The 55,991-nt window shown below is 58.9% G+C and carries 56 protein-coding genes (1 of these 56 running past the window's edge); 21 read left to right on the top strand and 35 right to left on the bottom strand.

The features are described 5' to 3' along the window. A protein-coding gene (locus DW58_RS19255) for an oxidoreductase (RefSeq protein ID WP_024548343.1) crosses the window boundary here: on the bottom strand, positions 1–538 show its 5' portion. 500 nt of this gene lie to the left of the window's left edge; the window shows 538 of its 1,038 coding nt (coding positions 1–538); it begins with the start codon at positions 536–538; its stop codon lies off the left edge, out of view. A 274-nt stretch (positions 539–812) separates the two neighbouring features. Here DW58_RS19255 and DW58_RS21485 point away from each other — a divergent pair, with 274 nt between their 5' ends. The 3 genes from DW58_RS21485 to yhhY all read left to right on the top strand — a co-directional run bounded on the left by DW58_RS21485 (position 813) and on the right by yhhY (position 2,201). After that, positions 813–950 (top strand): hypothetical protein, encoded by a 138-nt coding sequence (locus DW58_RS21485; RefSeq protein WP_235047714.1) that lies wholly within the window; start codon positions 813–815, stop codon positions 948–950. Between the two features lie 31 nt (positions 951–981). Continuing rightward, positions 982–1,434, top strand: a complete 453-nt coding sequence (locus DW58_RS19250) for a bactofilin family protein (protein ID WP_235047715.1) — start codon at positions 982–984, stop codon at positions 1,432–1,434. A gap of 269 nt (positions 1,435–1,703) precedes the next feature. Next, positions 1,704–2,201 (top strand): N-acetyltransferase, encoded by a 498-nt coding sequence (yhhY, locus tag DW58_RS19245; RefSeq protein WP_024548341.1) that lies wholly within the window; start codon positions 1,704–1,706, stop codon positions 2,199–2,201. Positions 2,202–2,425: 224 nt separating this feature from the next. On the opposite strand, the gene ggt is transcribed toward yhhY, so the two are convergent. Then, entirely contained in the window at positions 2,426–4,177 is a 1,752-nt protein-coding gene (gene ggt / locus DW58_RS19240) for a gamma-glutamyltransferase (RefSeq protein WP_409371859.1), read from the bottom strand. A 124-nt stretch (positions 4,178–4,301) separates the two neighbouring features. Here ggt and DW58_RS19235 point away from each other — a divergent pair, with 124 nt between their 5' ends. Then, a complete protein-coding gene (locus DW58_RS19235) occupies positions 4,302–4,700 on the top strand; it encodes a DUF2756 family protein (RefSeq protein ID WP_024548339.1) in 399 nt (132 codons plus the stop codon). A gap of 22 nt (positions 4,701–4,722) precedes the next feature. Here DW58_RS19235 and ugpQ read toward each other — a convergent pair whose 3' ends face one another. The 12 genes from ugpQ to livK all read right to left on the bottom strand — a co-directional run bounded on the left by ugpQ (position 4,723) and on the right by livK (position 15,397). Further along, on the bottom strand, positions 4,723–5,460 hold the full coding sequence (gene ugpQ / locus DW58_RS19230) for a glycerophosphodiester phosphodiesterase (RefSeq protein ID WP_024548338.1): 738 nt from the start codon (positions 5,458–5,460) through the stop codon (positions 4,723–4,725). Beyond that, entirely contained in the window at positions 5,457–6,527 is a 1,071-nt protein-coding gene (locus DW58_RS19225) for a sn-glycerol-3-phosphate import ATP-binding protein UgpC (RefSeq protein WP_024548337.1), read from the bottom strand. The genes ugpQ and DW58_RS19225 overlap by 4 nt, the downstream gene beginning before the upstream one ends. A 1-nt stretch (position 6,528) precedes the next feature. Beyond that, a complete protein-coding gene (ugpE, locus tag DW58_RS19220; protein WP_024548336.1) occupies positions 6,529–7,374 on the bottom strand; it encodes a sn-glycerol-3-phosphate ABC transporter permease UgpE in 846 nt (281 codons plus the stop codon). Further along, positions 7,371–8,258, bottom strand: a complete 888-nt coding sequence (ugpA, locus tag DW58_RS19215; RefSeq protein WP_024548335.1) for a sn-glycerol-3-phosphate ABC transporter permease UgpA — start codon at positions 8,256–8,258, stop codon at positions 7,371–7,373. Before ugpA ends, ugpE begins: the two co-directional genes overlap by 4 nt. A gap of 103 nt (positions 8,259–8,361) precedes the next feature. Beyond that, the gene (gene ugpB / locus DW58_RS19210; protein ID WP_024548334.1) at positions 8,362–9,678 is read right to left on the bottom strand and encodes a sn-glycerol-3-phosphate ABC transporter substrate-binding protein UgpB; all 1,317 of its coding nucleotides are present in this window, start codon (positions 9,676–9,678) and stop codon (positions 8,362–8,364) included. A gap of 182 nt (positions 9,679–9,860) precedes the next feature. Beyond that, positions 9,861–10,235, bottom strand: coding sequence for a type II toxin-antitoxin system death-on-curing family toxin (locus DW58_RS19205; RefSeq protein WP_024548333.1), 375 nt, complete (start codon positions 10,233–10,235; stop codon positions 9,861–9,863). Then, positions 10,232–10,453, bottom strand: a complete 222-nt coding sequence (locus tag DW58_RS19200) for a type II toxin-antitoxin system Phd/YefM family antitoxin (RefSeq protein ID WP_024548332.1) — start codon at positions 10,451–10,453, stop codon at positions 10,232–10,234. The genes DW58_RS19205 and DW58_RS19200 overlap by 4 nt, the downstream gene beginning before the upstream one ends. Before the next feature lie 88 nt (positions 10,454–10,541). Beyond that, entirely contained in the window at positions 10,542–11,255 is a 714-nt protein-coding gene (livF, locus tag DW58_RS19195; protein WP_024562389.1) for a high-affinity branched-chain amino acid ABC transporter ATP-binding protein LivF, read from the bottom strand. A 1-nt stretch (position 11,256) separates the two neighbouring features. Next, positions 11,257–12,024 carry a high-affinity branched-chain amino acid ABC transporter ATP-binding protein LivG gene (gene livG / locus DW58_RS19190; RefSeq protein ID WP_024548330.1) on the bottom strand — a complete coding sequence of 256 codons (768 nt, stop codon included), beginning with the start codon at positions 12,022–12,024 and terminating at the stop codon, positions 11,257–11,259. Then, on the bottom strand, positions 12,021–13,298 hold the full coding sequence (locus DW58_RS19185) for a high-affinity branched-chain amino acid ABC transporter permease LivM (protein ID WP_024562390.1): 1,278 nt from the start codon (positions 13,296–13,298) through the stop codon (positions 12,021–12,023). The genes livG and DW58_RS19185 overlap by 4 nt, the downstream gene beginning before the upstream one ends. Continuing rightward, a complete protein-coding gene (livH, locus tag DW58_RS19180; protein ID WP_029593351.1) occupies positions 13,295–14,221 on the bottom strand; it encodes a high-affinity branched-chain amino acid ABC transporter permease LivH in 927 nt (308 codons plus the stop codon). Before livH ends, DW58_RS19185 begins: the two co-directional genes overlap by 4 nt. A gap of 66 nt (positions 14,222–14,287) precedes the next feature. Further along, the gene (gene livK / locus DW58_RS19175; protein ID WP_024550606.1) at positions 14,288–15,397 is read right to left on the bottom strand and encodes a high-affinity branched-chain amino acid ABC transporter substrate-binding protein LivK; all 1,110 of its coding nucleotides are present in this window, start codon (positions 15,395–15,397) and stop codon (positions 14,288–14,290) included. 434 nt (positions 15,398–15,831) lie between these two features. Here livK and panM point away from each other — a divergent pair, with 434 nt between their 5' ends. Beyond that, positions 15,832–16,221, top strand: a complete 390-nt coding sequence (gene panM / locus DW58_RS19170) for an aspartate 1-decarboxylase autocleavage activator PanM (RefSeq protein WP_024550605.1) — start codon at positions 15,832–15,834, stop codon at positions 16,219–16,221. 72 nt (positions 16,222–16,293) lie between these two features. Here the strand turns inward: panM and DW58_RS19165 are convergent, their stop codons facing one another. From DW58_RS19165 to ftsY, 5 genes are all read right to left on the bottom strand, one after another. Next, positions 16,294–17,397 carry a branched-chain amino acid ABC transporter substrate-binding protein gene (locus DW58_RS19165; RefSeq protein ID WP_152525680.1) on the bottom strand — a complete coding sequence of 368 codons (1,104 nt, stop codon included), beginning with the start codon at positions 17,395–17,397 and terminating at the stop codon, positions 16,294–16,296. A gap of 244 nt (positions 17,398–17,641) precedes the next feature. After that, positions 17,642–18,499, bottom strand: coding sequence for an RNA polymerase sigma factor RpoH (rpoH, locus tag DW58_RS19160; protein WP_024550603.1), 858 nt, complete (start codon positions 18,497–18,499; stop codon positions 17,642–17,644). A 248-nt stretch (positions 18,500–18,747) separates the two neighbouring features. Next, on the bottom strand, positions 18,748–19,803 hold the full coding sequence (gene ftsX, locus DW58_RS19155; RefSeq protein ID WP_024550602.1) for a permease-like cell division protein FtsX: 1,056 nt from the start codon (positions 19,801–19,803) through the stop codon (positions 18,748–18,750). Continuing rightward, positions 19,796–20,464: a cell division ATP-binding protein FtsE gene (gene ftsE / locus DW58_RS19150; RefSeq protein ID WP_024550601.1), complete on the bottom strand. Its 669-nt coding sequence runs from the start codon at positions 20,462–20,464 to the stop codon at positions 19,796–19,798. The genes ftsX and ftsE overlap by 8 nt, the downstream gene beginning before the upstream one ends. Before the next feature lie 2 nt (positions 20,465–20,466). After that, positions 20,467–21,954, bottom strand: a complete 1,488-nt coding sequence (ftsY, locus tag DW58_RS19145; RefSeq protein ID WP_024550600.1) for a signal recognition particle-docking protein FtsY — start codon at positions 21,952–21,954, stop codon at positions 20,467–20,469. Between the two features lie 185 nt (positions 21,955–22,139). Between ftsY and rsmD the strand changes: the two genes are divergently transcribed. The 4 genes from rsmD to zntA all read left to right on the top strand — a co-directional run bounded on the left by rsmD (position 22,140) and on the right by zntA (position 26,052). Further along, a complete protein-coding gene (rsmD, locus tag DW58_RS19140; protein WP_029593349.1) occupies positions 22,140–22,736 on the top strand; it encodes a 16S rRNA (guanine(966)-N(2))-methyltransferase in 597 nt (198 codons plus the stop codon). Continuing rightward, positions 22,726–22,995: a DUF1145 family protein gene (locus tag DW58_RS19135; RefSeq protein ID WP_024550610.1), complete on the top strand. Its 270-nt coding sequence runs from the start codon at positions 22,726–22,728 to the stop codon at positions 22,993–22,995. The genes rsmD and DW58_RS19135 overlap by 11 nt, the downstream gene beginning before the upstream one ends. A gap of 141 nt (positions 22,996–23,136) precedes the next feature. Continuing rightward, on the top strand, positions 23,137–23,763 hold the full coding sequence (locus tag DW58_RS19130) for a lysoplasmalogenase (protein ID WP_024550609.1): 627 nt from the start codon (positions 23,137–23,139) through the stop codon (positions 23,761–23,763). Positions 23,764–23,865: 102 nt separating this feature from the next. Continuing rightward, complete coding sequence (gene zntA / locus DW58_RS19125) at positions 23,866–26,052, top strand: Zn(II)/Cd(II)/Pb(II) translocating P-type ATPase ZntA (RefSeq protein WP_024562688.1); 2,187 nt, start codon at positions 23,866–23,868, stop codon at positions 26,050–26,052. 66 nt (positions 26,053–26,118) lie between these two features. Here the strand turns inward: zntA and DW58_RS19120 are convergent, their stop codons facing one another. The 4 genes from DW58_RS19120 to tusA form a co-directional block, all read right to left on the bottom strand. Continuing rightward, positions 26,119–27,405: a TRAP transporter large permease gene (locus DW58_RS19120; RefSeq protein WP_024550169.1), complete on the bottom strand. Its 1,287-nt coding sequence runs from the start codon at positions 27,403–27,405 to the stop codon at positions 26,119–26,121. Positions 27,406–27,415: 10 nt separating this feature from the next. Then, a complete protein-coding gene (locus tag DW58_RS19115; protein WP_024550168.1) occupies positions 27,416–27,925 on the bottom strand; it encodes a TRAP transporter small permease in 510 nt (169 codons plus the stop codon). Between the two features lie 43 nt (positions 27,926–27,968). Further along, on the bottom strand, positions 27,969–28,952 hold the full coding sequence (locus DW58_RS19110) for a TRAP transporter substrate-binding protein (RefSeq protein WP_024550167.1): 984 nt from the start codon (positions 28,950–28,952) through the stop codon (positions 27,969–27,971). A gap of 199 nt (positions 28,953–29,151) precedes the next feature. Further along, the gene (gene tusA, locus DW58_RS19105) at positions 29,152–29,397 is read right to left on the bottom strand and encodes a sulfurtransferase TusA (protein WP_024550166.1); all 246 of its coding nucleotides are present in this window, start codon (positions 29,395–29,397) and stop codon (positions 29,152–29,154) included. Positions 29,398–29,608: 211 nt separating this feature from the next. Between tusA and DW58_RS19100 the strand changes: the two genes are divergently transcribed. Both DW58_RS19100 and DW58_RS19095 read left to right on the top strand, forming a co-directional pair. Further along, positions 29,609–30,274 (top strand): 7-cyano-7-deazaguanine/7-aminomethyl-7-deazaguanine transporter, encoded by a 666-nt coding sequence (locus DW58_RS19100; protein ID WP_024550165.1) that lies wholly within the window; start codon positions 29,609–29,611, stop codon positions 30,272–30,274. Between the two features lie 72 nt (positions 30,275–30,346). Further along, positions 30,347–30,907 carry a DcrB family lipoprotein gene (locus DW58_RS19095; protein ID WP_024550164.1) on the top strand — a complete coding sequence of 187 codons (561 nt, stop codon included), beginning with the start codon at positions 30,347–30,349 and terminating at the stop codon, positions 30,905–30,907. Here DW58_RS19095 and DW58_RS19090 read toward each other — a convergent pair whose 3' ends face one another. Then, positions 30,908–32,128, bottom strand: coding sequence for an MFS transporter (locus DW58_RS19090; RefSeq protein WP_024550163.1), 1,221 nt, complete (start codon positions 32,126–32,128; stop codon positions 30,908–30,910). Positions 32,129–32,271: 143 nt separating this feature from the next. Between DW58_RS19090 and DW58_RS19085 the strand changes: the two genes are divergently transcribed. Further along, positions 32,272–33,321: an AI-2E family transporter gene (locus tag DW58_RS19085; RefSeq protein ID WP_024550162.1), complete on the top strand. Its 1,050-nt coding sequence runs from the start codon at positions 32,272–32,274 to the stop codon at positions 33,319–33,321. A 51-nt stretch (positions 33,322–33,372) separates the two neighbouring features. Here DW58_RS19085 and DW58_RS19080 read toward each other — a convergent pair whose 3' ends face one another. Then, the gene (locus DW58_RS19080; RefSeq protein ID WP_024550161.1) at positions 33,373–33,879 is read right to left on the bottom strand and encodes a phenolic acid decarboxylase; all 507 of its coding nucleotides are present in this window, start codon (positions 33,877–33,879) and stop codon (positions 33,373–33,375) included. A 99-nt stretch (positions 33,880–33,978) separates the two neighbouring features. On the opposite strand from DW58_RS19080, the gene DW58_RS19075 reads away from it, so the two are divergent. Then, positions 33,979–34,836, top strand: a complete 858-nt coding sequence (locus DW58_RS19075) for a LysR family transcriptional regulator (protein WP_024550160.1) — start codon at positions 33,979–33,981, stop codon at positions 34,834–34,836. Positions 34,837–34,885: 49 nt separating this feature from the next. Continuing rightward, positions 34,886–35,680, top strand: a complete 795-nt coding sequence (locus DW58_RS19070) for an SDR family NAD(P)-dependent oxidoreductase (RefSeq protein WP_029593346.1) — start codon at positions 34,886–34,888, stop codon at positions 35,678–35,680. Between the two features lie 37 nt (positions 35,681–35,717). Here DW58_RS19070 and DW58_RS19065 read toward each other — a convergent pair whose 3' ends face one another. Both DW58_RS19065 and DW58_RS19060 read right to left on the bottom strand, forming a co-directional pair. Beyond that, a complete protein-coding gene (locus DW58_RS19065) occupies positions 35,718–37,193 on the bottom strand; it encodes a SulP family inorganic anion transporter (protein ID WP_029593344.1) in 1,476 nt (491 codons plus the stop codon). Then, a complete protein-coding gene (locus tag DW58_RS19060) occupies positions 37,190–37,813 on the bottom strand; it encodes a carbonic anhydrase (RefSeq protein ID WP_024549527.1) in 624 nt (207 codons plus the stop codon). Before DW58_RS19060 ends, DW58_RS19065 begins: the two co-directional genes overlap by 4 nt. 431 nt (positions 37,814–38,244) lie before the next feature. Here DW58_RS19060 and DW58_RS19055 point away from each other — a divergent pair, with 431 nt between their 5' ends. Beyond that, entirely contained in the window at positions 38,245–39,240 is a 996-nt protein-coding gene (locus DW58_RS19055) for an alpha/beta fold hydrolase (protein ID WP_024549526.1), read from the top strand. Between the two features lie 43 nt (positions 39,241–39,283). Here DW58_RS19055 and DW58_RS19050 read toward each other — a convergent pair whose 3' ends face one another. The 4 genes from DW58_RS19050 to DW58_RS19035 form a co-directional block, all read right to left on the bottom strand. Further along, positions 39,284–39,817: an NlpC/P60 family protein gene (locus DW58_RS19050; protein ID WP_024549525.1), complete on the bottom strand. Its 534-nt coding sequence runs from the start codon at positions 39,815–39,817 to the stop codon at positions 39,284–39,286. Between the two features lie 202 nt (positions 39,818–40,019). Then, positions 40,020–41,006, bottom strand: coding sequence for an acrylyl-CoA reductase (NADPH) (acuI, locus tag DW58_RS19045; RefSeq protein WP_024549524.1), 987 nt, complete (start codon positions 41,004–41,006; stop codon positions 40,020–40,022). A gap of 198 nt (positions 41,007–41,204) precedes the next feature. Continuing rightward, positions 41,205–43,109, bottom strand: a complete 1,905-nt coding sequence (locus tag DW58_RS19040; RefSeq protein ID WP_024549523.1) for a methyl-accepting chemotaxis protein — start codon at positions 43,107–43,109, stop codon at positions 41,205–41,207. Between the two features lie 279 nt (positions 43,110–43,388). Then, positions 43,389–44,588: a BaiN/RdsA family NAD(P)/FAD-dependent oxidoreductase gene (locus tag DW58_RS19035; protein ID WP_024549522.1), complete on the bottom strand. Its 1,200-nt coding sequence runs from the start codon at positions 44,586–44,588 to the stop codon at positions 43,389–43,391. 230 nt (positions 44,589–44,818) lie between these two features. On the opposite strand from DW58_RS19035, the gene pitA reads away from it, so the two are divergent. After that, complete coding sequence (gene pitA / locus DW58_RS19030) at positions 44,819–46,321, top strand: inorganic phosphate transporter PitA (protein ID WP_024549521.1); 1,503 nt, start codon at positions 44,819–44,821, stop codon at positions 46,319–46,321. Positions 46,322–46,371: 50 nt separating this feature from the next. On the opposite strand, the gene uspB is transcribed toward pitA, so the two are convergent. Then, a complete protein-coding gene (gene uspB / locus DW58_RS19025) occupies positions 46,372–46,707 on the bottom strand; it encodes a universal stress protein UspB (protein ID WP_024549520.1) in 336 nt (111 codons plus the stop codon). A gap of 381 nt (positions 46,708–47,088) precedes the next feature. Here uspB and uspA point away from each other — a divergent pair, with 381 nt between their 5' ends. After that, positions 47,089–47,529 (top strand): universal stress protein UspA, encoded by a 441-nt coding sequence (gene uspA / locus DW58_RS19020; protein WP_024549519.1) that lies wholly within the window; start codon positions 47,089–47,091, stop codon positions 47,527–47,529. Between the two features lie 74 nt (positions 47,530–47,603). On the opposite strand, the gene rsmJ is transcribed toward uspA, so the two are convergent. Together rsmJ and prlC are read right to left on the bottom strand one after the other, a co-directional pair. Beyond that, positions 47,604–48,356, bottom strand: a complete 753-nt coding sequence (rsmJ, locus tag DW58_RS19015) for a 16S rRNA (guanine(1516)-N(2))-methyltransferase RsmJ (RefSeq protein WP_024549518.1) — start codon at positions 48,354–48,356, stop codon at positions 47,604–47,606. Positions 48,357–48,363: 7 nt separating this feature from the next. Next, the gene (prlC, locus tag DW58_RS19010) at positions 48,364–50,406 is read right to left on the bottom strand and encodes an oligopeptidase A (RefSeq protein ID WP_024562454.1); all 2,043 of its coding nucleotides are present in this window, start codon (positions 50,404–50,406) and stop codon (positions 48,364–48,366) included. 255 nt (positions 50,407–50,661) lie between these two features. On the opposite strand from prlC, the gene DW58_RS19005 reads away from it, so the two are divergent. Next, the gene (locus tag DW58_RS19005; protein WP_024547861.1) at positions 50,662–51,504 is read left to right on the top strand and encodes a 23S rRNA (adenine(2030)-N(6))-methyltransferase RlmJ; all 843 of its coding nucleotides are present in this window, start codon (positions 50,662–50,664) and stop codon (positions 51,502–51,504) included. Between the two features lie 97 nt (positions 51,505–51,601). After that, positions 51,602–52,954: a glutathione-disulfide reductase gene (gorA, locus tag DW58_RS19000; protein WP_024547862.1), complete on the top strand. Its 1,353-nt coding sequence runs from the start codon at positions 51,602–51,604 to the stop codon at positions 52,952–52,954. A 67-nt stretch (positions 52,955–53,021) separates the two neighbouring features. Here the strand turns inward: gorA and DW58_RS18995 are convergent, their stop codons facing one another. Continuing rightward, entirely contained in the window at positions 53,022–54,620 is a 1,599-nt protein-coding gene (locus DW58_RS18995) for an STY4199 family HEPN domain-containing protein (protein ID WP_024547863.1), read from the bottom strand. A gap of 333 nt (positions 54,621–54,953) precedes the next feature. Here DW58_RS18995 and DW58_RS18990 point away from each other — a divergent pair, with 333 nt between their 5' ends. Further along, the gene (locus DW58_RS18990) at positions 54,954–55,481 is read left to right on the top strand and encodes a GNAT family N-acetyltransferase (RefSeq protein WP_024547864.1); all 528 of its coding nucleotides are present in this window, start codon (positions 54,954–54,956) and stop codon (positions 55,479–55,481) included. Positions 55,482–55,572: 91 nt separating this feature from the next. Continuing rightward, a complete protein-coding gene (locus DW58_RS18985) occupies positions 55,573–55,971 on the top strand; it encodes a YdeI family stress tolerance OB fold protein (RefSeq protein ID WP_024547865.1) in 399 nt (132 codons plus the stop codon). The last annotated feature ends 20 nt before the right edge of the window (positions 55,972–55,991 follow it).

Genomic DNA, 55,991 nt, shown 5'->3' with positions numbered 1-55,991 from the left:
GGGTGTGTACGCCAAGGCCAAAGAACATGCCGTCCTGGGGTTTGCCGGGGTTAGTCGGTGCCTCCGGGCGGTAATAGTCGAAGTGGCTTTCAATCTCGACAATCTCGCCCAGCTTGCCGCTCTCGATGACTTTTTTGGTCGTCAGGAAGCAGGCGTCAAAGCGGCGGTTCTGGTACGGCGTGACGATAAGCCCTTTACGCGCGGCCAGTTCATACAGCGTGCGCGCTTCGGCAAGGGTCATGGTGAACGGTTTTTCCACCAGCACGTTTTTACCGGCTTCCAGCGCCTGACGCGCATAGTCGAAATGGCTGTCGGCGTGGGTGCAGACCACCACCAGCTTAACCTGCGGGTCGTTGAGGATGTCGTTCAGATCGCTGGTAAAGTGAATGCCCTGATACTGCGGCTCCTGCTCGGCCGGTTTCTGATGGCGGCGGTAAATGTGGGCAACGTGCAGCGTATCTTTGCGGTTGAGCACGTAAGGCAGATGATAACGGGTGGTGCTTTTTCCAAATCCAATCCAGGCGCAGTGCAGTGTCATAGGGGCTCCTTATTTCATGCCGTCCAGCAACCTTAGTCACAATCTTAATTTGTTGCCAGCGTCGGCTCAATTCGCGGAATATCAGCAATTAACGTGTTGTATTCGACAGAATAATAATCCAGTCCAAATATGGCGTTATTAGCGGTAGGAAACCACACGCCTGCGTGATAGTCTGCCGGCCCTGACTGATTGTTACACTTTCATTTATTACCGCAGGCCGCACGTGTGATCGGATTAACATGGAACGAGTTCATTATTTTTTAAACGCGGGGCTATGTTGCTGGTCGCTGGCGCTATTTACCTGGTGTGTTTCCGGTTCGCCCTGGGCAATATTGCCCGTGGCGCTGGCGCTCATCGCTTTTTTGTTACACGGCTTTCAACAGCGAGTTTTGATTATGTTTGGAAAAAATAAGAGCCCTACGGCAGAACCTCAGAATACCATTGTGGTAGCGCCTGCGGCGGTAGAAAAAGAGACCCCGCGCGAAGAGAAACAGAATAATACCGTGATCTCGAGCGAAGTCCGCTTCGAGGGCAATATCATCGCCAGCGGCCAGGTTTACATCTATGGCGAAGTGCGCGGCAATATTGAATCCAGCGGCGGTATCATCAAAATCATGCGTAACGGTCTGGTGCAGGGCAACATCACCTGTCGCGAACTGATCATCGACGGTACGGTGAACGGCGAGTGCAGCTCCGACAGCATCGACATCTACGAGAACGGCATTCTGAATGGCGCCATGAGCTATACCGCGCTGGCGATTAAAAAAGGCGGCGTGTTTATCGGGAAAGCGCTCATGCAGCCTGCGGCCGAGAAAAAAACCAATGTTATCGATCTGGCACCGGAACCGGTAGTCGACGAGCCTGCCCCGGCGCAAAAGAGCCGTCAGAAAAGCTGATCCCCTTCCCTGGCCGGGCGACATCGCCCGCGCCCCTGCGCAGATTTCACGCAAAAAAAAGCCAGCACCCGGCTGGCTAAGAAATACTGGAAGCAATGTGAGCAATGTCGTGCTTTCAGGTTCTCCGTTGGGGTATCCCCTGAACGCATGGCAATAATAATCATTATCATTCGCATGTGTCCAGCACTTTTTTAAAAAAAATGCGTTGACTGGCCTGCTAAAGTCAATGATGTTTAAAGGGATTTCCGTAACTCATTGAGGAGAAAAGGATGTGTGAAATCGTGATTCGCCATGCAGAGAAAACCGACGTCGCGGCAGTGCATCGTCTGTTTACGCTACCGGAGGTGATCCGCAACACCCTGCAGGTGCCACACCCTTCTCTTCAGATGTGGGAGGAGCGAATGCATCCGCTCCCGAGCGATCAGCGCCAGCTGGTCGCCTGCATTGATGGTCAGCTCGTCGGGCATCTGGCGATGCAGGTGCCCCCACGTCCGCGTCGCAGCCACACCGCCAGCTTCGGCATCTGTGTCGATCCCGCCTTCGGCAACCGCGGCGTGGCCAGCGCGCTGCTGGGAGAGATGATCGACCTGTGCGACAACTGGCTGCGCGTGGAACGTATTGAATTGACGGTGTTTGTCGATAACGCGCCGGCGATTGCGGTATATCGCAAATTCGGTTTCGAGATAGAAGGCACCGGCAAACGCTACGGCCTGCGGGACGGGGAATATATTGATGCGTATTATATGGCGCGCATGAAACCCCATTAATGATAAAGGCCGGATAGCTGGCTATCCGGCCTTTTTGCTGCTGTTAATTGGTTGCACGTCGTTTATATTTCAGGGAATAACGCGGAATGACAGCGTAATTTACCTTAAAACATCCTGCGCCATACTTTTCCGAAATTATCATTTCCCCGACACGCTGGTTAACCACGTCATAATATGCCGCACGTATCATTATCCTGATGAATAATAACCGTGCGGCAGGGTGATTAATATCCGGCAGTAAGATCGTCAACGGTGCGCGGGTCGGAGGCGCCGTAACGCGTACCGTCCTCAACGATCATAATGCTCTGGGTGCTGCCCATCACATCTTTCACCGCCACGTTTTGTCCCTTCTCTTTCAGGATCCGCAGGGTATCCGGGCTGAAGCCTTTCTCGACGCGCAGCTCGTCCGGCAACCACTGATGATGGAAACGCGGCGCGTTGGTCGCTTCGGCAACGTTCATCCCGAAATCAACGGTATTAAGCACCATCTGAAGCACGGTGGTGATAATACGGCTGCCGCCGGGGCTGCCGGTTACCAGCCAGGTTTTACCGTTTTTAACCACGATGGTCGGCGACATCGACGAGAGCGGCCGCTTGTTCGGCCCAACCGCGTTAGCATCCCCGCCGACCAGCCCATACACGTTCGGCACGCCGGGCTTCGCGGAGAAGTCGTCCATCTCGTTATTCAGCAGAATACCGGTATCCCCCGCCACAATCCCCGAGCCGAAGGTGGTGTTCAGCGTATAGGTCACCGCGACGGCGTTACCCTGCTTGTCCACCACCGAGAAGTGCGTGGTCTGGTTACTCTCATACGGGGCGAGATCGCCCGGTTTGATGGTGCTGGAAGCCACCGCTTTCTGCAGGTCGATTTTCTGCGCCAGCGACTTCGCATAGGCTTTGCTGGTCAGCGCATGCCACGGCACCTTCACGAAATCCGGGTCGCCGAGGTATTCGGAACGGTCAGCGTAGGCGTACTTTTCCGCTTCGGCGACCAGATGCATCGCATCCGCGCTGCCAAAGCCGTATTTCGCCAGGTCGAAGTTCTCCAGGATATTCAGGATCTGCACGATATGGATCCCGCCGGAGGACGGCGGCGGCATAGAGAACACCTCATAGCCACGGTAGGTGCCGCCAATCGGCGTGCGCTCCACCGCTTTGTAAGCGGCGAGGTCGGCTTTGGTAATCAACCCGCCGTTTTTCGCCATCTCGTCGGCTATCCGATCGGCAATCGCCCCTTTGTAGAACGCGTCTGGGCCGTTTTCGGCAATCATCTCCAGGCTTTTGGCGAGATTCTCCTGCACCAGCTTGTCGCCTTTTTGCAGCGGGTTGTCGCCCACGCTCCAGAAGATCGCTTTGCTGTTAGGGTGATTTACCAGGGTTTCCACGCCGTAGGTTTTGAGATCGAATGCCAGGGCGTCATTCACCCAGATGCCATCCCGTGCCAGCGTAATGGCGGGCTGCATGACCTTATTGAGCGGCAGCGATCCGTACTTCTCCAGCGCCAGCGCAAACCCGGCAACGGTGCCCGGCGTACCGGTGGCCAGATGCGAGGTCAGCGACTTTTTACTGTCGGGATTGCCCTTATCATCAAGGAACATATCGCGGCTGGCCTGCTGCGGCGCCATTTCGCGAAAATCAATCGCCGTGGTTTTACCGTCGGCGGTGCGCAGCATCATAAAGCCGCCGCCGCCCAGATTCCCGGCCTGAGGATGGGTCACGGCCAGCGCGAAGCCGACTGCTACCGCGGCATCCACCGCGTTACCGCCCTGTTTCAGAATATCCACCCCGACGCGGGTGGCGGTGGCATCCACCGACGCCACCATGCCCTGCTGCGCGGTGACCGGATGGAAAATATCTTTTTCTACACCGTACGAGACGGGTGACGCGGGTGCCGGTGCCGCCGTGACGCCAAAGCATCCCCCCGCCGTTAACATCACAATAGCGACCAGTCGCGCCGCGCTGCGGTTCATCATCATTCATCTGCTCCTCAGGCCAGGGGAGGCTTTCCCCGCTTCAAGTCTGGTTCACAACTCTGAAAAGATCACCGTTACGGCGCAGAAGGGATACACTGAAAGGATCCCCCACGAGGAGGAAATGACGATGAGAAAGCTACTTCTACTGACGGCACTGCTGCCGTTTACGGCGCTCGCACAGCCGCTTGATAACCCCACCAACAACCCGAACCTGCCTGGGTATCAGAACCCGAGCCAGCAACGGATGCAGACCCAGATGCAGTCCCAACAAATTCAGCAGAAAGGGATGCTTAACCAGCAGCTAAAAAACCAGACGCAGGTGCAGCAGCAGCATCTGGAATCACAGATCAACAATAACACCCGGCGCATACAGCAGGGGGAGCTGAACCCCCGGTCTCAGCAGCTCCTGCCCAACAACCAGGGCGGCATGTTGAGCGGGGGGAACGTCGGTAGCGTTGGCGCCATCGGCGGCGGGGAGCAGCATATGATCTCGCCTAAAACCAACGGCGATATGCTGCGTAAATAGCCATCGCTGACAGGGGGGCGGCTCAGGCGCTGAAGTCAGGGCCGATCTCATCGATGCGGTCGGTGCAGATGCAGTCCACGCCCCACTCCAGCAGCGTTGCGGCACGACGCGGATCGTTAACCGTATAGACCAGGATATGCAGCCCGGCCGCTTTCAGTTCAGCGGTACGGGCTTTATCCAGCAGCCGGTGGTTAAGGTGGATCGACATGCATTCCAACCGGGCGGTTAGCGCCTGCCAGTCGTCACGCCACTCGTCCAGCAGCAGACCGCGCGGCAGTTCAGGCACGGCGGTCTGGGCCGCCTCCAGCGCGTCAATGTCGAACGAGGAGAGCAACGGCGGGGTCATGCCCTGCCACAGCTCACGCGCCGCCAGCGCCACCGCACGCCCGGTTTCCGGGCCTGTGCCGGTAGTCGGTTTGATCTCAATGTTCGCCATCATCCGGTGCGTCCGACAGCGCTCAGCCACCTCTGAGAGCAGCGGCAGCTTCTCACCTTTAAACGCCCCGCTGTACCAGCTCCCGGCATCCACGTTCAATAGCGCATCCCACGTCAGATCCCCCGCTACGCCCCAGCCGTTGCTGGTGCGCTCCAGCGTGTCATCGTGCAGGAGGAAGATCTGCCCGTCTCGGGAGAGCTTAACGTCAAACTCGATCATGGTGTGGCCGTAGTGCGCCCCCATGTCAATTGCCGCGAGGGTGTTTTCCGGTGCCAGTTTACCGCCGCCACGGTGGGCGACAATGCGGGGATAGGGCCAGTTCATAGACGTTGTCCTGTTTCACCATCAAAGAAGTGCAGGTTCGCCTCCGGAATGTGCAGCCACAGCGTGCTGCCTGCCTGAGGACGCTGCTGATGCGCCAGACGCGCGACCACTTTCTGGTTGCCCCAGCGCCCGTGCGCCAGGTTATCGGCCCCGAGCATCTCCAGGGTGTCCACCACCAGCGGTACGCCGCCTGCGGCCTGTGAGCTTAGCGCAATATGCTCCGGGCGGATACCCAGCGTCACCTTGCGTCCCGCCAGCTTGCGGTGCAGTTGCCCAAGCGGCAGCGACAGGCCGTCGGCGATGTCAAAATGGCTGCCCGCCTGGTTGATGCGCCCTTCCAGTAAATTCATGGCCGGCGAGCCGATAAAGCTGGCGACAAAGCGGCTGGCGGGACGCTCGTACACCTCGACCGGCGTGCCGATCTGCTCCGCCACGCCTTTGTTCATCACCATCACGCGCTGGGCAAGGGTCATGGCCTCCACCTGATCGTGGGTCACGTACAGGCTGGTGGTTTTCAGGCGGCGATGCAGCAGCTGAAGCTCAAGACGCATCTGCACGCGCAGCTTGGCATCGAGGTTAGAGAGCGGTTCATCGAACAGGAACACCGCCGGATCGCGCACGATGGCGCGGCCCATCGCCACGCGCTGACGCTGGCCGCCGGACAGCTCGCGCGGGCGGCGCTTCAGCAGGGTATCCAGTTCAAGAATACGCGCCGCCTCTTTCACCCGCTCGGCAATGTGCGCTTTGCCCATGCCGCGGATCTTCAGCCCCCAGGCCATGTTCTCTTCCACGCTCATGTGTGGATAGAGCGCGTAGTTCTGAAACACCATGGCGATGCCACGCTCTTTTGGCTCAAGCGTCGTGACGCGCTGGTTGTCGATCCAGATATCGCCGTCCGACACCTGCTCCAGCCCGGCGACCATGCGCAGCAGCGTCGATTTTCCGCAGCCGGATGGCCCCACCATCACGATAAACTCGCCGTCCGCGACGTCCAGCGTCAGCGGCTGAATAACCTGGGTTTTGCCATCCCAGCTTTTGGTTACTGCCTGTAATTTCAGTCCGGCCATTTTATTTCTCACTGTCTACCAGCCCGCGGACGAACGCGCGCTGCATGGCTAAAACGATAACGATGGGGGGGATCATGGTGAGCAGCATCGCCGCCATCACCTGATTCCACTGCGTGCTGCCGTCACCGGTGGCGATCATGCCTTTGATGCCCGCCACGGCGGTGCCGAGATCCGCATCGCTGACGATCAGCAGCGGCCACAGGTACTGGTTCCAGCCGTAGATAAAGGTGATCACGAACAGCGCCGCGAGGTTGGTTTTCGACAGCGGCAGCACAATGTCGCGGAAGAAGCGCATCGGCGATGCGCCGTCGATGCGTGCGGCCTCCATCAGTTCGTCCGGCAGCGTCATGAAGAACTGGCGGAACAGGAAGGTGGCGGTGGCGGACGCCATCAGCGGCAGCGTCAGGCCGGTGTAGCTGTCGAGCAGATCCAGCCGGGCAATCACCTCCACCGTCGGGAAGATACGCACTTCGACCGGCAGCATCAGGGTGATAAAAATCATCCAGAAGAACAGGTTACGTAGCGGAAAGCGGAACCAGACGATGGCAAACGCCGAGAGCATCGACACCGTGATTTTGCCGACGGTGATGCCCAGCGCCATCACAAAGCTGTTGAACAGCATCAGGCTGAACGGCGTACCGCCGCCGGTGACGCCCTGCGTCCAGATGTGCGACAGGTTTTCCCACAGATGGCCGCCGGGGATCAGCGTCATCGGCGTGTCGAACACGGCCTGGCTGTCGAGCGTGGCGGCAACCACCGCGACATACAGCGGAAACAGAATGGCCGCGATCCCGAGAATAAGCATGGTATGGCTGAAAATCGTCAGCCCGCGACGGTTCTCGATCATTGGTAGCGCACCTTACTTTCCACGTAGCGAAACTGCACCACGGTCAGAACGATCACCAGCGCCATCAGCACCACCGACTGCGCGGCGGATGAGGAGAGATCCAGCCCGGCAAAGCCTTCGCGGTAAATTTTATAGATAAGCGTGGTAGTGGCCTGCACCGGCCCGCCCGCCGTGGCCGCATCGATTACCGGGAAGGTATCGAAGAAGGCGTAGACGAGGTTGACCACCAGCAGGAAGAAACTCACCGGGGCGATAAGCGGTAACGAGAGCTGGAAGAAACGGCGCACCGGCCCGGCGCCGTCGATCGCCGCGGCTTCCACCAGCGAACGCGGGATGGACTGCAGCGCCGCGAAGAAGAACAGGAAGTTGTAGCTGATCTGCTTCCACACCGAGGCGAAGACCACCAGAAACATCGCCTGGCCGCTGTTCTGGGCGTGGTTCCAGTCGTAGCCAAACTCGCCGAGAAAATGGGTAATCAGGCCACGTCCTGGGTTAAACAGGAAAATCCACAGCACCGCGGCGACCGCCGGCGCGACCGCATAGGGCAGCAGCATCAGGGTCTGGTAAAAACGGCTACCGCGCACCACGTAATCGACCAGCGCGGCAAAAAACAGCGATACCAGCAGGCCGGAGAAGGTTACCATGGCGCTGAATTTAATGGTGGTCCAGAAGGCGTCGAGATAGTAGCTGTCGTGAAACAGCCCGATAAAGTTATCAAGGCCGACAAACTGGCTGGAGAGCCCGAACGGGTCGACACTCTGCACCGAGTACCAGAGCGCTTCGCCCGCAGGCCAGATGAAAAAGATAAGCGTGATGACGAGCTGCGGGGCGACCAGAAGATAAGGCAGCCAGCGCGAACGAAACACCGGACGGGATGATGACATAGAGGAATTCGTTCCTGAAAAGCGCCGGGCGGCTACGCCTTACCCGGCCTGGAAACAGAGCGAACCGGAAGACGGGTGGGCAATCGCACACCCGTCTTCGGGATTACGACTTGGTAGACTGTTCGAAGCGACGCAGCAGTGCATTACCGCGTTCAACGGCGGAATCCAGCGCCTGCTGTGGCGTTTTCTTACCGGTCCAGACGCTTTCCAGCTCTTCATCTACCACGGTGCGGATCTGCGGCATGTTGCCCAGACGCAGACCTTTGGTGAACGGCAACGGCGGCTTGTTCAGCATCTGACGGGTGGCGATGTCCGCACCCGGGTTCTTGTCATAGAAGCCCTGCTCGCGCGTCAGGTCGTACGCGGCTTTAGTGATCGGCAGGTAGCCGGTCTTCTGGTGCCACTCGGCGGCGTTTTCCGGCTTCGCCAGGAAGTCGAGGAACTTCGCCACGCCCTGATAGGTCGCTTTGTCTTTGCCCTGCATCACCCACAGGCTGGCCCCGCCGATAATGGCGTTCTGCGGCGCGCCTTTCACGTCGGCATCGTACGGCATCATGCCAACGCCATAGTTGAATTTCGCATAGTGGCGGATGTCCGCCAGCGAGCCAGAAGAGGCGGTGGTAATGGCGCAGTCGCCGTTATAGAACTTCTCGGTCGATTCGTCTTTACGCCCGAAATAGGTGAAATCACCCTTCTTGTTCATCTCCTGAAGCATGGCGATGTGCTTCACCTGCTCAGGCTTATTGAACTCAAGCACCGCATCAGTACCGTCGAAGCCGTTATTTTTAGTGGCAACCGGCAGGCCGTGCCAGGCGCTGAAGTTTTCAATCTGGATCCAGCCCTGCCAGCCGCTGGCGTAGCCGCACTTCATGCCGGCCGCTTTCAGCTTCGCGGTATAGGCCGCCAGATCCTGCCAGGTTTTCGGCGGCTGCTCCGGATCTAACCCGGCTTTCTTGAAGGCGTCTTTGTTGTAGTACAGCACCGGGGTGGAGCTGTTAAACGGCTGAGAGAGTAAGTGCCCGCTTTTGGCATCGGTGTAGTAACCGGATACCGTCGGCACAAACTGTGATTCGTCGAAGTTGATGCCCGCCTCGCTGAACACCTGGTACACCGGCTTAATCGCCTTTGACGCCATCATGGTGGCGGTGCCCACTTCATACACCTGCAGCAGCGCCGGGGCATTACCGGTACGGAAGGCCGCGATGCCCGCCGCGAGGTTCTGCTCGTAGTTACCTTTATAGACCGGCACAATCTTGTAATCGGGGTTCGCCTGGTTAAAACGGCTCGCCAGGGATTCCACTTCCTTGCCCAGTTCCCCTTCCATTGAGTGCCAGAACGGAATAGATGTAGCAGCCATCGCCTGCCCGGCAAATGCCATGCTCAGCGCCAGCCCCAAAGCAGTGTGTCGTAATGATGTCATTCGGGTTATCTCTCTTGTTGTGCCGGATGCGCGAAACCACGCGTTTTGTGCTCGCGAGGTAACATGACATGCGCGAATGACAGAAAAATAACTTTTCAGTTACATAAACATGACAGCCAGGGGTCAGCCAGATGGCGAAGGGATGAAGGATTAATGGCAGAAAAATCAGGGGGAAGGCTGCGTTAGCCTGCCTCGCGTAATTGAGCAACGATCTCCTCAAGCGTTAAAAGACCGGCGGCGGCATTCACCGTCATCTCCACAAACGCAGGATTACTCGGCAGGGAAATACCGTTACGCTTGAGAAACAGCAGCGTAATGAATAGTGCGGTACGTTTGTTGCCGTCGTTGAAAATATGTCCACGTGCGATTGCCAACAGATGCATAGCGGCGAGCAGCCAGATATCGGAAACGCCTTCGTACTGATACTTATTTAATACCCGATAGAGTAATGCCTCTGCACGACCCGCATCAGGCATCCCCGGTACGCCGGGGGTGACCATGAGCAACCGATCGTGAAAACGAATTATCTCGTCCGCTGAGATAAAATGTAGTGTCATTTATCCGCCAGTTCCCTTATCGCATCACCGTGTACCGCCATGATGGCGTTGAATTCCGCATCCATTTTTGCTGCCTGGTATTGCTCAAACTCGTCGGCGCTAATGATCACCGCCGATTTATGCCCACGCCGGGTGATGGTGACTGGCGTACCGGTTACTGCCGTTTCAAGCGCGGCGGCCAGGTTCTGTCTGGCCTCGCTGTAATTCATGGTTTGCATAGTCGCCTCGCAGATTATGTACAGGTTAATTGTACAATTATATTGTACAAAAAAGGAGCCTGTCGGCTCCTTTTTTATAATATCCTGCTTAGCCGCCCAGATAGGCGCTGCGCACCGCTTCGTTGGCGAGCAACGCTTCGCCGGTGTCGGACAGCACCACGTGACCGTTCTCCAGCACGTAGCCGCGATCGGCAAGCTTCAGCGCCTGGTTGGCGTTCTGCTCCACCAGGAAGATGGTCATCCCTTCGCTGCGCAGCTGTTCGATGGTATCGAAAATCTGCTGGATAATAATTGGCGCCAGCCCCAACGAGGGTTCATCCAGCAGCAACAGACGCGGCTGGCTCATTAATGCGCGACCAATCGCCAGCATCTGCTGCTCGCCCCCGGACATGGTGCCGGCCCGCTGCACACGGCGCTCGTGCAGGCGCGGGAACAGGTGGAATACCCGCTCAAGGCGCTCGTGATACTGGGCGCGCTCGGCGAAGAAACCGCCCATCGCCAGGTTCTCTTCCACGGTCATGCGTGAGAAGACGCGGCGGCCCTCCGGCACGATGGCCACGGCTTCACGCATGATGCGCGCGGTCTGCCAGTCGGTAATATCCTTGCCGTCGAACACGATTCGCCCGCTGGTCGCGCGCGGATCGCCGCACAGCGTGCCAAGCAGCGTGGTTTTACCCGCGCCGTTCGCACCGATAAGCGTCACGATCTCGCCCTGCTTAATGGTCAGGCTCACATCGTGCAGCGCCTGGATTTTGCCGTAGTGCGCACTCACCCGGTCAAAAGACAACATCACATTTTCCATCTTATGCCTCGCCCAGGTATGCCCGGATAACATCCGGGTTATTGCGGATCTGCTCCGGTGTGCCGTTGGCCAGCGGGGTGCCCTGGTTAACCACGTAAATACGATCCGAAATCCCCATCACCAGCTTCATATCGTGCTCGATCAGCAGAATGGTGGTGTTGTGATGGTTACGCAGCTCGACGATCAGCTCGTCCAGCTCTTTGGTTTCTTTCGGGTTGAGCCCCGCCGCCGGTTCGTCGAGCATCAGAATCTCCGGCTGGGTCACCATGCAGCGGGCAATCTCCAGACGGCGCTGATCGCCATAGGCCAGATTGCTGGCCTGACGGTTAGCGTGCGCCAGCAAACCAATACGCTCCAGCCAGGTCGCGGCGCGATCCAGCGCCTCGCTGTGGCTTTTGCGAAACGCCGGCGTTTTCAGCAGGCCGGAGAACAGACCGGTTTTCAACTGCTGGTGCTGGGCCACCAGCAGGTTTTCAATCACCGTCATCTCGCGGAACAGACGCACGTGCTGAAAGGTACGCACCACGCCCATGCGCGCAATCTGCTGGCCCGGCAGCCCTTCCAGATGGCGATCGCCGAGCATGATGGTGCCGCCGGTCGGCTTATAGAAGCCGGTCAGGCAGTTAAAGACCGTGGTTTTTCCTGCCCCGTTCGGGCCAATCAGCGAGACAATTTCCTGAGGATGCAGATCGAGGGCGACGTTGTTCACCGCCAGCAGGCCGCCGAAGCGCATCATCAGGCCGTTTACGGACAATAAGGGCTGACTCATGCCTGCTCTCCTTTCACTTGCTCTTCTTTCAGCTTGAGCTGCGGGCGGGTCATCGGCAGTAAGCCCTGCGGCCGCCAGATCATCATCAGTACCATCAGGCCGCCCAGCATCAGCATGCTGTATTCATTCAGATCGCGCATCAGTTCGCGGGACACCACCAGCAGAATAGCGGCGAGGATCACCGCAAACTGCGAGCCCATTCCCCCGAGCACCACGATAGCCAGCACAAAGGCCGACTCGGCGAAGGTGAAGGATTCCGGGCTGACGAAGCCCTGGCGCGCGGCGAACAGCGTCCCGGCGAAACCGGCAAACGCTGCGCTGATGGTGAAGGCCGTCAGCTTGATGCGCGTCGGGTTCAGGCCCAGCGAGCGGCAGGCGATTTCGTCTTCGCGCAGCGCTTCCCAGGCGCGACCCAGCGGCATACGCAGCAGGCGGTTAATCACAAACAGCGTCAGCACGACCAGCAGCAGCGCCACCAGGTAGAGGAAAATAATACGGTCGCTGGGGTCATATTTGATGTTGAAGAAGTTGCTGAAGGTGTCCCAGCCGCCTTCGCGCGCGGTACGGCTGAACTCCAGGCCAAACAGCGTCGGTTTAGGGATCTGGCTGATGCCGTTCGGCCCGCCGGTGATATCGGTGTTGTTCAGCAGCAGAATACGCACGATCTCGCCGAAGCCGAGGGTAACGATCGCCAGATAGTCGCCGCGCAGGCGCAGCACCGGGAAGCCGAGCAGGAAACCAGCGGCCGCCGCGACCAGGCCGGCCAGCGGCAGGCAGGTCCAGAAACCGAGTCCGTAATAGTGGTTCAACAGCGCGAAGGTGTAGGCGCCAATGGCGTAGAAGCCACCGTAGCCGAGCACCAGCAGGCCGGAGAGCCCGACCACCACGTTCAGGCCGAGGCCGAGGATGATATAAATCATCGTCAGGGTGGCGATGTCCACCGTGCCGCGCGACACCATAAACGGCCAGGCAACGGCCACCACCAGCAGCGCGATCAGGAACAGCTTCTGTTTGACCGTTGACCCGTCAATGGCTGGCAGCACAAACTTCGGCCCGGAGACGTTTTTCAGGCTGTGCTGAAACGCCGGGCGCAGCAGCTGAAAGAAAAACACCACCGCCGTGCCAATGAACACCCACTGCCAGCGGATTTCAGAGGCGCTGCCCACCACCAGCTTTGTGCCGTCGAGGCTAAGCTGCACGCCCATAAACACGCTGGCGAGCAGGAAGAACATGGCGGCTGAGAGCAGCGCCATCGCAAAATGCATCGGTTTCATACTTTCTCTACCTCCGGACGGCCCAGGATGCCGGTCGGCATCACCAGCAGCACCACGATCAGCAGCGCGAAGGAGACGACGTCTTTATATTCGGTGCTCAGGTAGGCAGAACAGAGCGCCTCGGTGATGCCGAGGATCAGGCCGCCTATCATCGCGCCCGGAATGCTGCCGATGCCGCCAAGCACCGCAGCGGTAAAGGCTTTCATCCCGGCCATAAAGCCGATGTACGGGCTGATGACGCCGTAGAACTGACCGAGCAGCACCCCGGCAACCGCCGCCATCGCCGCGCCAATCACAAAGGTCAGGGCGATAACGCGATCGGTGTTGATGCCCAGCAGGCTGGCCATTTTCAGGTCTTCCGCACAGGCGCGGCAGGCGCGGCCCATGCGGGAGTAACGGATAAACAGCGTCAGGGCCAGCATCGCCAGGAAGGTCACCACCCAGATAACCAGCTGCATGGTGTTGATCGAGGCCGAGAAGTTACCGCTGGTGCCGATGGTCCACTGGCCGGTAAAGAGGTTTGGCAGTGCAATATCGCGCGAGCCTTCGGTCAGGCTGACGTAGTTTTGCAGGAATATCGACATCCCGATGGCGGAGATCAGGGCAATCAGTCGTTTGGAGCTGCGCACCGGGCGATAGGCGACCCGTTCGATGCTCCAGCCGTACGCACTCGCCACCACTACCGCGCCGATAAACGCGGCGCCAACCAGCAGCCAGCTGGTGTCGATGCCCATCATCATCAGCGCGGCGATAATCATAAATGAGACGTAGCTGCCGATCATGTAGACCTCGCCGTGGGCGAAGTTAATCATGCCAATAATGCCGTATACCATGGTGTAACCGATGGCAATCAGCGCGTAGGTGCTGCCCAGCGTGACGCCGTTAAACATCTGCTGGAGAAAATAGAGGAACTGCTCGGACATAACGTAACCTTATTAGTAACCGGTCAGGTCGGGCATTGACTGCGCGACCTGCGCCGCGCAATCGCGTTATTTCGCTGCCGACGACGAACCGTCGGCGTGCCACTGGAAGACGCCAAATTCAAATCCTTTCAGATCGCCTTTTTCATCCCAGTTCAGCGGCCCAATCACGGTATCAGCCCCGTGTGCTTTTAAATCTTTTGCCAGCGCGGCTGGCTCGGTGCTCTCAGCACGCGCCAGGGAGGTCGCCAGCGACTGCACCGCGGCATAGGTGATCCAGACGTACGGACCGCTCGGATCTTTCTTCTGCGCCTTCAGGGCATCCACAATACCTTTGTTGGCCGGATCCTGGTCATAGCGCTTCGGCATGGTGACCAGCATCCCTTCCGCCGCCGCGCCGGCGATGTTCGACAGCGAAGCGTTGCCCACCCCTTCCGGACCCATAAACTGGATGTTCAGCCCGCTGCTGCGCGCCTGACGCAGGATCTGCCCCATCTCCGGGTAGTAGCCGCCGTAGTAGACGAAATCGATGTTCTCTTTTTGCAGTCGCGCGACCAGCGCGGAAAAATCTTTCTCACCGGCGGTGATGCCGTCGAAGAACACCACGTTGGCGCCGCCTTTCTTCAGACCGTCCTGCACCGAACGCGCCAGCCCTTCGCCATACTGCTGTTTGTCATGAAGGATGGCGATGCGCTGCGGTTTTACCTTTTCCAGAATGTATTTCGCCGCGGTCGGCCCCTGCGAGGAGTCGAGGCCCGCGGTGCGCATAATGGTCTGGTAGCCGCGCAGAGTGAGCTCCGGGTTGGTGGCACCTGGGGTAATCATCAGCACGCCTTCGTCTTCGTAGATGTCCGACGCCGGCTGGGTTGAGGAGGAGCAGAGGTGACCAATGACATACTGAATGCCGTCGTTGATGATTTTGTTGGCAACCGCCACGGCCTGTTTAGGATCGCAGGCGTCGTCATACTCCACGCCCACCAGCTTGTCGCCTTTGATGCCGCCGTTGGCATTGATGTCGTGAATGGCCTGGCGCGCGCCGTTGAACTCCATGTCGCCCCACTGTGCGACCGGGCCCGACATCGCGCCGACCACAGCGACCTTAATATCGTCTGCCATCGCGCTGTGAGAGATTGCTAACGCTACCATCCCCGCGACTAACGTCTTCGCGTGTTTACTCATCCGTAGAAATCCCCGTTCGTGATGTGTCGTTGTTTGTATATATTTTGTTTTATTGTGGTTAAAAAGCATTCTGTACTTATATTGAACAACGCTATTTTTACTAATGCTGTTAATGCTTTAGCGATATTTTTTGGCGAAAACCCTATTAAAATCTCTATTTTTCAGGAGATTAAGCAAAGATAATATTCTGAAATACTCTACAGATAAACAAAAAAAAGCAGCCTTTACAGCATAAAATATCGATATAATGAGTGGAATAGATCGCTATGTTTTAGCGAATTCCACTGTCTATTTTTCATTCTCCAATGTTAAAACCTGGATAACCTCAGCGGGTAAAACTAATCCCCTGTTGCCAACGGTGAAAAAGAGAAAGCGCGACGCCTGCAGAATTGGGTACACTTTGCTTCTCTTCGTTTTGTTGAAGGCGGTTTTTTATGAAACTTACCATCCTTCGTCTGGAGACCTTTTCGTCTCAGGATTTACTCGATCTCGGTAAGATCTGGCCTGAATACTCCAGCAGCACCCTGAAAGTGGATGAGACCCACCGCATCTACGCCGCACGTTTTAACGACAGGCTGCTCGGCGCGGTGCGCGTCACCCTTTCCGGCGCGCAGGGCGCGATGGACTCGCTGCGCGTGCGCGACGTCACGCGTCGTCGCGGCGTTGGGCAGTATCTGATTGAGGAGGTGATGCGGGAAAATACCGCGGTGCGCCACTGGTGGATATCAGACGTGGGAGTAGAGGATCGCGGCGTGATGGCGGCCTTTATGCAGGCGCTCGGCTTCAGCGCCCAGACCGACGGCTGGCATAAGCAGCAGGATTAACTGGCCTGTGCCTTCAGGACATAAAAAAACCCGCCGAAGCGGGTTTTTTTATGATGTTACCGGCGAGCGATCTTATTTTGCGTCAGTCGCGGTGCCGTTGGCGTGCCAGGTGAAGACGCCGAACTCAAAGCCTTTCAGATCGCCTTTATCATCCCAGGAGAGCGGGCCCATCACGGTGTCCACGCTGTGCCCCTTCAGGTATTTGGCGATTTCAGCCGGATCGTCGCTCTGGTTCAGACCGGCAGCGAGCGATTGCAGCGCCGCGTAGGTGGTCCAGACGAAGGCGCCGCTGGAATCCTGTTTCTTCGCTTTGATCGCGTCTACAATCGGTTTGTTTGCCGGAACCTGATCGTAGTTCTTCGGCTTCGTGACCAGCATGCCTTCGGCAGAGTCACCGGCGATGTTAGACAGCGACACGTTCGCGACGCCTTCCGGGCCCATAAACTGGGTTTTCAGGCCCGCCGCGCGCGCCTGGCGCAGGATCTGCCCCATTTCCGGGTGATAGCCACCGTAGTACACGAAATCGATGTTCTCTTTCTTCAGACGCGCCACCAGGGTAGAGAAGTCTTTCTCACCGGCGGTGATGCCATCGAAGAACACCACATTAGCGCCGCCCTTCTTCAGGCCATCCTGCACCGAACGCGCCAGGCCTTCGCCGTACTGCTGCTTATCGTGGATCACCGCGATGCGCTGCGGCTTCACTTTTTCCAGAATGTATTTCGCCGCGGTTGGGCCTTGATCGGAGTCAAGACCGGTGGTGCGCAGTACCAGCTGATAGCCGCGCGCGGTGAGTTCCGGAGCGGTGGCCGCCGGCGTGATCATCAGGATGCCTTCGTCTTCGTAGATATCAGACGCGGGCTGCGTGGAGGAGGAGCACAGGTGGCCAATCACGTATTTGATGCCGTCGTTGATCACTTTGTTCGCTACCGCAACGGCCTGTTTCGGGTCGCAGGCATCGTCATACTTCACCGCGACCAGCTTGTCGCCCTTGATGCCACCCTTAGCGTTAATATCGGCGATGGCCTGCTCTGCGCCGGTAAATTCCTGATCGCCATACTGCGCAACCGGACCTGACATCGCACCGACTACGGCGACTTTGATATCTTCCGCCATGGCCGCGTGGCTCATCGCCAGTGCGATGCAGCCAGCCAGTAACGCTTTGCCGTTCATTTTCATCCTGAGTTCCCCATTGCTTGTTGTGATTGGTGTTGTTGTGTTGTGTGAATGACACGTTATTGCGCGCGTTCTTCGCGGCTATGTTTTTGATTACGGTACGCGGCGGGTGTCGTCGCAGCATACTCTGCTAAAAACATACCCGATTTTTCATCATTTGGAATAGCAAATTCGTCAGGGGGCGGGGAACGGGACGGCAGGCACAAAAAAACCGCCACGCGGGCGGTTTTTTTCGATAAAGCGTGAATTACGCTTCGATGGCGGCGCGAAGTTTTTTCATCGCGTTCTTTTCAAGCTGACGCACGCGCTCGGCAGAGACGCCGTAGCGGTCAGCCAGCTCCTGGAGCGTGGTCTTGTTATCTTCGTCCAGCCAGCGTGCTTTGATGATCTGCTGACTACGCTCGTCAAGGCCCAGCATCGCGTCAGACAGTTTGTCTGCGGCGTGCTCTTCCCAGTTGTCATCCTCAATGCCATCGGCAAAGTTTGAGGTTTTATCCTGAAGGAACAGCACCGGTGCCATCGGCGAACTGTCCTGAGCGTCATCGTCCGGGGACAGGTCGAACGTCATGTCCTGAGCCGCCATACGGGACTCCATCTCACGCACGTCTTTGCTGGACACACCCAGCTCGCGGGCCACCATTTCCACTTCATCCTGGTTGAACCAGCCCAGACGCTGCTTGGTTTTACGCAGGTTGAAGAACAGCTTACGCTGCGCTTTGGTGGTAGCGACCTTCACAATACGCCAGTTACGCAGCACGTATTCGTGAATTTCTGCTTTAATCCAGTGCACGGCGAACGACACCAGTCGTACACCCACTTCCGGGTTAAAGCGACGCACCGCTTTCATCAGGCCGATATTGCCTTCCTGGATCAGGTCAGCCTGCGGCAGACCATAGCCCGAGTAGTTACGAGCGATATGAACTACAAAGCGCAGGTGAGACAGGATCAGCCGTTTAGCTGCTTCCAGATCGCCCTGGTAATGCAGCTTTTCAGCAAGCTCACGTTCTTCCTCAGCCGTTAACATCGGCCAGGTGTTAGCGGCCCGGATGTAAGATTCCAGGTTACCAACAGGAGCTAAAGCTAAAGTTTGCATTTCTTTGGTCATTCAAATCCTCTCATTTAAAGCGTACTGGCAGGAGTCGTCCCTTATCAGGCAACGAGGGCGCCAGTTCTTATGTGCAACGAGACGCGTTTCAACCTTTTATCAGACAGTGAGTTTATCCACAAGTTCACTGCAACACTGTGAATAAATTACGCACACTTTGTGACAATGCTTTGAATACGGCGACAGGTAATCATGGAAGGTGTCCCTGCCGGGTCTCACTGGCAGGGACATAGTATATCAAAAAATTTTTACTCAGGGGTAAAGTGACGTAAATGTTGCACGGTGGCAAGCCAGGCGGCCAGCCAGCCGATCATCGAACAGACCAGCAGCAGCAACAGGCACTCATCAAAGGATAACCCACTGATATCAAACCTTGTTCCGAAAACTTTCGCCACGTCAGTTACCGCAGAAGAGAGCCGCATGACGAGAATTTCGGACAAAATCAGCGACAGAAAAGCGCCCGAAAAGCCAAGTAACGCCCCACCGTACAGGAACGGACGCAGGATAAAACCGTCGGTGGCACCGATTAATTTCTGCACGTTGATGGTGTCACGGCGGGCAAAAATGCTCAGGCGCACGCTGTTACCGATGACGAGGAACACCGCCGCCACCATCAGCACGCCGATCATCGCCGACACCCGACCAACCAGCCCGGTAAGCGCAGCCAGACGCGCAAACCAGCTGTCGTCCATCCGCACTTCATCCACGCCGTTCACCTGCGAAATACGATCGCGCAGCGTGGTGAGCGCCTCGGTGCCCTGGAAGTTAAGATCCGGCTCGACCACCGCCACGGCGGGGAGCGGGTTCTCTTCCAGCATATCCAGCGCGCCGCCAAACCCTGACCAGTTGCGGAACTCGCCGAGCGCTTCATCGCGCGACAGGTAGTTCACCTTCGCCACGCCCTGCTCGGCTTGCAGCTGGCCGATAACCTGGGCGGCCGCATCGTCATCCAGCGTTTTGCTGAGATACACCGTGATCTGCGGCGAAGGATAATACTGCGTTGCCGCCTGATTTACGTTTTTGTAAACCATGTAGCAGACGCTCGGCAGCGTCAGTGAAATCGCAATCACCATGATGGTCAGGAAGGTGGCAAGCGGTTTGCTGCGCAGATCGGCCAGCGCCCCCTGCCAGGCATAACGCACCTGCTCGTTAACGCCACCTTTACGCGATTTCGCTTTCACATTGTTTGCTTTAGTACGCTTTTGCACGGTTCGACCCGATTCGCCAGACTTATTCAGTTTGTTGAACTTGCTCAGTTTGTTACTAAAGTGCCTGATGTTATTCAGCGCGTCCCTTTTATTCACCCGCCCTGCCTCCGTGTAGATGGCCGTCGCTCAGGGTCAGCACAGGATAAGGACGGCGAGAAATCAGGCCGATATCATGCGTTGCCATCAGCACCGTAACCCCAACGCGGTTGAACTCTTCAAACAGCCGCAGGATCCCTTCTGACAGCGCGTTATCCAGGTTACCGGTTGGCTCATCCGCCAGCAGCACCGCGGGCTTGTTGACCACCGCGCGGGCGATGCCGACGCGCTGCTGTTCACCGCCGGAGAGCTGAATCGGGAAGCTTTTCGCTTTATCCAGCAGGCCGACCTTATCGAGCGCCGCAGAGACGCGGCGACGAATGTCCTCGCCGGTAGCACCGGCAATAATCAGCGGGATCGCCACGTTGTCATACACGGTGCGATCCATCAGCAGATGGTGATCCTGGAAGATCATGCCGATCTGCCGACGCAGGAACGGCACTTCGCGGTTCTTCAACCGGCTGATGTCATGCCCGCCAAACCAGATATGCCCGGCGCTGGGTCGCTCGATGCCGCAAATGAGCTTCAACAGGGTACTCTTCCCGGCGCCGGAGTGGCCGGTCAGGAAGGCCATCTCTCCGGGCCGCATGTGGAAAGTCACACCCTGCAGCGCTTGTCTCCCACCACGATAGGCTTTGCTGACGTGTTCAAAGCGAATCATTGTTAATCCTCTCGGGCAAAAAGTGCCTCAATAAAGTCATCCGCGTTGAACGGACGCAAATCCTCAATGCGCTCACCCACTCCGATGTAGCGAATCGGGATACCGAACTGATCGGCAACGGAGAAAATCACGCCGCCTTTTGCGGTACCGTCGAGCTTGGTCAGCGTAATGCCGGTCAGCCCCACGGCTTCATGGAACAGTTTTGTCTGGCTGATGGCGTTCTGGCCGGTGCTGGCGTCAATAGTCAGCATCACTTCATGCGGTGCGTCGACGTCGAGCTTTTTCATCACGCGCACAATTTTTTTCAGCTCTTCCATCAGGTGCGCTTTATTCTGCAAACGCCCGGCGGTATCGGCAATCAGCACGTCCACGCCGCGGGATTTCGCCGCCTGGATGGCATCAAAGATCACCGAGGCGGAATCGGCACCGGTGTGCTGCGCGATAACCGGAATATTGTTGCGCTGGCCCCACACCTGGAGCTGCTCAACCGCGGCGGCGCGGAAGGTATCTCCCGCAGCCAGCATCACCGTTTTACCCTGCTGCTCAAACTGGCGCGCCAGCTTACCGATGGTGGTGGTTTTCCCGACGCCGTTGACGCCAACCATCAGAATAACGAACGGGGTTTTCCCTTCAATATTAAGCGGTGCGTCAACTTTCGCGAGAATATCGCTCATCTCTTCTTTCAGCAGGCCGTAAAGCGCCTCGGCGTCACGCAGCTGTTTGCGGCTCGCGCTCTCCGTCAGACTGGTGATGATCTTGCGGGTGGTCTCGACGCCAACGTCGGCAATCAGCAGCTGCTCTTCCAGCTCCTCGAACAGATCATCATCGATTTTCTTGCCGCGGAACAAGCCGATAAATCCGGAACCGAGGTTTTCTTTGGTTTTCACCAGGCTGCGCTTCAGACGCGCAAAGAACCCCTCTTTAGTCGGTTTTTCCTGCTCGGGCGCCGCGGCCGGGGCAACCTCCTCAACCGGTGCATCGACGGTCGCCTGTTCTTCCACCGGCGCGTCGACCTCCGCGTCACTGCCCGCCGCCAGCGCCAGCGCTTCCAGCTCTTCATCGCTGAGCGCGCCTTCCTGGGTGGTAGCGTCCTCTTCCGGCAGCCACTCGTCTGGTGTCGGTTCCGTTACGGCAACTTCTTCCTGCTGCGGCAACGTTTCATGTTCCGGCTCAACGGCCGCAGGCTCGATAACTGCAGGCTCGATAACTGCAGGCTCGATAACCTCCGGCGCGGCGGTGTCATGCTGGGCCTGCTGCTCCGCGGCGTGCCCGGTAACGCTGACGATCTCTTCAGCGAAGGCTTCCGGATTCGGTGCTTCAACGCGCGCAACCTCGGCTTCCTGTACCGGTGCTGCCTGCTCAGGCGCCGTTTTTTCTTCTGTAACAGTTTGTTGCGCCTCGACCTGCTGGTCGATGTCGTCGTCCTTCGCCCGGTCTTTTTGACCTAAGCCCAGCCAGGAAAATAAGCCACGTTTTTTATCTTTTGCCATTGGCGCCCATACTCCCCGCTAGTGAATCATGGCGCAGCGCCGGTCTTGCAGTGCCGACGCTGGAAAAATTTACGAATGAATGCAGGAGTCTACCACTTTCGACCCCTGGCGGCACAGCCTGAGGTTTCACCCGGGCGTGCGCACCGCTAGAATAGCAACCCGGATATAAAATCGTAGCGAGTACCATGAAAAAACCTAACCGCGGCACAAGCGGCCAGATTCGCATTATCGGCGGCCAATGGCGCGGCCGTAAATTACCCGTCCCCGACAGCCCCGGCCTGCGCCCCACTACCGATCGGGTGCGCGAAACGCTGTTTAACTGGCTGGCGCCGCATCTGGTTGATGCCCGCTGCCTGGACTGTTTCGCCGGCAGCGGCGCGCTGGGTCTGGAAGCGCTGTCGCGCTATGCGGCGCGCACTACCCTGATCGAGATGGAGCGCGGCGTGGCGCAGCAGCTTACGCAAAACCTCGCTACACTCAAGGCAACCCAGGGCCAGGTGGTGAACACCAACACGCTGGAGTTCCTGAGCAAGCCGGGCGAACCGCACGATATCGTGTTTGTCGATCCGCCGTTCCGCAAAGGGCTGCTGGAGCAGACCGTCACGCTGCTTGAGCAAAACGGCTGGCTGGCCGACAACGCGCTGATTTATATCGAGAGCGAAGCGGAAGGCGGCCTGCCCGCGCTGCCGGCCTCCTGGCAGCTGCACCGGGAAAAAGTCGCAGGTCAGGTGGCATACCGCCTGTTTTGTCGTGAACCGCAAGGAGCAACCGATGTTAATTAATCTTGGCCGCCTGCTGATGCTGTGCGTGTGGGCCTTCCTGGTGCTGAACCTGTTCCATCCGTTTCAGCGCCCGCTGAACATTTTTGTCAACGTGGCGATGATATTCATGATCATCATGCACGGGCTCCAGCTCACCCTGCTGAAAGCCACCCAGCCGCAGGGCGCACCGCCGATGGGCCGCGGCGAACAGGTGCGTATTTTCCTGTTTGGCGTGTTCGAACTGCTGGCCTGGCAGAAGCGGCAGAAGCTAAAAAAATAGCCGTCCAGACCCGCGTCACGCGGCGTTTTCAGCATCACCTCTGGTCACTGACGTTGTCATTCGTCCCCGACGCCCACTAGACTGAATAGCAGAGTCGTGCGCGTCGGGCGCACGTTACCATATCTGATTCAGGGACTTATCATGCTTTGGTCGTTTATCGCAGTCTGCTTTTCCGCCTGGCTTTACGTTGATGCCTCCTACCGCGGCCCCACCTGGCAACGCTGGGTCTTTAAGCCCGTAACGCTGCTGCTGTTGCTGATTCTTGCCTGGCAGGCACCGATGTTTAGCGCCACCGGCTACCTGATCCTGGCGGGCCTCTGCGCCTCACTGGTGGGCGATGCCCTGACGATGCTGTCGCGTGAGCGCATGCTCTACGCCACCGGCGCGTTCTTCCTGTCGCATCTGCTCTACACCATTTACTTTGCCAGTCAGATGACGCTCTCCTTCTTTTGGCCGCTCCCGCTGGTGCTGCTGGTTATCGGCGCGCTGCTGATCGCCACCATCTGGACGCGTCTGGAGACGCTGCGCTGGGCGGTATGTACCTTTGTGGGGATGACGCTGGTGATGGTTTGGCTGGCCGGTGAGCTGTGGTTCTTCCGTCCGACCGCGCCTGCGCTGTCGGCGTTTGTCGGGGCTATCCTGCTGCTGCTCGGCAATATTGTCTGGCTGGGAAGCCACTATCGCCGTCGCTTTACCGCCGATAACGCCATTGCCGCCGCCTGCTACTTCGCCGGTCACTTTATGATTGTCCGCTCGCTCTATATCTGAACGCTGTATAGCGAGACGCGCGCACTATTACGCTTGACTCTGGAGTAGACTCCAGAGTGTATGCTCCGAAATGAGAAAATTATCATTTCGGAGAGCGCCGGCATGACACATCCTGCTGATGGCAAAAAAGTTCCCCTGTTCGCGCATCTGACGCTGCGTCCGGCCACCGCGCCAGCGGCCCCGCCGGATGCCCGTCCCCCCGAGCCAGGCACCACGCGTTACAGCTGGTACATCGATGGCATGGACTGCCCCGCCTGCGCCCGCAAAGTCGAAAACGCGCTGCGCCCGATCCAGGGCGTTCACCATACGCAGATCGCGTTTGCCAGTGAAAAACTGACCGTGGACGCCACCCGCGACGTGCGTGAAGCGGTCAGCGAGGCGGTTACACGCATCGGCTTTACGCTGCGCGATACCGGCACCACCCCTGCCCCTGAACCCGCACCGTGGCGCGCCCAGCTGCCGTTGATCCTGCTGGCCCTGATGATGGCCATAAGCTGGCTGCTGTCGCACAGCGGTGCGACGCAGGCAGGCGAGCTGGCGTTTATCGTCACCACGCTGGTGGGCCTGTGGCCCATTGCCACCAAGGCGCTGCGTCTGATCCGCAGCGGCAATCCGTTCGCCATTGAAACCCTGATGAGCGTCGCGGCCATCGGCGCGCTGTTTATTGGCGCTACCGCCGAGGCGGCCATGGTGCTACTGCTGTTTCTCATCGGCGAGCGGCTGGAGAGCTGGGCGGCTAACCGGGCGCGCCGGGGCGTGAGCGCCCTGGTGGCGTTGAAACCGGAAACCGCAACCCGGCTGCGCGATGGCGCACGTGAAGCGGTGCCGCTGGCAACGCTGCGTCCGGGGGACGTAATCGAAGTGGCCGCCGGCGGTCGTCTTCCTGCCGACGCCCTGCTGCTCACGCCCTTCGCCAGCTTCGATGAAAGCGCGCTGACCGGCGAATCGGTGCCGGTCGAGCGATGCAAAGGGGAAAAGGTCGCTGCGGGTGCCACCAGCGTTGACCGGCTGGTCGAGCTGGAAGTGGTGTCGGAGCCAGGCGACAGCGCCATCGATCGCATTCTGCGGCTTATTGAGGAGGCCGAGGAGCGCCGGGCGCCGATTGAGCGGTTTATCGACCGCTTCAGCCGGGTGTATACGCCGATAATCATGGGCATCGCCCTGCTGGTGGCCGTTCTGCCGCCGCTGCTGTTCAGCCTGCCGTGGCTCCCGTGGATTTATAAGGGGCTGACGCTGCTGCTGATCGGCTGCCCGTGCGCGCTGGTGATCTCAACTCCCGCGGCGATCACCTCCGGGCTGGCGGCGGCGGCGCGACGGGGCGCGCTGATCAAAGGCGGCGCGGCGCTGGAGCAGCTCAGCCGGGTCCGTCAGGTCGCGTTCGATAAAACCGGCACGCTGACGGTCGGCAGGCCGCAGGTCACCGCCATCGATACGTCAGACGGGGATGAAGCCAGCCTGCTGGCGCTGGCGGCGGCGGTTGAGCAGGGGTCGACGCACCCGCTGGCCCAGGCGGTGGTGCGAGAAGCCGAGGCGCGCGGGCTAACGCTGGGGCGGGCCAGCGGGCAACAGGCGCTTGCCGGAACGGGTATTGAGGCCCAGGTGGACGGGCAGCGGGTGCTGCTCGCCGCGCCGGCCAAACTGCCCGCGGGCATGACGGATGCCGTCTGGCAGGCGCGGATTGAGGCGCGGGAAGCCGCCGGACAAACGGTCATCGCGGTGGTAGTGGATGGCGCACTGCGCGGCATCCTGGCCCTGCGTGACACGCTGCGCGACGATGCCCATCAGGCGGTGGCCGCGCTCAGTGCGCTCGGCGTACAGGGTGTGATGCTGACAGGCGATAACCCGCGGGCCGCGGCCGCTATCGCCAGTGAACTGGGACTGGCCTACCGCGCCGGGCTGCTGCCGGAAGATAAAGTGGCGGCGGTGGCGGCGCTTAACCGCGACGCACCGCTGGCGATGGTGGGGGATGGTATCAACGACGCGCCGGCGATGAAGGCGGCCACCCTCGGGGTGGCAATGGGCAGCGGTACCGATGTGGCGCTTGAAACCGCCGACGCGGCGCTGACCCACAACCGCCTGACCGGGCTGGCCGAAATGATCGCCCTGGCGCGCGCGACCCACCTTAATATCCGGCAGAACATCGCCATCGCGCTGGGGCTGAAAGGGATTTTTCTGGTCACCACGCTGCTCGGCATCACCGGGCTGTGGCTGGCCGTGCTGGCGGATACCGGCGCCACGGTGCTGGTCACCGCCAACGCGCTGCGGCTGCTGCGCCGGGGTAAGGAATAAAACAGGTGCGCGTTGCTTACCCCGCGGGACCACCACCATCCGAAGGGTAAGCAGGCGCACCCGCCACTACATCATGCCCAACAGGCGCGGAAGCCAGAGCGAGATGGCCGGCACGTAGGTGATCAGCAACAGCACCAGCAGCAGCGCCCCGTAGAACGGCAGCATGGCGCGCACCACCACTTCAATCTTCTGCTTGCTCACCGCGCTGGCGACAAACAGCACCGATCCCACCGGCGGGGTGATCAGCCCGATCCCGAGGTTGACCATCATGATCATCCCGAAGTGCACCGGGTCAATTCCCAGGGCGTTGGTGACCGGCAGCAGCACCGGCGTCAGGATCAGGATAATCGGCGCCATGTCCATCAGCGTGCCAATCAACAGCAGCATGATGTTGAGGTATATCAGGATCACGTACTTATTATCCGACAGCGCGGTAAAGAACTCGGTGATGCGCGTCGGAAGCTGCATGTAGGTCATTACCGCCCCAAACGCGGCGGCGAAGCCTATCAGAATCATCACGATGGTGACGGTTTTCACCGTGCGGCACATCAGCTTCGGCAGCTCGTTCCACTTGTAGTCGCGATAGATAAACATGGTAACGAAGAATGCCCACAGGCACGCCACCGCCGCAGATTCGGTCGCGGTGAAAATCCCGGAGAGGATGCCGCCGAGGATAATCACCACCGTCATCAGCCCCCACAGCGCATCAGCCAGGATTTTTACCGCCTGCTTAAACGGGATACGCTCTCCTTTCGGGTAGCCGCGCCGATGGGCAAAGGTCAGGCACATCCCCATCAGGCACAGCCCGAGCAGCAGCCCGGGCAGCACGCCGGCGATAAACAGCGAGGCGATAGAGACGGTGCCGCCCGCGGCGAGAGAGTAAATCACCGAGTTATGGCTGGGTGGAATCAGGATGGCCTGCACCGAACCGCTGGCGGTGACCGCCGCGGCGTACTCCCGGGGATAACCCTTCTTTTCCATTTCCGGGATCATCACGGTGCCGATAGAGGCGGTATCCGCCACCGAGGAGCCGGAAATGGCGCCAAAGAAGGTGGAAGCCACGATGTTCACCAGCGACAGCCCGCCGCGGATGAAGCCAACGAACACATAGGCAAAGTTCACCAGCCGCCGGGCAATGCCCCCTTCCGCCATGATCGCCCCGGCCAGGATAAAGAACGGGATCGCCAGCAGGGTAAATTTGTTCACGCCGCTGGTGATCTGAATCATCAGCGCTTCGAGCGGTAAATCAATCCACAGCGCGCCAACCACGGCGCTGAGCCCCACGGCAAACGCCACCGGCATCCCCAGCGCCAACAGAATGGCGAGGGTGAAAAGCAAAATAAACGCGTCCATCTTTCACCCCTTAACTGTGATTACCAATCATCACCACCGGACGGCTCTCCTGAGAACCGAACAGCAGACGTTCCACCACGAACAGGATCAGCAGCGCCGATCCCACCGGCAGCGGCAGGTAGCTTTCCCCGGAGGTCAGCAGCGGAAACTCGGCCACCGGCTGCTCCCACAGCTCAAGGCACAGCTGGTAGCTGTACCAGAATATCAGCGCCGAAATCACCAGCATCAGCAGATCGACCAGACGCGCGCACAGCCGTTGCAGCGCCGCGGGCAGCCGGTCGGTGAGCATGTTGACCGCGATGTGCGAGCCGGCGCGGTAGCTTACCGCCGCGCCAATAAAGGTGAAGGTGACCATGCAGATAATGGCAATGGGCTCCGGCCATGACTCACCGCGGTTCAGCACGTAGCGCGAGAAGATGCCAATGGGTATCACAATCGTCATCACCAGCAGCGCCAGGCCGGCGATGACCATAGCGAGCATGTACAGCTTATCCATCCATCTCAAATACCAATGGGACATACAGCCTCCAGATTGAGTGCGCCGGTTGCCCGGCGCAGGGAGATCACTTGACGGCAGCGATGGCGTTCATCAGGTCCTGATGTTTTTCGCCAAACTGTTTGCGGACGGGTTCGGTGGCGTTGATGTAGTAGGATTTGTCGATCTCGTGGAACTGCACGCCGCCGGCTTTCATTTTCGCCAGGGCATCTTTGTTGTAGGCATCCCACAGCGTGCGCTGCTCGGCCTGCGCTTCACGGGCCAGGGTCAGGATTTTCTGCTGCTGATCGGCGCTCAGTTTGTCCCACTTCACTTTGGAATAGAGCAGCATTTCCGGGGTGATAAAGTGGCCGCTGAGGGTATAGTTTTTGGCAACCGGCAGGTAGTTGTGCGCCACATAGGTCGGCGGGTTGTTTTCCGCACCGTCGATGACGCCGGTCTGCATGCCGCTGAAGACTTCACTCACGCCCATCGCCACGGCGTTTGCGCCCATCGCTTTCAGCGTGGCAAGCGCCACCGGGCTGCCCTGCACGCGGATTTTCTTCCCTTTCAACTCTTCCGGTTTAACTATCGGGTCGCGGGTAATCAGGTTGCGGGTGCCGGAGTCCATCCAGCCCAGAAACACCAGCCGTGATTTCGGGTTGTTGGTGAGCTGTTCGCCAATAGATTTACCGATATCGCCGTCGATCACCTTGTGCATGTGGTCTTCGTCGCGGAACACGTAGGGCAGCGTAAACACTTCGATATCCGGCAGGATGGCGGCAACCGGCGCCATTGATACACGAATGATATCAATAGCCCCCATCTGCGCCTGCTCAATCATCTGCTTTTCATCCCCCAGCACACCGCCCGGGAAAACTTTGATTTCGAGATCGCCGTTGGTTTGCTGTTTTAATTTCTCACCCATGTTCTGCACGGCCACCACGTTCGGGTAGCCCTGCGGGTGGACATCGGCGGCTTTAATCACCTGCGCGTTAACGGCGACAGGCATCAGGAGAGAGGCACCAGACAGGCACAGGCCGGCCAGCGTTGGCAATAATGTCAATTTCATGTATCGGCTCCAGCAGGTAAAAGTGTAGCGGTACGGTAAGATGTAAAACGTTGTTTTGATTTTCCGTATAAAAAATAGCCTGGGCTGGAAAAGGCCGTGGTGAAGCGCCTCACAAAAGCGATAAATTCTGAAACGGGGGTTTAAAGAGGATGCAAAGCAGGTTCAGGATGAGCCGCTGACGGACTCATCCCGGACGCCGTCACTGGCGTTTACGCAACAGATAGCGGTAGGGCAACGCGTCGGTTTGCTGGGCGAGCAAATCGTGTTCCATAAACGTGCAAAATCCGGGGATATCGCGCGTGGTCGCCGGATCGTCGGCAATAATCAGCAGCGTTTCACCCGTCTGCATGGTGCGTACCGTTTTGCGAACCATCATCACCGGCTCAGGGCAACGCAGGCCCTGGGCGTCCAGCGTGTGGTCGGGACTGGAAAACAGATCGGTCATAATTCTCTCGGGGTTATCAGAAACCGCGCTAGTTTACCCCCGGTAAACTGTGACGCAAGCGACGTTAACGGTTGCGCGTTAATTAACCATTGCAAAGGCGACGTAAAGCAGTATCATGCTGCGGTTTTCAACGCTTGCGCCAGCGGTCTTACCGTTGCGCAATCAGGTTTTCACTGGGTTCCCTCACCCCATTGTTCAAAAAGGTTACATTATGCTGCCCTTATCTTTACGCCAGCGCCGCGCCGCGCTCGTCTGGCTATCGCTGTTCCATTTGCTGGTGATCATCTCCAGTAACTACCTGGTACAACTTCCGGTCTCTGTTTTTGGCTTCCACACCACGTGGGGCGCATTCAGCTTTCCGTTTATCTTTCTCGCCACCGATCTGACGGTCCGCTTCTTTGGCGCGCCGCTGGCACGACGCATTATTTTCGCGGTCATGCTGCCCGCGCTGCTGGTCTCCTACGTGATTTCGGCGCTGTTCTACATGGGAAGCTGGCAGGGCATTGACGCCCTCGCGCACTTCAACCTGTTCGTCGCCCGTATCGCCGCGGCAAGCTTTATGGCCTATGCGCTGGGGCAGATCCTCGACGTCCACGTGTTTAACCGCCTGCGTCAGAACCGCCGCTGGTGGATTGCGCCTACCGCGTCGCTGTTTGTCGGTAACGCCTTCGACACCCTCGCCTTCTTCTTCATCGCCTTCTGGCGCAGCACCGATGCATTCATGGCCAGCCACTGGCAGGAGATCGCGCTGGTGGACTACAGCTTCAAGGTGTTTACCAGCATGCTGTTCTTCCTGCCGATGTACGGCGTGATGCTGAATATGCTGATGCGCAAGCTGGCAGATAAGTCTGAAATCGCCACGTTGCAGGCCGGTTAAGAGCACGCTGCATAAGTTGTGATAACATGGCGGCAGTGCCGATCTGGCAGTCTTATGGAAAGGAATAACGCAATGCGCAAACTGGTTAACTATGTCGGTATTGGCCTGCTGGTGATGGGACTGGCGGCCTGTGATAACAATGACAGCAAGGCGCCCGAACAGGGTTCCGCTGCGGCGGCGAGCACGCCTTCCGGCCAGCCGGTTGAGCTGCTTGACGGCAAGCTGAGCTTCTCCCTGCCGGCAGACATGACTGACCAGAGCGGCAAGCTTGGCACCCAGGCCAACAACATGCACATCTATTCCGATGCCACCGGTCAGAAAGCCGTGATTGTCATCCTCGGGGATAACACCAGCGAAGGGCTGGACGTGCTGGCGAAGCGCCTTGAAGAGCAGCAGCGCACCCGCGATCCGCAGCTGCAGGTGGTGACCAACAAATCCGTTGAACTGAAGGGTCAGACCCTGCAACAGCTCGACAGCATCATCTCCGCCAAAGGCCAGACCGCCTATTCGTCCGTGCTGCTGGGTAAAGTAGATAACAAACTGCTGACCCTGCAGATCACCCTGCCGGCTGACAACCAGCAGGAAGCGCAGAGCGCGGCAGAAAGCATCATCAATACCGTCGTTATCAAGTAATTACGACGGCGTTGACCCGGCCTGAGGCGCATGCGCCTCGGGCCTTTTTTTCATCCGCCACGCCAGAAGCAGCCCCGCCGCACACAGCCCCGCCGCCGCCAGATAGATCACCGGAATACCGGCATAGGCCATCACAAACCCCGCCAGCGGCCCGGTAATCCCCAGCGACAGATCCATAAACACCGTATAGGTGGCGAGCGCGCTGCCCTGGTTTTGCTGCGGTACCGCCTTCACCGCCACCACGCCGAGCGCCGGGAAGATCAGCGAGAAACCGGCCCCGGTCAGGAAGGTGCCCGCTTTTGCCATCCAGGGATCGACCGCGAAGCCCACCAGCAGCAGGCCGAGCGTTTCCACCGTGAAGCACAGCATCGAGACGTTCAGCCCACCCAGCCGGGCAATGGCGTTCGGGAAAAGCAGCCGGGCGCCGACGAAAGCGCAGCTGAACAGCGTCAGCGCAAAGGCCGCGCCGTCCCAGCCTTTGGCGTCGTAGAACAGCGTGATGAAGGTGGCGATCACCCCGAAACCGGCTGAACCGAGCGCCAGCGCCATGCCGTAGAGCCAGACGCGCCCGAGCACCGCGCGAAACGGCAGCGGTTTACCCTTGCTGGCCTTCACCGCGGCGCGGGGCAGCGCGCACAGGATCGCCAGCAGCGCGACCGCCATGATGGTCCATGCCAGCCCCTGCAGGCCGATCTGCTGATAGCAGAGCACCCCGAGCGGCGCACCGAGGGCCATCGCGCCGTAGGTGGCGATGCCGTTCCAGGAAATCACCCGGCCAATATGCAGCGACCCCACCACGCCCACGCCCCACAGCGTGGCACCGGTGCCGGCGAAACTCTGCCCGGCGCCCAGGATGACGCGTCCGAGGCACAGCAGCGCGAGGCTCAGCAGCGGCCAGCCGGTGGTCAGCCCCGCCAGCAGGTAGCTCATGCCGCTCAGGAAGCAGCCGCACAGGCCGATCACCACGATCTTTTTCGGGCCGAACAGATCGGCGTAGCGCCCGGCGTGCGGACGGGTCAACAGCGTGGCGAGGTATTGCAGACTGATAGCCAGCCCCGCCCAGAACGCGCTGAAGCCCATGACGTCGTGGACATAGCCGGGAAGCACTGCAAGGGGAAGGCCGATGGTCAGATAGCTGGCGAAGTTAAAGATAACTACCGAGACGATACGTAGATTGAGGCGGAACCCGCTGAGGACAGGCTCGTCGGCATGGCCGGACATAACATTCACCGCGATTTTAAAACGAAGGTTCAGTATAACGATTTCAAATTAAAGCGGAAGCAATGCAGTTTCAGACAGCCGCCCTCCGCGTCCGGCTCGCCACGCACTACACTAAACAGGCTAACAATAAAAAGGGACTCCACATGACTACACCGCAGAACGACAAGCCCGGCCTGCATATGCTGCAGAAGCTCGCCGCGCTGGTCATTATCCTCGCGGGGATCCACGCTGCCGCCGATATTCTGGTGCCGCTGCTGCTTGCCGCGTTTTTTGCTATTGTCCTCAATCCGCTGGTTACCTGGTTTATCCGTCGCGGCGTTAACCGCCCGATGGCGATCGCCATTGTCGTGGTGGTGATGCTGATTGGCCTGACCGCACTGCTGGGGGTGCTGGCGGCCTCGCTCAATGAATTTATCGCCATGCTGCCGAAGTACAATAAGGAGCTGACGCGTAAACTCTATAACCTGCAGGAGTATCTCCCGTTCCTCAACCTGCACGTCTCGCCCGAGCGCATGCTGCGACGTATGGACTCCGACAAGATGATGACCTTCGCCACCACTCTGATGACTGGTCTCTCCGGTGCGATGGCGAGTATCGGCCTGCTGGTGATGACGGTGGTGTTCATGCTGTTCGAAGTGCGCCACCTGCCCTACAAACTGCGCTTTGCCCTGTCCAATCCGCAGATCCATATCGCCGGCCTGCACCGCGCCCTGAAAGGGGTGAGCCACTACCTGGCGCTGAAAACGCTGATCAGCCTCTGGACCGGGCTGATTATCTGGCTGGGACTGATGCTGCTCGACGTGCAGTTTGCCCTGATGTGGGGCGTGCTGGGCTTCCTGCTCAACTACATTCCCAATATCGGCTCGGTGCTCTCCGCCATTCCGCCGATGATCCAGGCCCTGCTGTTCAATGGCTTCTACGAGTGCGTGATGGTCGGTGCCCTGTTCCTGGTAGTGCACATGGTGCTCGGGAATATGGTGGAGCCGCGCATGATGGGGCATCGCCTCGGCATGTCCACGCTGGTGGTGTTCCTGTCGCTGCTGTTCTGGGGCTGGCTGCTTGGCCCGGTGGGGATGCTGCTTTCGGTGCCGCTGACCAGCGTATGTAAGATCTGGATGGAAACCACCCACGGCGGCAGCAAAATCGCCGTGCTGCTGGGCCCAGGCCGACCCAAAAGTCGCCTGCCCGGATAGCCCCAAAAAAAAGCCTGCATATGCAGGCTTTTTTATTTCCGGGTGCCGGACTTATTTCAGGTTTTCCGGGAAGTTATCCGGCAGTTCGCTGGCCGCGCAGGCAATCACGTCGTTGTTGTCTGGCCCACAGTCGCGCACGAAGGTGATCGTGGCAAACTCGTCAATCACTTCGGTGGGGTAGGCTGGCCCGGCGTCGCGATACGACATCATCAGCGGGATATGGTCGTTCTGGAAGCAGACGGTTTTTTCCGGGTTATTGATGACCCAACGCGGGAAGAAAATGGTGCCGTGGAACAGTTTGTCGCCGAGGTTAACGATCAGGCTCACGTCGGTCCCGGTCGGTTCGGTCCAGGAGATTTTATAGATGCTTTCACCGACGCGCACGATAAAGGCCTGCTGGTCTTTCACCCACCGGTTTGCCACGATGCCGCTGTGGATACGGTAGTCGAGCGTGCGCTCGTTTTTCACGTAAATCTCGTAGTTCCAGCCGTTATCGTAGGTATAAACCAGATGTTTGCCGACGAAGCCGCTCAAATCGTGTTTATCAAAGGTGTTCATAATGTGCCTCCTTATTCTCGATGCACACAGGTTACTGCTTTAAAAAGTCGATGAATAACGCTACTTTTAGATGAAATTAATCCATTTTTTAAATCAGTTATGCATAAAACGACGCTTGAACAGTGGGCGCTGCTGGAAAAGGTTGTCGCGCTGGGCAGCTTCGCCAGAGCGGCGGAAGACACTCATCGCAGCCAGTCCTCGGTGAGCTACAACCTGGCGCTGCTTCAGGAGCGGCTCGGCGTCGCGCTGCTCCACCCCGAAGGCCGCCGGGCGGTGTTGACCCCGGCAGGTGAACTGCTGCTGACGCAGGTGCGGCCGCTGCTGAAAGCCTTTGCCGGGGTAGAAGCCCGCGCCGCCACGCTGCGTGATGGCCTGCGCACCCGCCTCGATCTGGTGGTGGACAGCATTTTTCCGCGCCCGCGGCTGTTCGCCATCCTGCGTCAGTTTCAACAGCGCTACCCGCAAACCCAGGTCCATTTAACCGAAGTGCTGGAGAACGCCGGCCTGGACGCCCCCGCCAGCGCCGAGGCGGACGTCATGGTCCTCACCCGCCGCCAGGATGTGACCGGCCGGGGGCAGTGGCTGATGAATATTGATTTCGTCGCCGTTGCCCATCGCGATCACCCTCTGCTCAGCGTCGCGTCACTGGACGATGAAACCCTGGCGCAGTGGCCGCTGATCCGCATTGCCGATCGCGATTCCGCCGGCCAGTCCACCAGCGAAGCCTGGACGTTTTCCACCATCGACGCCGCCATTGACGCGGTGATGTATCAGGTCGGCTACGGCTGGCTGCCGGAGGAGCGCATCCAGCCGCAGCTAGCCTCCGGCGTGCTGCGCCGCCTGCCGTTAAACCACGGCGCACGCCGCGCGACCCCGCTGCACCTGATTGTTAAGAACGATCACACCCCGCTTGATGAACAGGTGGCGCTGCTCATCGCCCTGCTCAGCGCACCGTAGCAGCTGCTACGCTTAAGGGTCTGACGCGTAACCCTTACTGGAGCAGTTTATGAAAATCGATCTAACGGGAAAAGTGGCGCTGGTCACCGCCTCCACCGGCGGTATCGGCTTTGCCATCGCCCGCGGCCTGGCGGAAAGCGGCGCGGAAGTGGTGATTAACGGCCGCAGCGAAGCGACCGTGAACAAAGCGATTCAGACCCTGCAACAGGCGGTGCCGGGCGTCGCGGTGCGCGCTTCCATCGCCGATCTCAGCGACGCCCAGGGCGTGGAAACCCTGCTGCGTACCGTGCCCCACGCCGATATTCTGGTGAACAACGCCGGCATCTTCGGCCCGCAGGACTTTTACGCCACCGATGACGAGACGTGGGAAACGTACTGGCAGACCAACGTGATGTCCGGGGTACGCCTGTCGCGCGCCCTGCTGCCGGGCATGATTGCCCGCGGCTGGGGCCGGGTGGTGTTTATCTCCTCGGAATCGGCGCTGAATATTCCGGCGGATATGATCCACTATGGCGTCACCAAAACCGCCCAGCTCTCGCTGGCGCGTGGCCTGGCGAAGTTTGCCGCGGGCAGCGGCGTCACCGTCAACAGCGTACTGCCGGGGCCGACAATGTCGGACGGCTTTGCCGCCATGATGAAAGATGAGATGGAGAAGAGCGGCAAGTCGCTGGAGACGGTCGGAAAAGAGTTTGTGATGGCCAACCGTCCCAGCTCGGTTATCCAGCGCGCCGCCAGCGTAGAGGAAGTGGCCAACATGGTGGTGTACGTCTGCTCCATGCAGGCTTCCGCCACCTCCGGCGCAGCGCTGCGCGTTGACGGCGGCGTGGTGGACGATATCGTCTGATGCCAGAAACTCGCCCCGCCGAGGCGGGGCAAGACGTCTACTGCACGGCAACCGGCCACTGATTCAGCCGGATGCCGCGCTTCGGCGCGCTTTCACCGAAGTCCGCCAGCACCGCCTTCACGTCCGGGTCGAGATACTCGGCGTTGTCATGCTCAACAATCACTACGCTGTTTTCCGGGATCTCATCCAGGAGATGTTGCAGGCGCGGGTTGTGCATAAAGGTGAGGTTCTGCTGGAAGCGCAGCACGTAGTGATCGTCATACCGGGTCAGCTGGAGCGCATTCCGGTGGCTCTTATAGACGCTGTAGAGGATCTGCGCCGCGAAGCCCAGCGCGATACCCGCCAGCATCCCGAAGGCAATAATCCCGACGATGGTGACCAGAAACGGCACGAACTGCTGCGGGCCCATGCGCATCTGCTCGACGAACAGGCGCGGCGTCGCCAGCTTGTAGCCGGTCCAGAGCAGCACCGCCGCCAGGCTTGCCAGCGGGATAATCGTCAGCAGCGCACTGAACCACAGGCCGCACACCAGCAGCAGCGCGCCGTGGATAAAGATCGACAGCTTTGTCTGCGCCCCTACGCTGACGTTGACCGAACTGCGCACAATCACCGCGGTGATTGGCATCGCCCCCACCAGCCCCGCCGTCAGGTTACCGATCCCCTGGGCGACCATCTCTTTGTTGGGTGACGGCGCGGGATGCTGCGGACGCAGCTTCTTCAGGGCTTCCTGGCTCAGCAGGGTTTCCAGACTCGCCACCAGCGCCAGGGTGATGGCGACCGTATACACCGCCGGGTTCTGCCACGCCTGCCAGTCTGGCCTGTCCAGCCCGGCTACCAGCTCACGCAAGCTGCCGAACTCAGGCAGCGTAATGCGCGGCAGTTGCGTTGCCCACTGCGGTTGAACGTGGGGGATCAGCAGCGTCATCGCCCCACCGGCGGCCACGGCAATCAGCGGGCCGGGGATCCAGTTCAGTGCCTTGATGCGCTTGAGCGCCGGGGTGGTCCACAGCCAGAGGATAATCAGCCCGCCACCGGCAACCAGCATGGCCGGCAGCGCAAGCGGCGTCTGGCCGCTGAACAGTTCGCGCAGGCTGCTGCTTTCCGCCGCCCCCAGCGCGACCGGCAGCTGCTGCATGATGAGCAGGATGCCGATGGCGGCCAGCATCCCTTTGATCACGCTGCCCGGCACCAGCGAAATAAAGCGTCCGGCGCGCACCATCCCGAGAACGATCTGCAGGCACCCGGCTAACGCCAGCGCCAGCAAGAAGGCGGAGAACGAGCCGAGGCTTTCGACCGACGCCACCACGATGGTCACCAGCCCGGCCGCCGGGCCGCTAACCGCAAAGCGCGACGGGCTGAGCGCCGTGACCAGCAGGCCTCCGATGACGCCGGTTAGCAGTCCGACGAACGGCGGAAGCCCACTGGCCTGAGCAATGCCCAGGCACAGCGGCAGCGCCACCAGAAACACCACCAGCCCGGCGGGAATATCCTGACGTAAGGTTGCAAGCTTCATGGCGTTTCCCCCTCTGCCGACTGCTCTGCCAGAATTTTAAGGTGGCCGGTTGCCAGATCGTAGACGCAGCCGTACAGCCCCAGCTCACGCCCCGACTGCCACACCGCCCGTACCGGGTCGCTCTGCGCCAACAGCGCAAACTGCGACATCACGTTGGCCTCTACCAGCTGATTGAGCGCGGCGGTATCGTCCTCCTCCTCGCAGGTGCGAATGCCGGAGGCGATGCTGGCGCGCAGCTGGGTGATGCGCCGCGCCAGCGCCGACTCCTCCTTCGCCAGCGGGCTGTCCGGCAGCGCCATCGCCGCCTGCACGCCGCCGCAGCCGTAGTGGCCGCACAGCACCACCCGCTCCACGTTCAGGTAGTGCAGGGCGTACTGCAGCACGCTCATAAAGTTGTCGTCGCGGGTGTCGACCATGTTGGCGATGTTGCGGTGAACGAACAGCTCGCCGGGGTGGGAGCCGGTCAGCACTTCGGCAGGTACCCGGCTGTCGGAACAGCCTATCCACAGCGAATGAGGCTGCTGCTGGTGAAGGTATTTTTCGAAATATTCGGGGTCCCGCTGGCGACGCTGGAGCGCCCAGCTACGATTTCTGGCCAATAACGGTTTCAGTGTGGTCACGGTGTGGCTCTCCTTAGGCAACTATTTCCACGCCCCGGCTGACATGCCACAGAGACATATCCCGGCCCGGACATTACGACGGAAAATAAGATGTAGCAGTTTCGGAGATAAATTATCCCTGAGGAAAATCTGATAAAGGAAATTAATTAATTAGTGTCAATGAAGTGTCGGTTTTTATTAAATTCGGGTAAATTCGCCCGTGCGTCACTGCATCAAAGCGGGATTTTCAATTATAAATAAAAACAGATAGTTAATTGATAATCAGCGATAAGATTTACTTATTTGTTGCTATAGAAGAGGCGTGCGGTAAATTTTTGTCAACAAGATGAATAATCAGAATTATTAAACCATTATAGTAACTCAGGTTATTCGACGCGCGTGCTTTTACACCCATAATTATCAGTTCTGGCTCATTTAATTGAGGATGACACATGCTCCGGAAATATATTCAGGGTTCGTTGGCTGCCACACTGTTATTTACCGCCCAGGCTCAGGCGGCGAGCTATGGCGAAAATCTGGAGGGGTTCGCCTACCCGTGGCCGCTCCAGCATAGCAATTTTACCTCCCAGCAGCAGACGCTACGCATGGGCTATATGGATATCAAACCGCAGAACGCCAACGGTCAAACCGTGGTGCTGCTGCACGGCAAAAACTTCTGCGCCGCAACGTGGGAAGGCACCATCCGCGCCCTGAGTGAAAAGGGCTATCGCGTGGTGGCCCCGGATCAGATTGGCTTCTGCACCTCAACCAAACCGAAAAGCTACCAGTACAGCTTCCAGCAGCTTGCGGAAAACACGCACCGGCTGCTGGAAACGCTGGGCGTTGATCGCGCCATCGTGATGGGTCACTCCACCGGTGGAATGCTGGCGACGCGCTATGCCCTGATGTATCCCGAGCAGACTGAAAAACTGGTGATGGTGAACCCGATTGGTCTTGAAGACTGGAAAGCCAAAGGGGTGCCGTGGCGCAGCGTGGATGAGTGGTACAAGCGCGAACTGAAAACCAGCGCGGAGAGCATCAAGGCCTATGAGCAGAAAACCTACTACATGGGCCGCTGGAAGCCGGAGTACGACAAGTGGGTGGATATGCTGGCGGGTATGAACAACGGGCCGGGCAAAGCGAACGTGGCCTGGAACTCGGCGCTTATCTACGACATGATCGCCACCCAGCCGGTGGTGTATGAATTTCCGCACCTGAAGGTACCGACCACGCTGTTTATCGGCACCGGCGATACCACGGCACCGGGCAGCGACACCGCGCCGGACGCGGTTAAAAAGGCAGTGGGTAACTATCAGGAGCTGGGTAAAGCCGCGGCGAAGGCCATTCCGAATGCCACGCTGATTGAGTTTGACGGTATGGGCCACGCTCCGCAGATGGAGGCACCGGAGAAATTCCACGCCCTGCTGCTGGAAGCGCTGGCGAAATAAAAAAGGGCTGGCATTGCGCCAGCCAAAACACTCAACACACAAACTAACTTACGCGGCGTTCGGCGACCCGACGCGCCGTGACATAATGATGGCGCCAGTACGCATTAGACAGCATGGAAATCGTCACGCCCTGGCTGCTCGAAGCGTGAATGAATTTATTCCCGCCAATATAAACCCCGACGTGACGCCGCCTTTTTCCGGTATTAAAGAACACCAGATCGCCCGGCTTTAACTGCCGCTGGCTGACGGAAATACCCCGGTGTAATTGCTCCCCGGTGGTACGCGGCAGATCGAGATTAATCGAGTCGCTGAAAATACGCTGCATCAATGCGGAACAATCGATGCCGCGTCGCGACGTCCCGCCCAGATGATAGCGGGTGCCCTTCCAGTTCTTATATTGCTCAAGAATACGCGCTTTCATTTTCGCGTCTGACTGAGATTCCTGCGGAATATAATAACTGTGCCCCGGAGCGTGTAAGAAAGCGTGGGCTTTCATCTCGCTGGGTATTTCAAAAGCGGATACGGACGACGAAAAAGCAATAATACAAACGAAAAGTGAGACCAGATACTTAACCATAACCTTGCAACATGTTTGAGTGGATTCTTCCCTACCTGATAAAAAAATAATGAAATCGATATCGCTGTTGGAATGGGCGCAGTGTAAGGACCGCACTGCCCGCGGGCAATGCAAAAACCGTCCAAAAAAAGACGCGACGACGCGGGAAATAAAAACGCCCGGCCGATCTCTCAGGCCGGGCGGGGGTAAAGCGGAAGAACGATCAGGCGCGGCAGTCAATCACCACGCGGCCTTTCACCTTGCCATCGAGCAGGTCACGGGCGACATCAATAGCCTGTGACAGCGGTACGGTATGGCTGATTTTCTCCAGCGCCTCGGGAGAAAGTAGCTCGCAGGCCTGCTGCCAGGTCTCAATGCGTTTTTGCTGGCTTACCATCACGCTGTCGATCCCGCGCAGCGTTACGCCGCGCAGAATAAAGGGTGCCACGCTGGCCGGCAGATCCAGTCCCTGCGCCATCCCGCATGCGGCGACCACGCCATCATACTTGATGCTGGCGCAGACGTTAGCCAGCGTATGGCTTCCCACCGTGTCCACCGCGGCGGCCCAGCGCTCTTTTTGCAGCGGCTTGCCCGGCTGGCTCAGTTCGTCGCGGGAAATCACCTCGCTGGCACCCAGGGCGCGCAGCTGTGCGTCGGTTTCCGCGACCCGCCCGGTGGCGGCCGTCACCTGGTAGCCCAGCGCGTTAAGCAGCAGCAGGGCACAGCTCCCGACCCCGCCGTTGGCGCCGGTCACCAGCACCGGGCCATCTTCAGGCTTCACGCCGTGCTGGCGAATGGCGTTGACGCACAGCATGGCGGTGAATCCGGCGGTGCCAATCGCCATTACCTGATGGGCGGTCGCGTTCTCCGGCAGCGGCACCAGCCACTCGCCTTTAACGCGCGCTTTGCCTGCCAGACCGCCCCAGTGTTTTTCCCCTACGCCCCAGCCGGTAAGCAGCACCGGCTGGCCCACCGCGTAGTCCGGGTGTGTACTGTCGGCCACGGTGCCGGCGAAGTCGATGCCGGGCACCATCGGGAAGGCGCGGACAATCGGCCCGCGTCCGGTGATCGCCAGCGCGTCTTTATAGTTGATGGAGGAGTAGTCAATATCCACCGTGACGTCCCCGGCTGGCAGCGCATCCTCATTAACCTCGGTGAGGGTTGAGGTGTAGCTGTCACCGTTCTTATCAATCAATACACACGTAAACATACGGACTCCTGCATTAAACTGCGTAACTTCCGGAAAGGGAGGATTATGGCGCGTTCTGGGGATTAAGGTTTTGATCCTGAGAGGATTTGCCGCCCTGCGCGATAACCAAAAGCATGGTTTCAGTGTATCGGACAGGGCGTGAGGAGCAAGTTTCGCGGTGTTAAGCAAAGCGTGCCCCGTCCGCAGACGGGGCAAGGTTCAGGCAACGAAACGATCCACCAGGGTAGCCATTGCTTCCGACTGGCCGTCCAGCATCTGGCTGGCGGTCGCGGCCTGGGAGACCAGGGCGGCGTTCTGCTGCGTCACCTGCTCAAGCTGGTTGAGCGCCAGATGCACCTGCGATACGCCGAGCGACTGCTCGCTGGCGGCCTGGGCGATATCGCTGACGAACTGCTTCATCATCCCGGTATTGTCCGCCGCCGCTTTCAGCGCGGTGTTCGACGCGGTCACCCGCGCCACTCCTTCACTGATCTTATCCATGTTCCGATCGACCAGTTCACGGATCTGGCTTGCCTCTCTGGCACAGCGCTGCGACAGGTTGCGCACTTCGCTCGCCACTACCGCAAAGCCTTTACCCAGCTCGCCGGCGCGGGCCGCTTCCACCGCGGCGTTAAGCGCCAGCAGGTTAGTCTGGAAGGAGATGTCGTCGATCGACTTAACGATGCGGCCAATCTGTTCGCTGGAGGTGCGGATATCCGACATGCTCTGGCTGGCCTCCTGCGACACGCGGTTGGCCTCCAGCACATCGCGCTCCATGGCCAGCGTCAGTCGCTCTGCTTCACTGGCGTTGTCGGCGGTCTGGTTAATGGCGGTGGAGATCTGCTCCATGCTGGAGGCGGTTTCCACAATCGAGGCCGCCTGTTCGTCGGTGCGCTGCGCGAGATCCTGGTTGCCGGCGGCAATATCGCTGCTGGCGTTACGCAGCACCACCGCCCCGGATTTAATCTCCTGCACAATGTGCTGAATGCTCTCGATCGACTGGTTATACGCGCGGTTCAGTGCAGACAGCTCATCGCTGCCCGGCACATCGAGACGGCGCGTCAGATCGCCATCCATCTCATGAATCGCTTTCAGCGTGCCGGTAAGCTGCACGTGAATACTGCGCGCCACCACCACGGCGAAGCCCAGGGCAATCAGCAGCGAGAGCAGGCTGATGGCAAGGTAAGACTGCCAGTCGCTGCGCGCGTGCTGAGCAAGGGTGGCAGCATGGAGTTCAAGGGCATCGGCGGCGCGATTTTCTACGGTGCGCAGCGTTTCAATGCGCTGCGTCTGGGCGGTGAACCAGGCACCGGGATCGATACCAAATCCGCCCTGGGCAGCGTTATTGAAGGCGACCAGTCGCAGCGCCAGGGCGCCCGTGGCGTCGGCGGACTCCAGCGCTCGGTCAAGCCCGGCGCTCTGGGCAGGGGTGCTGAAGCGGCGGGCAGCGATAAGCCAGGCTTCCTGCTTACCCACCACATCGCTGAACTGCCGGAACTGGCCGTCCCCAAAGCGATCCGCAGAGAAAATATTCGACAGCAGCGCGCGCTCCACACCGGCCTGCTCTTTCAGGTTCAGCAGGCTGTAATAGGCGGCCAGTTCGTTAACCATCGGACCGGACGGCGTTAAATGCCCCATTCCGCCTACAAAATTAAGCACGCCAGCAATGGTTTGCGTATAAAACTGGATCGCTTGCGGCGTAGGAATAGTAAGCCCGACCACCGCGTTGCGCGTGGCGCTTAATGACTGAATATGCTGATTAAATACCTTTACCGTGGCGGCAATATCGCCGGTTAATAGGGCGCTGTCGGTTTCGGCAAGTGAGTGATTAAAGGTGGTTAACGCCGCATCGGTTATTTTTTGCTGGGCGGCTAATTCATCGCGGAATTTTTCGCCTTTAGCGCCTAAATAACCGGCGCTCATGCCGCGCTCGCGTTGCAGCTCATGCACCACGTTACCGGCGCTGCGCGCCAGGGCGGTGAGCTGGCTGATGGTGGTCATCTGCTGCTCGGTGTGAATACGGCTGACTATTCCCGAACCGGCGAACCAGCACAGGGCCAGCAACAACGGTAGCAGGGCAAGAAATAACTTCATTTTCATTGAAATACGATAGATCCACAACATACCGGTGTTTCCTTATTGGCCTGGTATAATTAAGGATATATCGGCTAATGCCCCTTATTTCTTTATGCCTATTGGTAAGCGAAACCGCGTATTTCTATTTAATTTACAAATCCAATAACCACAATTAATTAATGGCTATTGCTTATTGTGGAGTAAACAATCACGATGAAAAATCGCGCGGAAATAACAGGCGAGAGCGGAATAAGATGCGGGAGAAAAAACAAGAAGAAGGTAAGTGATTCAGGCCGCTCATTTTTATCAGGATAAGCGGCCTGCGGTTTACGCCTCAGCCAGCGCCTGGGCACAGGCGGCCGCAGAGGCCCAGGCCCACTGGAAGTTGTATCCCCCCAGCCAGCCGGTGACGTCCACCACTTCGCCAATAAAATAGAGGCCCGGCACGTCGCGCGCTTCCAGCGTTCGGGAGGACAACGCATGGGTGTCCACCCCGCCGAGCGTCACTTCCGCGGTGCGATAGCCTTCGGTGCCGTTCGGCTGCACGCGCCACTGTTGCAGCGTGTCCACCAGCCCGTTTTGCTGCCGGCTGTTAAGCTGGCGGAGCGACACGTCCGGGAACTGCTCGGGATGCAGCAGCATCAGGCACTCCACCAGCCGCTTCGGCAGGTGCAGCGCCAGGGTATTCTTCAGGCTCTGGTTCGGGTGCGCGGCGCGCTGGGCGTTGAGCACCTCATGCAGATCGGTGTCCGGCACCAGGTTGATGGTCACGAACTCACCTGGCTGCCAGTAGCTGGAGATTTGCAGCACCGCCGGGCCGGACAGGCCGCGGTGCGTGAACAGCAGGCTTTCGCGAAACACCGTCCCGTCCTCAGCGGTAATGACCGAGGGCACCGAAACGCCGGAAATGACGCTGAGCTGCTCCAGCAGCGGTTTGTGCAGGGTAAAAGGCACCAGTCCGGCGCGGGTCGGAAGCACCTTCAGGCCAAACTGTTCGGCAATTTTGTAGCCAAAGGGCGAGGCGCCCAGGCCCGGCATCGACAGGCCGCCGCTGGCGATAACCAGGCGGGTTGCCCGCACCTCCTCGCCGTTGAGCGTCAGCAGGTAGCCTGCCTCATCGCGCGTCACGCTCAGCACTTCGCTGCGCAGGCGCATCGTTACGCCGCCCTTCTCGCACTCTGCGACCAGCATATCGACGATCTGCTGCGCCGAGTCGTCGCAAAACAGCTGGCCCAGGGTTTTCTCATGCCAGGCGATGCCGTATTTGTTGACCAGGTCGATAAAATCCCACTGGGTGTAGCGCGCCAGCGCGGACTTACAAAAGTGCGGGTTCTGGCTGAGGTAGGCCGCCGGCTCAATATAGAGGTTGGTGAAGTTGCAGCGTCCGCCGCCGGACATCAGGATCTTACGACCAGGCTTTTTGCCATTATCGACCAGCAGCACGCGACGCCCTGCCTGACCGGCCCTGGCGGCACAAAACATACCGGCTGCACCGGCGCCGATTACGATGGCATCAAACTGTTCCACACCCTTTCCTCTTTTATAGTAAGGTCGTGAATTGTAAAGTTTCTACGCTGGTCACACCACCATGAAATCGTTTCATGATGGATAGCGCCTTGATATAAAAGAAATAATTATTTACATCTTTTGACGTCTGTCATCCCGTTGTCAAAAAAAGTCTATATTTCACTTTGCCCGCGCGACGTTTGTCCTGGATAATGCGCCGCGTTCATGACCTCAAAATGGCGTAACGTCCTATGCTACATTTGTTTGCCGGCCTGGATCTCCATACCGGGTTGTTATTGTTGCTTGCTCTGGCATTTGTTCTGTTCTACGAAGCGATTAACGGCTTCCACGATACGGCGAACGCAGTTGCAACTGTGATTTACACCCGTGCAATGCGCTCGCAACTTGCGGTCGTGATGGCTGCGGTGTTTAACTTCCTCGGCGTGCTGCTCGGGGGACTAAGCGTCGCTTATGCCATCGTGCATATGCTCCCTACCGATCTGCTGCTCAATGTAAGTTCCGCTCATGGCCTCGCCATGGTGTTCTCTATGTTGCTGGCCGCGATCATCTGGAATCTCGGTACCTGGTATTTCGGGCTACCGGCGTCCAGCTCTCACACGCTGATCGGGGCCATCATCGGTATTGGGTTAACCAATGCGCTGATGACCGGAACCTCAGTGGTGGATGCGCTGAACATTCCGAAAGTTATCAATATCTTTGGTTCACTGATTATCTCTCCGATTGTCGGTCTGGTCTTCGCCGGCGGGCTGGTATTCCTGCTGCGTCGTTACTGGAGCGGCACCAAAAAACGTGCGCGTATTCACCTGACGCCTGCGGAACGTGAAAAGAAAGACGGCAAGAAAAAGCCGCCGTTCTGGACCCGTATCGCCCTGATCCTGTCCGCCATCGGCGTGAGTTTTTCTCACGGCGCGAACGACGGTCAGAAAGGTATCGGCCTGATTATGCTGGTGCTGATCGGCGTTGCGCCGGCAGGCTTCGTGGTAAACATGAATGCTTCCGGCTACGACATCGCCCGCACCCGCGATGCGGTGAATAACCTGGAAATCTACTTCCAGCAGCATCCGGGGGTACTTAAAAAGGCCACCGGTCTCGATCCGGTCATTCCGGGTCCGGAAGAGACGCTGACCACCACCGCGACGAAGGAGTTCCACTGCGACCCGAGCCGCGCCTTCGTTGCGCTGGAGCACGCTAAAACGCTGCTCGGCACCAACGAAAGCTACGACAAACTGAGCGTGGAACAGCGCAGCCAGCTGCGCCGCATTATGCTGTGCATCGCGGATACCTCAGACAAAGTGGCGAAGCTGGAAGGCACCTCGGCGGAAGATCAGCGTTACCTGAAGAAACTGAAAGGTGACCTGCTCAACACCATCGAGTACGCCCCGATCTGGATCATCATGGCGGTAGCGCTGGCGCTGGGCATTGGTACCATGATTGGCTGGCGTCGCGTGGCCACGACTATCGGTGAGAAAATCGGTAAGAAGGGCATGACCTATGCACAGGGCATGTCGGCGCAGATGACGGCCGCGGTCTCCATCGGTATCGCCAGCTACACCGGGATGCCAGTTTCCACGACCCACGTGCTCTCGTCTTCCGTGGCGGGCACCATGATTGTGGACGGCGGCGGGTTACAGCGTAAAACCGTGACCAACATTCTGATGGCCTGGGTGTTTACCCTGCCGGCCTCCATTGGGCTGTCCGGTCTGCTGTACTGGATTTCACTGCAGTTCATCTAAGCTGCAGGTACTGCCAAAAAAAGCGGGTCTTCGGACCCGCTTTTTTATGCTTAGTGCCAGATAAGCAGCGCGATCAGGCTCACCACCACCAGGCCGCACAGGGCGCTGGTCAGCAAAAACTGCCGGCGAACCCGCTCGCAGCGCCGAATAAACTCTTCATCATGATGATCAAGGTAGCGCTGCGCATAGATATAACGCACCAGGCGCACCTGCTTACTGGGCTGCCCGTGGGAGGTAAAAAAACCGCCGCCGTCCACATACTGGTACAGCAGGGGATCGCACCCGCGAAGCACGACCAGTAATGCGCGCAATGATGAGAAATAGCGCGCCATATTCACCACACAAACAATACATAAAGCCCAGAACAGCGCGACGGTGCTGATCATACGTCCTCCCGGCGTTCATCCACGGAGCCACGCCCCGGGGCATGCGCTCCGATCCCCAGACAGATGTCAGAAACGGAAAGTCGAGCGGATTCACATTTCTTTACCCGCGCGGCTTACTATGTAGTGTAGGAGATCCCCTCATTTTTTTTCCACAACGTTAACCTTTATCAAGACCTGCGCCAGCGTTTGCGGCTAACGTGGACCAGAGGGCCGGAATTGACGCAGCAGCAGGGGAGCTATACTGTAGAAATATCTTCTACAATTTAAGTCCTTACGATACACCGTTCGCGCGATGTACTACGCAGGACGCGGGCATGGAAGAATGGCTGACAGCGTCATTCGTCCCATCTGGTCATCGACACTTATGGAAGGAGTAACACAATGGCTTACAAACACATTCTTATCGCCGTAGACCTGTCACCGGAAAGCAAAGTGCTGGTTGAAAAAGCGGTCTCAATGGCACGCCCTTACAACGCGAAAATCTCCCTGATTCATGTTGATGTGAACTACTCCGATCTTTACACCGGGCTCATCGACGTCAATCTGGGCGATATGCAGAAGCGTATCTCCGAAGAGACGCACCATGCGCTGACCGAGCTGTCTACCAACGCCGGTTATCCGATCACCGAAACCCTGAGCGGTAGCGGCGACCTTGGTCAGGTGCTGGTCGATGCGATTAAAAAATACGATGTGGATCTGGTGGTGTGCGGCCACCATCAGGACTTCTGGAGCAAACTGATGTCCTCCGCTCGTCAGCTTATCAACACCGTGCACATTGATATGCTCATCGTGCCGCTGCGTGATGAAGAAGACGACGAGTAATCGTTTAACGCACAATAAAAAACCGCGGCCTGCGCCGCGGTTTTTTTTATGCCTGAATCGGGTGTTGCGCCCCGCTACAGAGGGGTTCCGGCGTAGATATCGAACCGGTGCCCTTTGGTGACCACCGCGTTCAGCGTGGCGACGTCAGCCAGCGGCGGCGCGTAATCGGGGCGTTTCACCACCACCCGCTTTGTCGCCAGCTGACGCGCGGGCTCGAGCAGCCCGTCCGCATCCTCATCCGGCCCCACCAGCGACTGAAACACCCGCATCTCTTTCTTCACCAGCGCGCTTTTCTGCTTGTGGGGAAACATCGGATCGAGATAGACCACCTGCGGGCGCGGCGTGATGTCGGTGAGCGCCGTCAGGCTGGAGGCGTGGATCAGCGTCAGGCGCTCGCGCAGCCAGGGGCCGATCTCCGCATCCTCATATCCCCGCCGCAGGCCGTCATCGAGCAGCGCGGCGACCACCGGGTTGCGCTCCAGCATCCGTACCCGACAACCCACAGACGCCAGCACAAACGCATCCCGTCCCAGCCCGGCCGTGGCATCTACCACGTCAGGCAGGTAGCTGCCCTTCACGCCGACGGCTTTCGCCACCGCTTCGCCGCGACCGCCGCCAAACTTACGCCGGTGCGCCATCGCGCCCTCAACGAAATCCACATAGATGCCGCCGAGCTTCGGCTCGTCCCGCTTGCGCAGTTCGAGATGGGTGGGCGTCAGCGCCAGCGCCATGGGGTTTTCCGGGTCGTGTACCAGCTGCCAGCGGGCCGCAAGAACAGATAAGGCGCCGTCTCCGGCGCCCGTTTCATCAATCAGACAGATGTTCACCGTGCCATTAGCCCTTGATGCCGTAGTGATCCAGCATGGCATCAAGCTGTGGCTCACGGCCCCGGAAGCGTTTGAACAGCTCCATCGGCTCCTCTGAACCACCGCGGGTCAGGATATTGTCGAGGAACGACTGCCCGGTTTCACGGTTGAAGATGCCCTCTTCCTCGAAGCGGGAGTAAGCGTCCGCGGCCAGCACATCGGCCCACAGGTAGCTGTAGTAGCCCGCCGCATAGCCACCGGCAAAGATATGGCTGAAGGCGTGCGGGAAGCGGCCCCACGACGGCCCAGGCATAACGGCAACCTGCTTTTTAATCTCTGCCAGGGTATCGAGGATTTTCGCGCCCTGCTCCGGGGTAAACTCGGCGTGCAGGCGGAAATCGAACAGGCCAAACTCCAGCTGGCGCAGAATAAACATTGCCGCCTGGTAGTTCTTCGCCGCCAGCATTTTGTCGAGTAGCTCCTGAGGCAGCGGCTCGCCGGTTTCGTAATGGCCGGAGATAAACGCCAGCGCCTCCGGCTCCCAGCACCAGTTCTCCATAAACTGGCTCGGCAGCTCGACCGCATCCCACGGCACACCGCTGATACCGGCGACCCCTGGGGTGTCGATGCGGGTCAGCATGTGATGCAGACCGTGACCGAACTCGTGGAACAGGGTGATCACTTCGTCATGGGTAAACAGCGCCGGTTTGCCTTTTACCGGGCGGTTGAAGTTACAGGTCAGGTAGGCCACCGGCTTTTGCAGCGAGCCGTCTGCCAGACGCATTTGCCCGACGCAGTCATCCATCCACGCCCCGCCGCGCTTGTGCTCGCGGGCGTACAGGTCGAGGTAGAAGCTGCCGCGCAGCTCGCCGCTCTCGTCGTAAAGCTCGAAGAAGCGCACGTCAGGGTGCCAGACATCAATGTCTTTACGCTCTTTGGCGGTAATGCCGTAGATGCGTTTCACCACTTCAAACAGGCCGTTTACCGCTTTGTTTTCCGGGAAGTAAGGGCGCAGCTGCTCATCGCTGATGCTGTAGAGGTGCTGTTTCTGTTTTTCGCTGTAGTACGCGATATCCCAGGGTTGCAGCTCGTCCACGCCGTACTCCTGCTTCGCAAAGGCGCGCAGCTGAGCCAGCTCCTGCTCGCCCTGCGGACGGGCACGCTTCGCCAGATCGGTTAAGAAATCCAGAACCTGCTGCGGGTGCTCTGCCATTTTGGTGGCCAGGGATTTATGGGCGTAGCTGTCAAAGCCCAGCAGTTGAGCCAGCTCGTGACGCAGCGCGAGGATCTCTTCCATCACCGGGCTGTTGTCCCATTTGCCCGCGTTCGGCCCCTGATCGGAGGCGCGAGTGCTGTAGGCGCGGTACATCTCTTCGCGCAGCGGCTGGTTGTCGCAGTAGGTCATCACCGGCAGATAGCTCGGAATATCCAGCGTCAGCAGATAGCCCTGCTGTTCTTTCGCTTCGGCCTGCGCTTTTGCCGCGGCCAGCGCGCTTTCCGGCATGCCGGCCAGCTCTGATTCGTCGGCGATCAATTTTGACCAGCCCATGGTCGCGTCGAGCACGTTGTTGCTGTAGGTAGAGCCCAGCTCGGAGAGACGCGCGGCGATTTCACCGTAGCGCTTCTGTTTTTCCGGCGGCAGGCCAATGCCCGACAGTTCGAAATCACGCAGCGCGTTATCCACCGCTTTTTTCTGCGCGGTATCCAGCTTGCCGTAGTTCTCGCCGTTACGCAGATCGCGGTAGGCCTGATACAGCCCCTCGTTCTGGCCGACCCAGGTGCTGTACTCGGAGAGCAGCGGCAGGGTCTGCTCGTAGGCTTCACGCAGTTCCGGGCTGTTTTGTACCGAATTGAGATGGCTTACCGGCGAAAAAATACGGCCAAGACGGTCGTCGACTTCCGCCAGCGGCTGGCAGAGCGTCTCCCACGAGTACGGCGCGCCGCTGGCAACCACAGCCCCAACCTGCGCGCGGCAGTCTTCCAGCGCCTTTGTAACGGCAGGCACCACGTGCTCGGGTTTGATAGCGGAAAACGGCGGCAGTGTAAACGGCGTGAGTAATGGATTGGTCATAAGCGCAGTCCTGTCGAATAGGGTGAATGTAGCGCGCGTTCCAGCGCTTTGCCTGTGCGTCTTAGCATGGGGTTAAGTGTAGTGAATTTCAATGGCGCGGAGTGCCCGGCGACGCGGATTACTGCCCGACAGCGCTGCGCTGCTCGCGTCCAAAAAGCGGCTTTCAGTGTCCTGCATCATCCGTGCAGCGGTAATCCGTTGCGATCTGCGGTAAACTGTTCGTTAACTTGTTTATCTTCCGGAAGTCACTCAGTCATGCTCAGTTACCGCCACAGCTTTCACGCTGGCAACCACGCCGATGTGCTCAAACATACCGTCCAGAGCCTTATTATCGAATCGCTGAAAGAGAAAGATAAGCCCTTCCTCTATCTGGACACGCACGCCGGCGCGGGCCGCTATCAGCTCAGCAGCGAGCGCGCCGAACGCACCGGGGAGTATCTCGAAGGTATTGCCCGTCTGTGGCAGCGCGACGATCTCCCGGCGGAGTTCGAGCCTTACATGAGCGCGGTGGCGCACTTCAACCGTACCGGCCAGCTGCGCTACTACCCTGGCTCACCGCTGATTGCCCGCCAGCTGCTGCGTGAGCAGGACAGCCTGCAGCTGACCGAGCTGCACCCGAGCGACTTCCCGCTGCTGCGCGGCGAATTCCAGAAGGACAGCCGCGCCCGCGTTGAGCGCGCTGACGGCTACCAGCAGTTAAAATCGAAGCTGCCGCCGCCGTCGCGCCGTGGCCTGATCCTCATTGACCCGCCGTATGAAATCAAAAGCGATTACCAGGCGGTGGTGCAGGGCATCAGCGAAGGGCATCGTCGTTTTGCCACTGGCACCTACGCGCTGTGGTACCCGGTAGTGCTGCGCGCCCAGATTAAGCGCATGCTTAAGGAGCTGGAAGCCACCGGCATTCGCCGCATCCTGCAAATTGAACTGGCGGTGCGTCCGGACAGCGACCAGCGTGGCATGACCGCCTCCGGCATGATCGTTATCAACCCGCCGTGGAAGCTGGAGCAGCAGATGGCGACCGCGCTGCCCTGGCTGCACAAAACCCTGGTGCCGTCGGGCACCGGGCACACCACGCTAAGCTGGGTGGTACCGGAATAAGGTTGCTGATTGAAACCATAGACGCCAGCGTCACGACACCCGTGCACGCTGCGCTTACACTACGCTTACTTTTACGATGCTATTCAAGGTAACGGCCATGACCAGACATTACGATTACATCTCCATCGGCGGCGGCAGCGGCGGTATCGCCTCCATCAACCGCGCGGCGATGTATGGACGAAAATGCGCGCTCATCGAAGCTAAAGAGCTGGGCGGCACCTGCGTGAACGTCGGGTGCGTACCGAAAAAAGTGATGTGGCACGCGGCGCAGATCGCCGAGGCGATTCATCTTTATGGCCCCGACTACGGCTTCGATACCACAGTAAATAACTTCGACTGGGGCAAACTGGTCGCCAGCCGCAGCGCTTACATCGATCGCATTCACACCTCGTATGAAACGGGTCTGAGTAAAAACCGCGTTGACGTGATCCGCGGCTTTGCGCGCTTCGTTGATGCCCATACCGTGGAAGTGAACGGCGAAACCATCACCGCCGATCATATCCTTATCGCCACCGGTGGACGTCCGACCCGTCCGGCCATTCCGGGCGCGGAATACGGCATCGACTCCGACGGCTTCTTCGAACTGCCTGCTTTGCCCAAACGGGTTGCAGTGGTGGGAGCGGGTTATATCGCCGTAGAACTGGCGGGCGTGGTCAACGCGCTGGGTGCCGAAACGCACCTGTTTGTGCGCAAGCACTCCCCGCTGCGCAGCTTCGATCCGATGCTGTCTGAAACCCTGAAAGAAGTGATGCTGGCGGAAGGCCCGACGCTGCAAACCGAAGCCATACCGAAATCGGTAGTGAAAAACAGCGATGGCAGCCTGACTCTGACGCTGGAAGACGATCGCAGCTTTACCGTGGATTGCCTGGTGTGGGCGATTGGCCGCGAGCCGGCGAACGACACCTTCAACCTGGACGTCACCGGGGTGAAAACCAACGAAAAAGGCTACATCGTCGTTGATAAATACCAGAACACCAGCGTGCCGGGGATTTATGCGGTGGGCGATAACACCGGCGCGGTTGAGCTGACGCCGGTCGCGGTAGCCGCCGGACGCCGTCTCTCTGAGCGCCTGTTCAACAACAAGCCGGACGAGCATCTGGACTACAGCAACGTCCCGACCGTGGTGTTCAGCCACCCGCCGATTGGCACCGTGGGCCTCACCGAGCCGCAGGCGCGTGAACAGTACGGCGATGACGAGGTAAAAATCTATCGCTCGTCCTTCACCGCCATGTACACCGCCGTCACGTCTCATCGTCAGCCGTGCCGCATGAAGCTGGTGTGCGTTGGCAAGGATGAGAAGATTGTCGGCATTCACGGTATCGGTGCCGGTATGGATGAGATACTGCAGGGCTTTGCGGTGGCGCTGAAGATGGGTGCCACCAAAAAAGACTTCGACAACACCGTGGCGATCCACCCCACCGCCGCCGAAGAGTTTGTCACCATGCGTTAATAAAAAAGCCCCTCAGCGAGGGGCTTTTTATTATCTTACGTATCCTGCGGGCTTCAACACCACCCCGCTACTCAATCACCCGGTAGATCGCTTTTTGAATGCCGGCCCACTTCTTCTCGATATCGCCGCCGCCCACCTCGCGCTGCTGCGCCAGCTCCATCTCATATTTTTGCCGCTTCACGACCGCTGGCGTGGTGCAGAACGCACGCAGATACTGTTTTCGCAACGCGTTGAGCGATTCACCCTGGGCCATAGCGTGCCCGATGGTGGCGATCATGCGTCGGCAGGGTTTTAGCTCGTTCATCTGCGGGCGATAGTTAAGCAGCAGATTCAGCGTTTCGTTGCTCTCGTCGGCCAGCAGCTGCTCCGTCCAGGAGACTTTCCACTCCATGCCGCCCTGTAAAAACAGCCGCGCCACTTTGGAGTCATTGCGCTCAATGGCCGAGCGCAGGCTGTTCTCATCCCAGCGGATGCCCATGCTGGCCAGCACATCGCGCGCGCTGCGGGTACTGGTGTAGCGCTGCTCGTCCACCTCTTCGCTGAGAATATTTTTCTGGGCGGCGGGCGCAGGCGGCGTGGCGACATCGCTGACAATCATCAGCGCGCCAATGGCGATGGTGATCACCACGATGCCAACTACGCCCCAGAGCGCGCCATAGATGAGCTGTTGGCGCTCTTCCTTACTGCGGGCGTTCATTTTTTCCGGGCGGTCGATCCCACTGCGCACGTCAAAGATATCCCCGCCCACCAGATCGTTCTTTTGACGGGCGTAGTCATAAAATTCGGCCAGCTCGCTCTCATTCGCCGCCAGCAGCGCACCGGGGTTCACGCTGGTGCGGCCTTCATTGTAGGCGCGCTGTACCGGACCGGAGATATCCTCGAAGTAGCTGTCGAGCAGCGTACTCTGGGTTGGGGTGAGCGGCTGGCCGCTCAGCAGCGTGTTGCGGTACTGGCGCACATCTTCGAGAAAAGCCTGCAGGGTTTTCCGCGGCTCGATAAGAAAGCTCAGCGACGCTGCGCTCTGGAAAATGCTGGCGTAGTGACGGGCGTACTCTTTTTTATCCACCAGCAGCAGCGCCAGTTCGCTAAACAGCATCCCGCTTAATACGTCGTCGTTTTCCGACATTTTCACCCAGCGTCGCACCTTATCGGCACCAAACAGGGTATTGAGATGGTGCAGCAGCTGCGACCGGTCCGGCCAGGCGCGGTGAATAAGGCCGCGGATCATCAGCTCAAGGGCGCGGATCTGCTGTCGGGCTTCACGCTCCGGCGCGGGGGTAGACGTATCAAGGGCGGTGCTGTAGTGCAGAAGCGGCTGCTTCTCTTTGAGCTGTTCGAGGGCGGAGACAAAACGCAGGGCGGCGATCATCTGGTTGGTGCTGACGTCCTGACCGCTCTCATAGCCCGGCACCTGCTGTTGCAGATGGCGAAGCTGGATGGTGAACTGTGACATCTCTGCGTCGTTGAGATTAAGACGCCGCGCCACGGCGGCCCAGTTACCGAGATTCAGACGCGCGACTTCGAGCTGCTCCAGAAACCACCGCGGATCCTTCCCTTCCGCCGCATGAATATTTAGCAGCATCAAAATTTCGACCGCAGCCTGGCGAATAATCCCCAGGCACACCTCGAAATTTACACGCACCATCGGCTGTGCAGAACGCGTCATGATTATCCCGTCGATAAAAAAACTCAGGCCCCGCCTGGCCTGCGCCTGGTATTACGCTGGCGCTGTCGCTATGTTTGTATTTTTGCCGAAAATGATGGCGCGTAAAACATAGCGTAAACAAATATAAAGAACAGTGACATGTTCAAAAGAGCTAAAAAATCAGTGATTTTGCATGCCGTCGGGGAGGTTTACACGCCTTACACCAGGCAATTTCGCTTTGGACGCACGTTTCTGGCAATCCCCCAGTAGTGCTAATCAAAGCGCGGGGAATAACGCTGGCGCGGCGTTCATTTTCAGGGTAAATCTGGCCGCTGCGCCAACAGGAATTCCGCTATGCAACCTATCGATTCTCGCCGTCTGACCTACCAGCCACTCACCCCGGACGACTGGCCGTTCTTTTTGCAGCTTTATCAGGATCGGCAGGTGATGGCGTTTGTCGCCGACCCGCGCCCGCTGGACGCGATCCGCGCCGCGTTTGATGCGCGCCTGCCGACCTGGCAGCCCGGTGCCAGCCACTGGCTGTGCCTGCTGATGCGCGATAAAGAGAGCGGCTCGCCGGTAGGGCTGACCGGCTATCTGCACCATGATGCCGACCTGGCCGAAGTGGGGTTTCTGCTCGATCCGGCCTGGCAGGGCATCGGCTACGCCCATGAATCGCTGCGCGCGCTGTGTGAATTTGCCTTTGGGAGCGGTGGCGTGCGAAAACTGACCGCCACCGTCACCGCTGGCAACCTGACGTCACGTAAACTACTGGAAAAGTGCGGGTTTCAGCTGGAGGGCACGCTACGCGAGAGCTGGTTTCTTGACGGACGCTGGCAGGATGACTGGCTGTTCGGATTGCTGAAGCACGAATACCGCTGAGCGCAATAACGAACCGGACTGTTCTCAAAATGGGTGACAGCACCGCACCTTGTGCCAGGCTTAAGGCTACGCCAATGCATAAGGAGTGTTTATGAAAAAAGCGATTATTGCTTCGCTGCTGGCGCTGTGCGTGTCTTCTCCGGCGCTGGCGGACGATAAACCCGGCCTGCAGGAAGACAAAGCGCCGCCGCCGCCCCACAAACTTGATGACGGCTACCGCGGTATTGAAGACGCCCGCGTGATGAACGTCGAACATGCGAAAACCATGCATGACGGCGCGACGGTCACCCTGCACGGTAATATCATCAAAAAACTCGGCAACGACACCTACCGTTTCCAGGATCGCACCGGCGAAATTGACGTCATGATTCCGGAAGCCGTGTTCCAGGGCAAACAGTTCAGCCCGGACGATCTGGTTCGCTTCAGTGGTTCCCTTGATAAGAAGCACAAGAACCCACAGGTTCGCGTGACCCACTTCCAGAAGCAGTAACAAAACGGGATACAAGGCTG

The organism is Siccibacter turicensis LMG 23730 (genome assembly GCF_000463155.2).
GTDB classification, from domain to species: domain Bacteria; phylum Pseudomonadota; class Gammaproteobacteria; order Enterobacterales; family Enterobacteriaceae; genus Siccibacter; species Siccibacter turicensis.
Note: the sequence above shows the minus strand (reverse complement) of the source record. Positions and strands in the feature narration are given on the sequence as shown.

Excerpts from the sequence above, each read along its gene's own strand:
- livH (WP_029593351.1), bottom strand. The coding sequence starts at position 14,221 with ATGTCCGAGCAGTTCCTCTATTTTCTCCAGCAGATGTTTAACGGCGTC.
- DW58_RS19095 (WP_024550164.1), top strand. The coding sequence starts at position 30,347 with ATGCGCAAACTGGTTAACTATGTCGGTATTGGCCTGCTGGTGATGGGA.
- DW58_RS19040 (WP_024549523.1), bottom strand. The coding sequence starts at position 43,109 with ATGTTGTGGATCTATCGTATTTCAATGAAAATGAAGTTATTTCTTGCC.
- DW58_RS19120 (WP_024550169.1), bottom strand. The coding sequence starts at position 27,405 with ATGGACGCGTTTATTTTGCTTTTCACCCTCGCCATTCTGTTGGCGCTG.
- DW58_RS19135 (WP_024550610.1), top strand. The coding sequence starts at position 22,726 with ATGTTAATTAATCTTGGCCGCCTGCTGATGCTGTGCGTGTGGGCCTTC.
- ugpA (WP_024548335.1), bottom strand. The coding sequence starts at position 8,258 with ATGTCATCATCCCGTCCGGTGTTTCGTTCGCGCTGGCTGCCTTATCTT.
- DW58_RS19085 (WP_024550162.1), top strand. The coding sequence starts at position 32,272 with ATGACTACACCGCAGAACGACAAGCCCGGCCTGCATATGCTGCAGAAG.
- DW58_RS19200 (WP_024548332.1), bottom strand. The coding sequence starts at position 10,453 with ATGCAAACCATGAATTACAGCGAGGCCAGACAGAACCTGGCCGCCGCG.
- panM (WP_024550605.1), top strand. The coding sequence starts at position 15,832 with ATGAAACTTACCATCCTTCGTCTGGAGACCTTTTCGTCTCAGGATTTA.
- DW58_RS19205 (WP_024548333.1), bottom strand. The coding sequence starts at position 10,235 with ATGACACTACATTTTATCTCAGCGGACGAGATAATTCGTTTTCACGAT.
- DW58_RS19075 (WP_024550160.1), top strand. The coding sequence starts at position 33,979 with ATGCATAAAACGACGCTTGAACAGTGGGCGCTGCTGGAAAAGGTTGTC.
- pitA (WP_024549521.1), top strand. The coding sequence starts at position 44,819 with ATGCTACATTTGTTTGCCGGCCTGGATCTCCATACCGGGTTGTTATTG.
- ugpE (WP_024548336.1), bottom strand. The coding sequence starts at position 7,374 with ATGATCGAGAACCGTCGCGGGCTGACGATTTTCAGCCATACCATGCTT.
- livK (WP_024550606.1), bottom strand. The coding sequence starts at position 15,397 with ATGAGTAAACACGCGAAGACGTTAGTCGCGGGGATGGTAGCGTTAGCA.
- DW58_RS19115 (WP_024550168.1), bottom strand. The coding sequence starts at position 27,925 with ATGTCCCATTGGTATTTGAGATGGATGGATAAGCTGTACATGCTCGCT.
- DW58_RS18995 (WP_024547863.1), bottom strand. The coding sequence starts at position 54,620 with ATGACGCGTTCTGCACAGCCGATGGTGCGTGTAAATTTCGAGGTGTGC.
- DW58_RS18985 (WP_024547865.1), top strand. The coding sequence starts at position 55,573 with ATGAAAAAAGCGATTATTGCTTCGCTGCTGGCGCTGTGCGTGTCTTCT.
- DW58_RS19110 (WP_024550167.1), bottom strand. The coding sequence starts at position 28,952 with ATGAAATTGACATTATTGCCAACGCTGGCCGGCCTGTGCCTGTCTGGT.
- DW58_RS19055 (WP_024549526.1), top strand. The coding sequence starts at position 38,245 with ATGCTCCGGAAATATATTCAGGGTTCGTTGGCTGCCACACTGTTATTT.
- gorA (WP_024547862.1), top strand. The coding sequence starts at position 51,602 with ATGACCAGACATTACGATTACATCTCCATCGGCGGCGGCAGCGGCGGT.
- DW58_RS19005 (WP_024547861.1), top strand. The coding sequence starts at position 50,662 with ATGCTCAGTTACCGCCACAGCTTTCACGCTGGCAACCACGCCGATGTG.
- livF (WP_024562389.1), bottom strand. The coding sequence starts at position 11,255 with ATGGAAAATGTGATGTTGTCTTTTGACCGGGTGAGTGCGCACTACGGC.
- yhhY (WP_024548341.1), top strand. The coding sequence starts at position 1,704 with ATGTGTGAAATCGTGATTCGCCATGCAGAGAAAACCGACGTCGCGGCA.
- livG (WP_024548330.1), bottom strand. The coding sequence starts at position 12,024 with ATGAGTCAGCCCTTATTGTCCGTAAACGGCCTGATGATGCGCTTCGGC.
- acuI (WP_024549524.1), bottom strand. The coding sequence starts at position 41,006 with ATGTTTACGTGTGTATTGATTGATAAGAACGGTGACAGCTACACCTCA.
- DW58_RS19130 (WP_024550609.1), top strand. The coding sequence starts at position 23,137 with ATGCTTTGGTCGTTTATCGCAGTCTGCTTTTCCGCCTGGCTTTACGTT.
- ftsE (WP_024550601.1), bottom strand. The coding sequence starts at position 20,464 with ATGATTCGCTTTGAACACGTCAGCAAAGCCTATCGTGGTGGGAGACAA.
- rpoH (WP_024550603.1), bottom strand. The coding sequence starts at position 18,499 with ATGACCAAAGAAATGCAAACTTTAGCTTTAGCTCCTGTTGGTAACCTG.
- DW58_RS19165 (WP_152525680.1), bottom strand. The coding sequence starts at position 17,397 with ATGAAAATGAACGGCAAAGCGTTACTGGCTGGCTGCATCGCACTGGCG.
- DW58_RS19080 (WP_024550161.1), bottom strand. The coding sequence starts at position 33,879 with ATGAACACCTTTGATAAACACGATTTGAGCGGCTTCGTCGGCAAACAT.
- DW58_RS19185 (WP_024562390.1), bottom strand. The coding sequence starts at position 13,298 with ATGAAACCGATGCATTTTGCGATGGCGCTGCTCTCAGCCGCCATGTTC.
- prlC (WP_024562454.1), bottom strand. The coding sequence starts at position 50,406 with ATGACCAATCCATTACTCACGCCGTTTACACTGCCGCCGTTTTCCGCT.
- DW58_RS19225 (WP_024548337.1), bottom strand. The coding sequence starts at position 6,527 with ATGGCCGGACTGAAATTACAGGCAGTAACCAAAAGCTGGGATGGCAAA.
- DW58_RS19050 (WP_024549525.1), bottom strand. The coding sequence starts at position 39,817 with ATGGTTAAGTATCTGGTCTCACTTTTCGTTTGTATTATTGCTTTTTCG.
- DW58_RS19065 (WP_029593344.1), bottom strand. The coding sequence starts at position 37,193 with ATGAAGCTTGCAACCTTACGTCAGGATATTCCCGCCGGGCTGGTGGTG.
- ggt (WP_409371859.1), bottom strand. The coding sequence starts at position 4,177 with ATGATGATGAACCGCAGCGCGGCGCGACTGGTCGCTATTGTGATGTTA.
- DW58_RS19235 (WP_024548339.1), top strand. The coding sequence starts at position 4,302 with ATGAGAAAGCTACTTCTACTGACGGCACTGCTGCCGTTTACGGCGCTC.
- DW58_RS18990 (WP_024547864.1), top strand. The coding sequence starts at position 54,954 with ATGCAACCTATCGATTCTCGCCGTCTGACCTACCAGCCACTCACCCCG.
- DW58_RS21485 (WP_235047714.1), top strand. The coding sequence starts at position 813 with ATGTTGCTGGTCGCTGGCGCTATTTACCTGGTGTGTTTCCGGTTCGCC.
- ugpB (WP_024548334.1), bottom strand. The coding sequence starts at position 9,678 with ATGACATCATTACGACACACTGCTTTGGGGCTGGCGCTGAGCATGGCA.
- uspB (WP_024549520.1), bottom strand. The coding sequence starts at position 46,707 with ATGATCAGCACCGTCGCGCTGTTCTGGGCTTTATGTATTGTTTGTGTG.
- DW58_RS19100 (WP_024550165.1), top strand. The coding sequence starts at position 29,609 with ATGCTGCCCTTATCTTTACGCCAGCGCCGCGCCGCGCTCGTCTGGCTA.
- uspA (WP_024549519.1), top strand. The coding sequence starts at position 47,089 with ATGGCTTACAAACACATTCTTATCGCCGTAGACCTGTCACCGGAAAGC.
- DW58_RS19070 (WP_029593346.1), top strand. The coding sequence starts at position 34,886 with ATGAAAATCGATCTAACGGGAAAAGTGGCGCTGGTCACCGCCTCCACC.
- DW58_RS19090 (WP_024550163.1), bottom strand. The coding sequence starts at position 32,128 with ATGTCCGGCCATGCCGACGAGCCTGTCCTCAGCGGGTTCCGCCTCAAT.
- ftsY (WP_024550600.1), bottom strand. The coding sequence starts at position 21,954 with ATGGCAAAAGATAAAAAACGTGGCTTATTTTCCTGGCTGGGCTTAGGT.
- rsmD (WP_029593349.1), top strand. The coding sequence starts at position 22,140 with ATGAAAAAACCTAACCGCGGCACAAGCGGCCAGATTCGCATTATCGGC.
- zntA (WP_024562688.1), top strand. The coding sequence starts at position 23,866 with ATGACACATCCTGCTGATGGCAAAAAAGTTCCCCTGTTCGCGCATCTG.
- ugpQ (WP_024548338.1), bottom strand. The coding sequence starts at position 5,460 with ATGAACTGGCCCTATCCCCGCATTGTCGCCCACCGTGGCGGCGGTAAA.
- tusA (WP_024550166.1), bottom strand. The coding sequence starts at position 29,397 with ATGACCGATCTGTTTTCCAGTCCCGACCACACGCTGGACGCCCAGGGC.